The organism is Bradyrhizobium manausense, from assembly GCF_018130615.1.
In the GTDB taxonomy this organism is placed as follows: domain Bacteria; phylum Pseudomonadota; class Alphaproteobacteria; order Rhizobiales; family Xanthobacteraceae; genus Bradyrhizobium; species Bradyrhizobium manausense_A.
On the sequence record NZ_JAFCKB010000006.1, the window covers coordinates 57,672 to 113,317 of the forward strand.

The 55,646-nt window shown below is 62.3% G+C and carries 57 protein-coding genes and 1 pseudogene (2 of these 58 cut by a window edge); 39 read left to right on the forward strand and 19 right to left on the reverse strand.

All coding sequences use genetic code 11. The annotated features are described in order from the left end of the window. A protein-coding gene (locus JQ587_RS13500) for an aspartate:alanine exchanger family transporter (protein WP_212425600.1) crosses the window boundary here: on the forward strand, positions 1-590 show its 3' portion. It extends 1,111 nt beyond the left edge of the window; the window shows 590 of its 1,701 coding nt (coding positions 1,112-1,701); the start codon falls outside the window, past its left edge; it ends in the stop codon at positions 588-590. 17 nt (positions 591-607) lie between these two features. Then, entirely contained in the window at positions 608-1,042 is a 435-nt protein-coding gene (locus JQ587_RS13505) for a hypothetical protein (protein ID WP_212425601.1), read from the forward strand. Positions 1,043-1,113: 71 nt separating this feature from the next. On the opposite strand, the gene ppk2 is transcribed toward JQ587_RS13505, so the two are convergent. Together ppk2 and JQ587_RS13515 are read right to left on the reverse strand one after the other, a co-directional pair. Then, positions 1,114-1,914, reverse strand: coding sequence for a polyphosphate kinase 2 (gene ppk2, locus JQ587_RS13510; RefSeq protein WP_212302405.1), 801 nt, complete (start codon positions 1,912-1,914; stop codon positions 1,114-1,116). A gap of 25 nt (positions 1,915-1,939) precedes the next feature. After that, positions 1,940-2,392 carry a hypothetical protein gene (locus JQ587_RS13515; protein ID WP_212302406.1) on the reverse strand — a complete coding sequence of 151 codons (453 nt, stop codon included), beginning with the start codon at positions 2,390-2,392 and terminating at the stop codon, positions 1,940-1,942. 162 nt (positions 2,393-2,554) lie between these two features. On the opposite strand from JQ587_RS13515, the gene JQ587_RS13520 reads away from it, so the two are divergent. From JQ587_RS13520 to JQ587_RS13545, 6 genes are all read left to right on the forward strand, one after another. Continuing rightward, a complete protein-coding gene (locus JQ587_RS13520) occupies positions 2,555-2,980 on the forward strand; it encodes a hypothetical protein (protein WP_212425797.1) in 426 nt (141 codons plus the stop codon). Continuing rightward, positions 2,973-4,205, forward strand: a complete 1,233-nt coding sequence (locus JQ587_RS13525; protein ID WP_212425602.1) for an HlyD family secretion protein — start codon at positions 2,973-2,975, stop codon at positions 4,203-4,205. Before JQ587_RS13520 ends, JQ587_RS13525 begins: the two co-directional genes overlap by 8 nt. A 102-nt stretch (positions 4,206-4,307) precedes the next feature. Beyond that, positions 4,308-6,191: a sensor histidine kinase gene (locus tag JQ587_RS13530; protein ID WP_249154310.1), complete on the forward strand. Its 1,884-nt coding sequence runs from the start codon at positions 4,308-4,310 to the stop codon at positions 6,189-6,191. 235 nt (positions 6,192-6,426) lie between these two features. Beyond that, positions 6,427-8,130: a DUF3300 domain-containing protein gene (locus JQ587_RS13535; RefSeq protein WP_212425604.1), complete on the forward strand. Its 1,704-nt coding sequence runs from the start codon at positions 6,427-6,429 to the stop codon at positions 8,128-8,130. Then, positions 8,127-9,044 carry a DUF2950 domain-containing protein gene (locus JQ587_RS13540; protein ID WP_212425605.1) on the forward strand — a complete coding sequence of 306 codons (918 nt, stop codon included), beginning with the start codon at positions 8,127-8,129 and terminating at the stop codon, positions 9,042-9,044. The genes JQ587_RS13535 and JQ587_RS13540 overlap by 4 nt, the downstream gene beginning before the upstream one ends. Further along, positions 9,028-9,483, forward strand: a complete 456-nt coding sequence (locus JQ587_RS13545; RefSeq protein ID WP_212302411.1) for a hypothetical protein — start codon at positions 9,028-9,030, stop codon at positions 9,481-9,483. The genes JQ587_RS13540 and JQ587_RS13545 overlap by 17 nt, the downstream gene beginning before the upstream one ends. A 3-nt stretch (positions 9,484-9,486) precedes the next feature. Here JQ587_RS13545 and JQ587_RS13550 read toward each other — a convergent pair whose 3' ends face one another. Beyond that, on the reverse strand, positions 9,487-10,023 hold the full coding sequence (locus tag JQ587_RS13550; protein ID WP_212425606.1) for a GNAT family N-acetyltransferase: 537 nt from the start codon (positions 10,021-10,023) through the stop codon (positions 9,487-9,489). Between the two features lie 163 nt (positions 10,024-10,186). Between JQ587_RS13550 and JQ587_RS13555 the strand changes: the two genes are divergently transcribed. From JQ587_RS13555 to fabI, 4 genes are read left to right on the forward strand one after another with little or no spacing between them, the layout of a single operon-like run. After that, positions 10,187-12,415 carry a DUF3141 domain-containing protein gene (locus JQ587_RS13555; RefSeq protein WP_212425607.1) on the forward strand — a complete coding sequence of 743 codons (2,229 nt, stop codon included), beginning with the start codon at positions 10,187-10,189 and terminating at the stop codon, positions 12,413-12,415. 29 nt (positions 12,416-12,444) lie between these two features. After that, positions 12,445-13,407 carry a phosphate acetyltransferase gene (locus JQ587_RS13560; protein WP_249154324.1) on the forward strand — a complete coding sequence of 321 codons (963 nt, stop codon included), beginning with the start codon at positions 12,445-12,447 and terminating at the stop codon, positions 13,405-13,407. A 5-nt stretch (positions 13,408-13,412) separates the two neighbouring features. After that, entirely contained in the window at positions 13,413-14,627 is a 1,215-nt protein-coding gene (locus tag JQ587_RS13565) for an acetate/propionate family kinase (RefSeq protein WP_212425609.1), read from the forward strand. Then, positions 14,624-15,412 (forward strand): enoyl-ACP reductase FabI, encoded by a 789-nt coding sequence (fabI, locus tag JQ587_RS13570; RefSeq protein ID WP_212425610.1) that lies wholly within the window; start codon positions 14,624-14,626, stop codon positions 15,410-15,412. Before JQ587_RS13565 ends, fabI begins: the two co-directional genes overlap by 4 nt. Before the next feature lie 171 nt (positions 15,413-15,583). Here the strand turns inward: fabI and JQ587_RS13575 are convergent, their stop codons facing one another. The 5 genes from JQ587_RS13575 to JQ587_RS13595 all read right to left on the reverse strand — a co-directional run bounded on the left by JQ587_RS13575 (position 15,584) and on the right by JQ587_RS13595 (position 18,964). Continuing rightward, positions 15,584-16,042, reverse strand: coding sequence for a MaoC family dehydratase (locus JQ587_RS13575; protein WP_212302417.1), 459 nt, complete (start codon positions 16,040-16,042; stop codon positions 15,584-15,586). An 11-nt stretch (positions 16,043-16,053) separates the two neighbouring features. After that, entirely contained in the window at positions 16,054-16,704 is a 651-nt protein-coding gene (locus tag JQ587_RS13580; RefSeq protein WP_212302418.1) for a 3-oxoacid CoA-transferase subunit B, read from the reverse strand. Between the two features lie 4 nt (positions 16,705-16,708). Continuing rightward, positions 16,709-17,356, reverse strand: a complete 648-nt coding sequence (locus JQ587_RS13585) for a CoA transferase subunit A (RefSeq protein WP_212302419.1) — start codon at positions 17,354-17,356, stop codon at positions 16,709-16,711. An 82-nt stretch (positions 17,357-17,438) separates the two neighbouring features. Next, on the reverse strand, positions 17,439-18,041 hold the full coding sequence (locus JQ587_RS13590; protein ID WP_212425611.1) for a hypothetical protein: 603 nt from the start codon (positions 18,039-18,041) through the stop codon (positions 17,439-17,441). Then, positions 18,038-18,964 (reverse strand): alpha/beta fold hydrolase, encoded by a 927-nt coding sequence (locus tag JQ587_RS13595; RefSeq protein WP_212425612.1) that lies wholly within the window; start codon positions 18,962-18,964, stop codon positions 18,038-18,040. Before JQ587_RS13595 ends, JQ587_RS13590 begins: the two co-directional genes overlap by 4 nt. Positions 18,965-19,093: 129 nt before the next feature. Between JQ587_RS13595 and JQ587_RS13600 the strand changes: the two genes are divergently transcribed. Both JQ587_RS13600 and JQ587_RS13605 read left to right on the forward strand, forming a co-directional pair. Next, complete coding sequence (locus JQ587_RS13600) at positions 19,094-21,601, forward strand: alpha/beta hydrolase (protein WP_212425613.1); 2,508 nt, start codon at positions 19,094-19,096, stop codon at positions 21,599-21,601. A 9-nt stretch (positions 21,602-21,610) separates the two neighbouring features. Next, a complete protein-coding gene (locus JQ587_RS13605; protein WP_212425614.1) occupies positions 21,611-22,474 on the forward strand; it encodes an alpha/beta fold hydrolase in 864 nt (287 codons plus the stop codon). A 26-nt stretch (positions 22,475-22,500) separates the two neighbouring features. Here the strand turns inward: JQ587_RS13605 and JQ587_RS13610 are convergent, their stop codons facing one another. After that, complete coding sequence (locus tag JQ587_RS13610; RefSeq protein ID WP_212425615.1) at positions 22,501-23,448, reverse strand: 2-hydroxyacid dehydrogenase; 948 nt, start codon at positions 23,446-23,448, stop codon at positions 22,501-22,503. Between the two features lie 100 nt (positions 23,449-23,548). On the opposite strand from JQ587_RS13610, the gene JQ587_RS13615 reads away from it, so the two are divergent. Further along, a complete protein-coding gene (locus JQ587_RS13615) occupies positions 23,549-24,304 on the forward strand; it encodes an SDR family oxidoreductase (RefSeq protein WP_212302425.1) in 756 nt (251 codons plus the stop codon). A 44-nt stretch (positions 24,305-24,348) separates the two neighbouring features. Next, entirely contained in the window at positions 24,349-25,230 is an 882-nt protein-coding gene (locus JQ587_RS13620; RefSeq protein WP_212425616.1) for an NAD(P)-dependent oxidoreductase, read from the forward strand. Positions 25,231-25,247: 17 nt separating this feature from the next. On the opposite strand, the gene JQ587_RS13625 is transcribed toward JQ587_RS13620, so the two are convergent. The 6 genes from JQ587_RS13625 to JQ587_RS13650 form a co-directional block, all read right to left on the reverse strand. Next, on the reverse strand, positions 25,248-26,153 hold the full coding sequence (locus JQ587_RS13625; RefSeq protein WP_212425617.1) for an SMP-30/gluconolactonase/LRE family protein: 906 nt from the start codon (positions 26,151-26,153) through the stop codon (positions 25,248-25,250). Positions 26,154-26,171: 18 nt separating this feature from the next. Beyond that, positions 26,172-26,510: a putative antibiotic biosynthesis monooxygenase gene (locus tag JQ587_RS13630; RefSeq protein ID WP_212302428.1), complete on the reverse strand. Its 339-nt coding sequence runs from the start codon at positions 26,508-26,510 to the stop codon at positions 26,172-26,174. 107 nt (positions 26,511-26,617) lie between these two features. Next, on the reverse strand, positions 26,618-27,706 hold the full coding sequence (locus JQ587_RS13635; protein ID WP_433995274.1) for an ABC transporter substrate-binding protein: 1,089 nt from the start codon (positions 27,704-27,706) through the stop codon (positions 26,618-26,620). A gap of 120 nt (positions 27,707-27,826) precedes the next feature. Next, entirely contained in the window at positions 27,827-28,879 is a 1,053-nt protein-coding gene (locus JQ587_RS13640) for an ABC transporter permease (protein ID WP_212425618.1), read from the reverse strand. 54 nt (positions 28,880-28,933) lie between these two features. Beyond that, positions 28,934-30,433, reverse strand: a complete 1,500-nt coding sequence (locus JQ587_RS13645) for a sugar ABC transporter ATP-binding protein (protein WP_212425619.1) — start codon at positions 30,431-30,433, stop codon at positions 28,934-28,936. Positions 30,434-30,584: 151 nt separating this feature from the next. After that, positions 30,585-31,583 (reverse strand): LacI family DNA-binding transcriptional regulator, encoded by a 999-nt coding sequence (locus JQ587_RS13650; RefSeq protein WP_249148842.1) that lies wholly within the window; start codon positions 31,581-31,583, stop codon positions 30,585-30,587. A gap of 374 nt (positions 31,584-31,957) precedes the next feature. Between JQ587_RS13650 and JQ587_RS13655 the strand changes: the two genes are divergently transcribed. After that, entirely contained in the window at positions 31,958-32,443 is a 486-nt protein-coding gene (locus tag JQ587_RS13655) for a pilus assembly protein N-terminal domain-containing protein (protein WP_212302432.1), read from the forward strand. A 17-nt stretch (positions 32,444-32,460) separates the two neighbouring features. Here the strand turns inward: JQ587_RS13655 and JQ587_RS13660 are convergent, their stop codons facing one another. Continuing rightward, positions 32,461-33,285, reverse strand: a complete 825-nt coding sequence (locus JQ587_RS13660; protein WP_212425620.1) for a sterol desaturase family protein — start codon at positions 33,283-33,285, stop codon at positions 32,461-32,463. Positions 33,286-33,789: 504 nt separating this feature from the next. On the opposite strand from JQ587_RS13660, the gene JQ587_RS13665 reads away from it, so the two are divergent. The 15 genes from JQ587_RS13665 to JQ587_RS13735 all read left to right on the forward strand — a co-directional run bounded on the left by JQ587_RS13665 (position 33,790) and on the right by JQ587_RS13735 (position 46,443). After that, on the forward strand, positions 33,790-34,005 hold the full coding sequence (locus tag JQ587_RS13665) for a hypothetical protein (RefSeq protein ID WP_212425621.1): 216 nt from the start codon (positions 33,790-33,792) through the stop codon (positions 34,003-34,005). 49 nt (positions 34,006-34,054) lie between these two features. Next, entirely contained in the window at positions 34,055-34,333 is a 279-nt protein-coding gene (locus tag JQ587_RS13670; RefSeq protein ID WP_349629502.1) for a hypothetical protein, read from the forward strand. A 63-nt stretch (positions 34,334-34,396) separates the two neighbouring features. Continuing rightward, positions 34,397-34,903, forward strand: coding sequence for an A24 family peptidase (locus tag JQ587_RS13675; RefSeq protein ID WP_212425622.1), 507 nt, complete (start codon positions 34,397-34,399; stop codon positions 34,901-34,903). Position 34,904: 1 nt separating this feature from the next. Then, complete coding sequence (gene cpaB, locus JQ587_RS13680; protein ID WP_212425623.1) at positions 34,905-35,864, forward strand: Flp pilus assembly protein CpaB; 960 nt, start codon at positions 34,905-34,907, stop codon at positions 35,862-35,864. Further along, positions 35,864-37,060: a CpaE/TadZ family protein gene (locus tag JQ587_RS13685; protein ID WP_212425624.1), complete on the forward strand. Its 1,197-nt coding sequence runs from the start codon at positions 35,864-35,866 to the stop codon at positions 37,058-37,060. The genes cpaB and JQ587_RS13685 overlap by 1 nt, the downstream gene beginning before the upstream one ends. Continuing rightward, positions 37,057-38,493, forward strand: a complete 1,437-nt coding sequence (locus tag JQ587_RS13690; protein WP_212425625.1) for a TadA family conjugal transfer-associated ATPase — start codon at positions 37,057-37,059, stop codon at positions 38,491-38,493. Before JQ587_RS13685 ends, JQ587_RS13690 begins: the two co-directional genes overlap by 4 nt. Next, entirely contained in the window at positions 38,490-39,422 is a 933-nt protein-coding gene (locus tag JQ587_RS13695) for a type II secretion system F family protein (protein WP_212425626.1), read from the forward strand. The genes JQ587_RS13690 and JQ587_RS13695 overlap by 4 nt, the downstream gene beginning before the upstream one ends. After that, positions 39,419-40,315 (forward strand): type II secretion system F family protein, encoded by an 897-nt coding sequence (locus tag JQ587_RS13700; protein WP_212425627.1) that lies wholly within the window; start codon positions 39,419-39,421, stop codon positions 40,313-40,315. Before JQ587_RS13695 ends, JQ587_RS13700 begins: the two co-directional genes overlap by 4 nt. Positions 40,316-40,322: 7 nt before the next feature. After that, positions 40,323-40,970, forward strand: a complete 648-nt coding sequence (locus JQ587_RS13705; RefSeq protein WP_212425628.1) for a methyltransferase family protein — start codon at positions 40,323-40,325, stop codon at positions 40,968-40,970. 27 nt (positions 40,971-40,997) lie between these two features. Continuing rightward, positions 40,998-41,435: a hypothetical protein gene (locus tag JQ587_RS13710; RefSeq protein WP_212425629.1), complete on the forward strand. Its 438-nt coding sequence runs from the start codon at positions 40,998-41,000 to the stop codon at positions 41,433-41,435. A gap of 9 nt (positions 41,436-41,444) precedes the next feature. Beyond that, a complete protein-coding gene (locus tag JQ587_RS13715; RefSeq protein ID WP_212425630.1) occupies positions 41,445-42,773 on the forward strand; it encodes a pilus assembly protein TadG-related protein in 1,329 nt (442 codons plus the stop codon). Positions 42,774-42,796: 23 nt separating this feature from the next. Beyond that, positions 42,797-43,189 (forward strand): TadE/TadG family type IV pilus assembly protein, encoded by a 393-nt coding sequence (locus JQ587_RS13720; protein WP_349629503.1) that lies wholly within the window; start codon positions 42,797-42,799, stop codon positions 43,187-43,189. Between the two features lie 459 nt (positions 43,190-43,648). Further along, a complete protein-coding gene (locus JQ587_RS13725) occupies positions 43,649-45,277 on the forward strand; it encodes a type II and III secretion system protein family protein (RefSeq protein ID WP_212425799.1) in 1,629 nt (542 codons plus the stop codon). A gap of 12 nt (positions 45,278-45,289) precedes the next feature. Then, positions 45,290-45,691, forward strand: coding sequence for a hypothetical protein (locus JQ587_RS13730; protein ID WP_212302445.1), 402 nt, complete (start codon positions 45,290-45,292; stop codon positions 45,689-45,691). A gap of 215 nt (positions 45,692-45,906) precedes the next feature. Further along, a complete protein-coding gene (locus JQ587_RS13735) occupies positions 45,907-46,443 on the forward strand; it encodes a tetratricopeptide repeat protein (RefSeq protein WP_212302627.1) in 537 nt (178 codons plus the stop codon). Between the two features lie 107 nt (positions 46,444-46,550). Here the strand turns inward: JQ587_RS13735 and JQ587_RS13740 are convergent, their stop codons facing one another. The 3 genes and pseudogenes from JQ587_RS13740 to JQ587_RS36680 all read right to left on the reverse strand — a co-directional run. Next, a complete protein-coding gene (locus JQ587_RS13740; RefSeq protein ID WP_249154313.1) occupies positions 46,551-46,883 on the reverse strand; it encodes a DUF5658 family protein in 333 nt (110 codons plus the stop codon). A 253-nt stretch (positions 46,884-47,136) separates the two neighbouring features. Further along, positions 47,137-48,297, reverse strand: coding sequence for a hypothetical protein (locus tag JQ587_RS13745; RefSeq protein WP_212425632.1), 1,161 nt, complete (start codon positions 48,295-48,297; stop codon positions 47,137-47,139). Positions 48,298-48,470: 173 nt separating this feature from the next. Next, positions 48,471-48,621: pseudogene (locus JQ587_RS36680) on the reverse strand (NAD-dependent epimerase/dehydratase family protein); the annotation flags it as partial. A 226-nt stretch (positions 48,622-48,847) separates the two neighbouring features. On the opposite strand from JQ587_RS36680, the gene dctP reads away from it, so the two are divergent. From dctP to JQ587_RS13780, 7 genes are all read left to right on the forward strand, one after another. Further along, entirely contained in the window at positions 48,848-49,846 is a 999-nt protein-coding gene (dctP, locus tag JQ587_RS13750) for a TRAP transporter substrate-binding protein DctP (RefSeq protein WP_249154314.1), read from the forward strand. 5 nt (positions 49,847-49,851) lie between these two features. Next, complete coding sequence (locus tag JQ587_RS13755; protein WP_249154327.1) at positions 49,852-50,418, forward strand: TRAP transporter small permease; 567 nt, start codon at positions 49,852-49,854, stop codon at positions 50,416-50,418. Then, complete coding sequence (locus JQ587_RS13760; protein ID WP_212425634.1) at positions 50,415-51,713, forward strand: TRAP transporter large permease; 1,299 nt, start codon at positions 50,415-50,417, stop codon at positions 51,711-51,713. The genes JQ587_RS13755 and JQ587_RS13760 overlap by 4 nt, the downstream gene beginning before the upstream one ends. A 212-nt stretch (positions 51,714-51,925) precedes the next feature. Continuing rightward, the gene (locus tag JQ587_RS13765) at positions 51,926-53,101 is read left to right on the forward strand and encodes an alpha-hydroxy acid oxidase (RefSeq protein ID WP_212425635.1); all 1,176 of its coding nucleotides are present in this window, start codon (positions 51,926-51,928) and stop codon (positions 53,099-53,101) included. A 51-nt stretch (positions 53,102-53,152) separates the two neighbouring features. Further along, positions 53,153-54,460, forward strand: coding sequence for an NtaA/DmoA family FMN-dependent monooxygenase (locus tag JQ587_RS13770; protein WP_212425636.1), 1,308 nt, complete (start codon positions 53,153-53,155; stop codon positions 54,458-54,460). A gap of 103 nt (positions 54,461-54,563) precedes the next feature. Next, positions 54,564-55,349: an amidohydrolase family protein gene (locus JQ587_RS13775; protein ID WP_212425637.1), complete on the forward strand. Its 786-nt coding sequence runs from the start codon at positions 54,564-54,566 to the stop codon at positions 55,347-55,349. A gap of 108 nt (positions 55,350-55,457) precedes the next feature. Further along, a protein-coding gene (locus tag JQ587_RS13780) for a LysR family transcriptional regulator (protein ID WP_249154329.1) crosses the window boundary here: on the forward strand, positions 55,458-55,646 show its 5' portion. 849 nt of this gene lie beyond the right edge of the window; 189 of the gene's 1,038 nt are visible here — the first part of the coding sequence; its start codon is at positions 55,458-55,460; its stop codon lies off the right edge, out of view.

Below are 55,646 nucleotides of genomic sequence, written 5' to 3' on the forward strand. Positions count from 1 at the left end.
TCAACGAGCTCGGCGAGATGTGGGGCCGTATTGCGCGCGCGAACACGTCGACCGACCTCCTGACCCTTTCCGTCGGCATGATCATCGGCTTCCTGATCGGTATGGTCGAATTCCCGGCCTTCGGTGCCAAGGTCGGCCTCGGCAACGCCGGCGGCCTGCTGCTCTCGGGCGTGATCGTGTCTTCGGTCGTCTCCCGGCTGCGCTTCTTCGGCAACACGCCGAATGCGGCGCGAAACGTGCTCGAGGATCTCGGCCTCGTCGTCTTCGTCGCCATCGTCGGCGTCAATGCCGGCGCGGGCCTGCTGGCGCAGCTCACCGGCGCGGTCGCGCTGAAGATCTTCATCGTGGGCTTCATCGCCTGCACGATCCCGCCGTTCATCGTGTGGGCCATCGGCTTCCACGTCTTCAAGATCAATCCGGCGGTGCTGATGGGCGGCGTGGCCGGCGCGCGATCGCATTCCGGCCCGTGCCGCGAGGCCGCGGTCGAGATCCAGAGCTCCGTGCCCTGGATCGGATTCCCGGTCGGATATGCCGTCTCGGGCATCCTGCTCACCATCTTCGGCTACTTCGCGATGTTGCTGGCGCAGTAAAAAAGGGGAAGAAAGTTATGAGAAAAGTGACTGTCGGAGCTGTCCTGGTCGCCTCGCTTGCGATCGTCACCGGTTTCAGCACGCCCTCGCGTGCCGACACGGGCCAGGTCGCCGTCGTCTTCACCAAGGGCGGCTTCATCGTCGGCATCGGTGGCGGCGAGGGCGTGCTGCTCTACCGGGGCCACAAATATCCCTTCACCGTTTCCGGCATGAGCGTCGGCTTCACGGTCGGGGCTTCGACCACGAAGCTTGTCGGCCGCGCGCTCAATCTGAAGGGTCCGCAGTCGATCGAGGGCTCTTACGCGGCGGGCGGAGCGGGTGGCGCGGTCGCCGCAGGTGCCGGCGCCGTACAGTTGCAGAACGGCAACGGCGTGATCCTTCAGCTCAGTGGGCCCAAGGTCGGCGCGGAAGTGTCGGCCGCGGTCGGCGGCGTCACGATCCGCCTGAAATAGGCCGGGCAACAACTCCAAAAGAAGAACGGGCTGCGTCACCGCAGCCCGCTCGCATGTCAGGATGGCGCGATTCAATACCGCTCTTCGACGAACTTCAGTCTGCGCAAGCTCGCCTGGTCGTTGTAGCGTCCCTTGTGCGATCGCGGCGGCAGCTTGACCTTGTCCCGCTTGACCTTCTTGTAGGGGATCGTGCTCAGGATGTGCGAGATGACGTTGAGCCGCGCGCGCCGTTTGTCGTCGGAGCGGATCAGCCGCCACGGGGCATGCTTGGTGTCGGTCGCCTCGAGCATCATGTCGCGCGCGCGCGAGTAATCGTACCAGCGCCCGAACGACTCGGTGTCCATCGGGCTCAGCTTCCACTGCCGCAGGGGATCTTCGATGCGGGCCTTGAAGCGCAGCTCCTGCTCCTCCATCCCGACCTCGAGCCACAGCTTGATCAGGATGATGCCGGCGTCCACCGCGAACTTCTCGACCAGCGGACACAATTCCAGGAAGCGCTTGTGCTCGGCCGGCGAGCAGAAGCCCATGACGTATTCGACGCCGGCGCGGTTGTACCAGCTGCGGTCGAAGATCACGATTTCGCCGCCGGCCGGGTATTGCTCGATATAACGCTGCAGGAACAGCTGCGATTTTTGCCGGTCGGAGGGCGCGGGCAGGGCGCAGACGCGGAACACGCGCGGGCTGACCTTCTCGGTCAATGCCTTGATGGTGCCCCCCTTGCCGGCGGCGTCACGGCCCTCGAAGATGATGATCACTTTCAGTTTCTGGGTTTTGACCCATTCCTGGAGATGACACAGCTCGACCTGGAGCTTCCTGAGCTCCTTCTCATACTCCTTCCGCTTCATCCGCTCTGCGGGCGCGTCCTTGGCCATGCCTGTCCTTTCGCTGCCGTGCTCGTCAATCATCCCACGCAATGGTCACGCCGATATCGCCGGGCATGCCGCCCGGAAAGTCGATGATCTGATAGGCGATGCGATAGCCGCGCGGCTTCAGATAGTCGGTCCAGAGCTGGAAGATCTCCTTGGGAATGCCGGTCAGGGTGTTCTCCCAGCCCTTTTCCATCTGGTTGATGGCCCGGCCCTTGTCGGTGCAAAGCGAGTTCGGGAAGCGATAGACCATCACCTCGGTCAGGCCGTTGCGCACGGCGCGCTGGATGACGCTCGCGGCAAGCTTGATCTTCTCTTCCTCGGTCTTGCCGGAGGGCTTGCTCAGGCGTTCGATCAGCGCGCGCTTCTCGGCCTCGGCGGCGGCGGCGAGCCGGACATACTCTTCCGCCTTCTCGGCCTCCTTGAGTGCTGCCTCTTTGCGGATCTGCGTGGCACTGGGAATGAGTTCGTCAAGCCCGGACATGGCTGCGGCTCCCTGTGAATATGCAAACGGCGTCATAAAACGCTATGCCCGGATGGGGGCATTCCCTTGATTCAAGTCAAGCAAATTGGGAAGCTGGCCGAACACAGTGCCGCAAGTGCACGCTTGACCGGGGAGAGACAATTGGGCGACCAGCTTCATCCGATGGCCCCGCACCATCTGCCGTTCTATCTCGCGCCGGGAAGCGGCACCGATCCGCTGATGGTGGTCATGGGCGTATTCCTGATCGGCACCGTGCTCTGGGTCGGCACGCTCTATTGGAAGCTGCATAGCCTCCCCGAGCGGATGGCGCACAAGTCGCAAAAATTGCAGTTCGAGTTCGTCGCGGTGCTCGGCCTGATCTCGCTTTTCACGCACATGCACATCTTCTGGATTGCCGGCCTGCTCCTCGCGATGATCGACCTGCCGGATTTCGGCACGCCGCTGCGCAGCATCGCCGGCTCGGTCGAGAAGATTGCAGAGGCGACGCCGGTCGCCGATGGCGAGGAAATCCCTGCAGACTCTGCGGCCGAGCCGCCTCCGGCAGACAAGCCGGGGCTCCTGAAGGAAAAGGAGCACAGCCATGTTTGAGCTGATGTTCTGCTCACTGCTGACGATCCTGCCGGACTACCTCTATCGTCGCTACGCCCAGGGCAAACGCTTCGGCAAGGAGATCACCTTCTTCTCGATCTGGTACGAGCTGCGCTGGGGCATCACCGGCTGCCTGATGCTGACGGTGTCGCTGATCACCATGATCTTCTACTTCCACCCCGCGACGTCATCGGCGACGCTCTATTTCCGCACGGTGCCGATCCTGCCCGAAGGCTCGGGCCGCGTCGCCGAGGTCAAGGTCGGCTTCAGCGCGCCGGTGAAGAAGGGCGACGTGCTGTTCACGCTCGACAGCTCGAAGCAGGAGGCCGCCGTCGAAACCGGCAGGCGCAAGGTGGCCGAGGTCGATGCCGCCATGCAGACGGCGCAGGCCGATGTGGTCAGGGCCGAGGCGCAGATCGGGGAGGCGAAGGCCAACTATCAGCAGGCCAAGGACGAGCTCGAGGTCAAGAGCGAGCTCCAGCGCCGAAATCCCGGGATCGTTCCGCAGCGCGACATCGACAAGCTCCAGGTCCTGGTCGATCAGCGTCAGTCCGGCGTCGATGCGGCGACGGCCGCGAAGCAATCGGCGTCGCTGCAGGTCTCGACTTTGCTGCCGGCGCAGAAGGCCAGCGCGGAAGCGGCGCTCGCTCAGGCTCAGGTCGATCTCGACAAGACGCTCGTACGCGCCGGCGTCGACGGCCGTGTCGAGCAGTTCCTGGTGCGCCCGGGCGACGTCGTCAATCAGCTGATGCGCCCGGCAGGCGTTCTCGTCCCGGAAGGTGCGGGCCGCAAGGCCCTGCAGGCTGGTTTCGGCCAGATCGAGGCGCAGGTGATGAAGGAAGGCATGGTTGCGGAAGCGACCTGCATCTCGAAGCCATGGGTGATCATCCCGATGGTGATCACGACGGTGCAGGACTACATCGCTGCCGGACAATTCCGATCCGGCGAGCAGCTCGTCGATCCCCAGAACGCGGCCCGGCCGGGCACCATCCTGGTCTATTTGGAGCCACTCTACCAAGGCGGCCTCGACGGTGTCACGCCCGGCAGCAGCTGCATCGTCAACGCCTATACCAGCAACCATGAGGAAATCTCCGCCAAGGACACGCCGACCAGCCGGAAGATCGCGCTGCATGTCGTCGATGGCGTCGGCCTCGTCCACGCGCTGCTGCTGCGGATTCAAGCGCTGCTGCTGCCGATCCAGACGCTGGTGCTGAGCGGACATTGAGCGGGTGCCGGAGGAATCGGCCCTGTCCGCGCAGCGCATTTCCCGCTAGAATTGACCGCAAAGCGGCCGTTGGAAGCTGCGGGAATGGAGCTGAGCGGGCACATGTCCAGTGTTTCGGTCAGGCCGTGGCCAGCCGCGGCCGCGCTGTTGTGCCTGAGCCTGTTCGTCGCGCTGTGCCTCTCGCCCGAGCGGGCCGGGGCCGTCGAGCGAAGCCGGCGCGGCGAGCTCAAGCGCGTGTTGGTGCTGCATTCCTTCGGCCGCGAGTTTCGGCCCTGGAGCGAATATGCACGCGACATCAAGGCCGGGCTCGAGGCGCAATCGCCCTGGCCGCTCGATATCCAGGAGCACGCGCTGCTCACGGCGCGCTTCAACAATCCCGGTCCCGAGGCGCCGTTCGTCGAGTATCTGCACTCGCTCTACCAGGGCGCAATGCCCGACATCGTGTTGAGCATCGGCGCGCCTGCCGCACGGTTTGCGCAGAAATACCGCGCGCGACTATTCCCCAATACGCCGCTGATTCTTTCCGCGGTCGAGTATCGGCTGATCGATCGCGCCGATCTCCGCGACAACGACGTGGTCGTGGCGATCCGCAACGATTTCGTGGCCGCATTCGACAACATCCTTCGGCTTCTGCCGGACACCAAGTCGGTTGCGATCGTGATCGGAGCCTCGCCGCTCGAGAAGTTCTGGATCGAGGAGGTGAAGCGGGAGCTGAAATCGTTCGACGAGCGGTTGGAGCTCGTCTGGTACTCGGACTTGTCATTCGAGGAGATACTGAAGCGCGCATCGGCCCTGCCGCCGCATACGGCGTTGTTTTGGGGGCTGATGTCGGTCGATGCGGCCGGGGTCGCCCACGAGAGCGACATTGCGCTGCGCAGCCTGCACGCGGTCGCGAACGCCCCGATCTTTTCCTACCAGGAGCCCTTCTTTGGCGACAGCACCGTCGGGGGACCGATGCATCTGGTGGGGGAAACGACTTCGAGGACCGTCAGCGCAGCGATCGGCATTCTCGGCGGAGCGGATCCGGCCAGCATCAAATACGAGCCGATCGGCTTCGGTGTGCCGAAATATGATTGGCGGGAACTGAGGCGCTGGGGCATCAGCGAAAGTCGCCTGCCTCCAGATAGCGAGGTTCTGTTTCGGGAGCCGAATATCTGGCAACGCTATCGCTGGCAGATGTTGTTGATCACGGCCGTGTTCCTGGTGCAGGCGGGCCTCATCAGCGGCTTGCTGCACGAGCGTCGCCGTCGCAGGTTCGCCGAAGTGGAATCCCGCGAGCGGCTGACAGAGCTTGCTCACGTCAATCGCTATTCCACCGTCGGCGAGCTCACGACGTCGATCGCCCACGAATTGAACCAGCCGCTTGGATCCATCCTGACCAATGCCGAGACGGCGGAGCTGTTGCTCAAGGCCAACTCGCCCGATCTCGACGAGATCAGGCAGATTCTTGCCGATATCAGGCGCGACGACCAGCGGGCGAGCGAGGTGATCCGCAGGCTGCGCGCCGTTCTGAAAAAGACGCCGTTCGAGGTCAAGAACATCGAGCTCAACGATACTGTCCGCGAGGCGATCGGCCTTGCGAAGACCGTGGCCGACGGACGTCGCATCACGTTGACCTATATGCCTTTCCAGACCGAGCTGCACGTCAAGGGCGATCCGGTCCAGCTTCAGCAGGTCATTCTCAACCTGATCATCAACGCGATGGATGCGGTCTCCGATGCGGACACCGGAAAACGCGAGGTCAGCGTCTCGACCCTGCGGACCGGCCATCAGGCTGAGATCAGGATCACCGATACCGGCCCCGGAATAGCAGCGCCCGATCTTGAAAACGTCTTCGATCCGTTCTTCACGACCAAGCCGCAAGGCATGGGCATGGGCCTTGCGATCGCCAAGACCATCGTCGAGGCTCATCACGGCGTGATCGCCGCGTCGAACCAATTGGCGGGTGGCGCGCTGTTCACGATCCGGCTTCCGATGGCGCGCTGACGGGGCGGTATCTTGATCTTGATCGGCGCCGGCGTTCGCAGCGACGCCGACATTGCTGAGGTGATCGAGACTGCTGCGCGCGCCGGTGGCGGTCTGGTCGTGCCGCCGGATGGCGGCTTCTTCGGAACACTCTCGCGCCGCAGCAGCCTCGACGACCTGGTTTCGTTGATCTCGATCAACAAACGTCGGCGGGCCGGCTCGATCTTCCGACACGGAAAGGGTGAAGGAGGATGTCATGTTCCGCTGCGGCAAGATCCTGATGGCGCTTGCGTTCACAATGGCGACGTCGCCCGCTGCAATGGCGCAGACACAAACGGTACCTGCGACGCCGGCTGCGCAGGCGCAGCCGGCAAGCCCGTCTGCACCGTCAGCCGAGTTGCTGAAGCCCGCAGAGCTCGAAGCTCTGGTCGCGCCGATCGCACTTTATCCCGACGAATTGCTGGCCAACGTGCTGGCCGCCTCGACCTATCCGCTGGAAGTGGTGCAGGCCGACCGCTGGCTGAAGGAGCGCAAGACCCTCAAGGGTGAGGCACTGAAGACCGAGGTGGACAAGCAGGCCTGGGACGACAGCGTCAAGGCGCTCGCCAGCACCGCCGATGTCCTGACCATGATGAGCGACCAGCTCGACTGGACCAAGAAGCTCGGTGACGCCTTCCTCGCGCAGCAGCCCGATGTGATGGACGCAATCCAGCGCCTGCGCAACAAGGCCTATGACAACAAGAAGCTTGTCACCACCAAGCAGCAGAAGGTCAGCGTGCAGTCGCAGGAAGGCAAGCAGGTCGTCGTGATCCAGCAGGCCGATCCCGCGGAGATGTACGTGCCTTACTATGATCCGGCGACCGTCTACGGCAGCTGGCCCTATGCGGAGTATCCGCCGTATTATTGGGGCTATCCGTCCTATATCGGCGCCGGCATGGTTGCGGCCGGCATCGCGTTCGGCACGGCCTGGGCGATCGGTCGCTGGGGCAATTACTGGGGCGGCGGCTGCAACTGGGGCAATCGCAACGTCTACGTCAATCATCGCACCACCAACATCGGCAACGGCTGGCAGCACAATCCGGCCCATCGCGGCGGGGTGCGCTACAACAACAGCAATGTCCAGCAGCGCTTCGGCAACAACAACGTGCGGGCCGGCGCGTCGGACCGGATGGATTTCCGCGGCCGTGACGGCAACCAGGTGTTGCGGCCCAATCAAGGGGCCGGAGATCGCGCGGGCGATCGTGCAGGAGATCGAGCAGGAGATCGCGCCGGTGATCGCGGCGGGGCCGGGGATCGCGCCGGCAATCGCGGCGATCGTGCGGGCGGAGATCGCGCAAGTGCTGGAACTCGCGATCGGCCGGGCGGCGGCGATCGGGCCGGTGCCGGCGATCGCGCCAAGGGAGGCGCCAAGGGAGGCGCCAAGAGCAGCAATAAGAGCGGCAACAAGGGTGGCGGCGCAAAGGCTGCGAACCGCGCCGGTGGCGGTGCGGCCAATCGTGGCGGTGCCATGAACGTGTCCTCCGGCCGCTCGGCGGCCGCGGCATCCGCGCGCGGCCGCGCCAGCATGGCGAGCATGCCGCGCGGTGGCGGCGGTCCGAGCATGGCCGGCCGCGGCGGCGGGGGCGGAATGGCGATGCGTGGCGGCGGCGGAGGCGGTTTCGGAGGAGGCGGTCGCGGCGGCGGTGGAGGCCGGCGCTCCGACATCGCGTTGAAGCACGACATCGTTCTGCTCGGTCATCTCTCCAACGGTCTCGGCTACTACCGCTTCAGCTACATCGGCAGCGACAAGGCCTATGTCGGCGTGATGGCGCAGGAGGTCGAGCGGGTGATGCCTGATGCCGTGACTCGCGGCGGCGACGGCTATCTGCGCGTCCAGTATGAAAAGCTCGGCCTGACATTCCGCAGCTACCGCGACTGGCTCGCCGGCGGCGCGAAGATCCCCGCGGAGGTGACGCCATGACCGGGTTGAAAGCTTTCCGCCGCGCCGTATTGCCGGGCCTCACGGCGCTGGCGCTGCTTGGCTCTGCAACTCAGGCACAGCAATCCTACAAGACGCCCGAGGACGCCGCGGCTGCGCTCGCCGCCGCGATCAAGAGCGGACCAAGCGACATCCTCAAAGTGCTTGGCAGGAACGCGGAGGACATCGTCTCATCCGGCGACGAGATCGCCGACAAGGACATCCAGGCGCGTTTCTCGTCGTTGTACGACGCCAAGCATGGCATCAAGGCGGAAGGCAACAAGACCGCGACCCTTATGCTCGGGCCGGACGACTTCCCGTTCCCGATTCCGCTGGTCAACACCAGGACCGGCTGGGCGTTCGACACCGACCAGGGACGCATCGAGGTGCTGCGCCGGCGCATCGGCCGCAACGAGCTCGATGCGATCCAGACCGCGCTCGCCTTCGTCGACGCGCAGAATGAATACGCCGACAAGGATCGCGGCGAGGGCGCCGGTGTCTATGCCCAGCGCATCGTCTCCTCGCCAGGCAAGAAGGATGGTCTGTTCTGGCGCGACGATAGCGATCCGAGCCCGCTCGGCGCGCTGGCAGCCGAGGCTTCGAAGGAGGGCTATCGCGCGGGCGATGTCGGACCTGTGCCCTATCACGGTTACTACTTCCACATCCTCACAGGGCAGGGCCGGGATGCGCCCGGCGGCGCGCTCAATTACGTCGTCAAGGGCAAGATGATCGGCGGATTCGGCCTGATCGCCTGGCCTGCGGAATACGGCAACTCCGGCATCATGACCTTCCTCGTCAACCATGCCGGCACCGTCTACCAGAAGGATCTCGGCAAGCGCACGGCCTTCACTGCAGAGCGTACGACGCTGTTCGATCCCGACGAGACCTGGAAGAAGGTCGATGCCACAAAGCCCTGAAGGGCGGACGCGCCAGTTCCGCTTGATCGCGCTCACGCTGCTCGCGCTCGGTCTCGCAGCGCCGACGCCGTCTTTTGCGCAGGCGGCTGCGCAAGTTCGTGCCAAAATCGTCAAGGCCGGCCTCCTGATCGGAGGCGGCGCGGGCAGCGGTGTGCTGACCTACCGCGGCAAGACCTATCCGTTTAGGATCAGCGGCCTGAGTTTCGGTATCACGGTCGGTGCTACCGTCGGCCGGTTCGATGGCTGGGCCTCAGGGATTCGCGAGGTCGGCGATTTCGCCGGCACCTATAGCTCGGTCGGCGGCGGCTTTGCGCTGGTGGGCGGCGTCAATGGTGTTCACCTCCGCAACGAGAAGGGTGTGACCATCGTGCTGCAAGGCCCAAAGGCGGGCCTCGAGCTCGCCGCCAATATCAGTCAGATCACGATCGCCTTGAGATGAGGCTCACGCGGGCCGCGCAGCGGCAAGATCGAGAACCAGGCACACGGTTCTCGGCTCTTCACTCCGCGCAGGTCCGAAACCGTACTTCGCGAACACCTTGCGCATCGATGCGTTGTCGGACAGAACCTCGGCCGTGAGTTCACGCAACCCATGCACCCGCGCAATGTCGATGAGATGCCTCAGCAGCAGGGTGCCGATCCCGCGCCCTTGCCAGGCATCCACCACGACGAAGGCCATCTCGGCCCGGCCGCGATCTGTGACCACATATCGGCCACCGCCGACGATGGCGGGACGCCCCTGTTCCTCGACCCAGGCGGCCAGCGCGACGTGGTTGTTGAAATCGACGTCCATGAAGAAGGCGCGCTCCTTCTCCGAGAAGTGTCGCTTCATCACGAAGAATCGACTCTGTAGGGAACTCGGGCCGGTGCGATCGATCGCCGCGAGCATGTCTGCTTCGTCGCCCGGCCGAAGTGCGCGGATCTCGATCGGAGTACCGTCCTTCAATACCGCCGGTGTGCGGTAGGTTGCGATTTGTGACATGCCGATGTCGCTCCGGCAGCAATTGGCTCGTCAAGCAAGTCGCGCGCCGCATGACGCCTGCGCAGGATGAGAGCCTTTCGAGCGGGCAGAGCATCTTGACCTAGATCAACGTTCGCTCCTGCACGGCGCCGTCAATTGTCGAGCGCGGCGGAGAGGTCGAAACATGTCTATGGACAAGGCGCAAATTCCCGGTGGTCCAATGTCGGGGCTCGTCGCTTCGGCGGTCGAATACATGATCGATGCGGGGCAGCGCAGTGTCCTGTTCCTCGACATCATGCGCCGCCGCGGCGATCAGTACAGGGAACACGTCGCGCAGACCGCGCCGCACGTTCTGCAATATACTGCCGAGCTGATCATGGACGGTCGCAAGCTCGACGATCCCGTCAACTACGCGCTCGTGCGCATCGTTCCGCCTGATGGTGTCGAGATCGACCTGGACCGGCGGCCGTTCGTCGTGGTCGATCCGCGCGCGGGCCATGGTCCCGGCATCGGCGGCTTCAAGGCCGATAGCGAGATCGGGGTGGCGATGAAGGCGGGCCATCCCTGCTATTTCATCGGCTTCTTGCCGGATCCGATGCCCGGTCAGACCATCGAGCGCATCGCGCGTGCCGAAGCCATCTTCATCGAGAAGGTCATCAGCCTTCATCCGGATGCAGACGGCAAGCCCTGCGTGATCGGCAATTGCCAGGCTGGATGGGCCGTCATGATCCTGGCCTCGCTACGCCCTGAGCTGTTCGGACCGCTGATCATAGCCGGCGCGCCGCTCGCCTATTGGGCCGGCGTGCACGGAAAATATCCGATGCGGTACTCGGGCGGGCTGCTCGGCGGAAGCTGGCTGACGGCCCTGACGTCCGATCTCGGCGCCGGCAAGTTCGACGGTGCGTGGCTGGTGCAGAATTTCGAGAACCAGAACCCGTCGAACACATTGTGGACCAAGCAATACAACGTCTATTCCAACGTCGATACCGAAGCGGACCGCTATCTCGACTTCGAGCGCTGGTGGGGCGGTCATGTCAACCTCAATGCCGAGGAGATCCAGTTCATCGTCGATGAGCTGTTCGTCGGCAACAATCTTGCCGCGGGCAACATCGAGATGTCCGACGGCCGCAAGGTCGATCTCCGCAACATCAGGTCGCCGATCGTGGTGTTCTGCTCCGAGGGCGACAACATCACGCCGCCGCAGCAGGCGCTGCACTGGATTCTGGATTGCTATGCCGACGTCGACGAGATCAGGGCCTACGGCCAGACCATCGTCTACACCGTGCACAAGAGCATCGGCCATCTCGGTATCTTCGTGTCCGGTGGTGTTGCGAAGAAGGAGCATGCGGAATTTTCGGGCAACATCGACCTCATCGACGTTCTGCCGCCCGGGCTTTACGAGGCCACGTTCGAGGCGAAGGGCGAAGAGACCGCAAGTTCGGATCTGGTGGTGGGGCAGTGGGTGATGCGCTGCGAGGCGCGGACGCTCGACGATATCCGCGCCATGGGCGGCAATTCGCCCGAAGACGAGCGGCGCTTTGCGACCGCCAAGCGCGTCTCGGAGATCAATCTCAAGGCCTATCAGAAATTCGTCCGGCCCTGGATCAGGGGCATGGTGACGCCGCAGATGGCGGAATTGGCTCACAACATGCATCCGTTGCGGCTGCAATACGAGCTCTTCAGCAGCAAGAACCCGTATATGGCCACGGTGAAATCGTTGGCCGAGAAGGCCGAGGAGGAGCGCAAGCCGGTCGCGGCGGACAATCCGTTCCTGGCGTTCCAGGAGCAGATGTCGAAGCAGATCGTTCACGCGCTGGACAGCTGGCGCGATTCGCAGGAGGCGCTCAGTGAAGCGATCTTCCTCAGCGTCTATGGATCGCCGGCGCTCCAGGCGGCCGTCGGGATCGATCCCACTTCCGCACCATCCCGGCAGCGTGAGATGTCCACCGAGCATCGTGCCATGCTCGGGAAGCGGGTCACCGAACTGAAGTCGCGGATCGGCGAGGGCGGTCTTCGCGAAGCTGCACTGCGCGCCTTGCTCTATGTCGGGTCCGCGCGCGGGATGGTCGACGAACGCAGCATCGAGGCCCTGCGCCAGATCCGCCGGGACCACGGTGGCCCGCGCATGACCCTGCCCGAGTTCAAGATGCTGGTGCGGGAGCAGTTCTTCATGCTGTTGCTCGACCGTGACGGGGCGCTTGCCGCCATTCCGAAGATGCTGCCTGACGACGTCAATTCTCGCCACGGCGCGTTCGAGGCGATCGAACGGGTGCTGTCGGCCAGCGAGGACGTCACCGGTGAGCGCGCGAGGCGGCTGGCGCAGATCGCCAGCCTGTTCGGCATCGACGCGACAGGGGGGACTGAAAAGGCGTCGAATGTTGCCCCTTTCGATCCGAAGGCGAAGGCGTCGTAGCGCGGGTTGCAAGGATCGGGAGCGAAATGATGTCAGCAGATGCGACGAATACGCACTCTCCCAGCAAGTACGATCGCCTGATCGCCGCAGCGAAGGCGATCCCACCGGCGCCAACCGTCGTCGTGCATCCCTGCGACGAGACGTCGTTGCGGGGCGCCGTCGACAGCACCGCCGCCGGCATCATCCGGCCGCTGCTGGTCGGGCCGGAACGGAAGATCAGGGATACGGCCGCCAGGTTCGCGTTGGACATTTCCGGCTACGAGATCGTCGACGCCGCGCACAGTGACGAAGCCGCCGCGAAGGGCGTGGAATTGATTCATGCCGCCCGCGGTGAGTTGCTCATGAAAGGCAGCTTGCACACCGACGAGCTGATGCGCGCCGTCACCGCGAAGGTTGGGGGGCTGCGGACCGACCGGCGCATCAGCCATGTCTTCGTCATGGACGTACCGGCCTATGCCGAGACCATCTTCGTCACCGACGCCGCAATCAACATCTTCCCTAATCTCGATGCCAAGCGCGACATCATCCAGAACGCGATCGACCTCTACAACCAGGCCGGCTTCGGTAAGTCGCCGCGCGTCGCCATCCTGTCGGCGGTCGAAACGGTCACGTCGAAAATTCCATCCACGATCGAGGCGGCGGCACTCTGCAAGATGGCGGATCGCGGGCAGATCACCGGCGGCGTGCTCGACGGACCGCTCGCGTTCGACAATGCGATCGATGTCGAGTCCGCGCGCATCAAAGGCATCAAGTCCGAGGTCGCCGGCCGTGCGCAGATCCTGGTCGTACCTGATCTCGAATCCGGCAACATGCTGGCCAAGAATCTCGCTTATTTCGCCAAGGCCGACGGCGCCGGCATCGTGCTCGGCGCGCGCGTGCCGGTCGTCCTGACCTCGCGCGCCGATACCCCACGGGCGCGGATGGCGTCCTGCGCCGTCGCCGCCCTTTATGCCCACGCCCGGCGCCAGAAGGCGCCGGCTGTTGCGGTGTGAGCGCCATGGACAGCATCCTTGTCGTCAATGCCGGCTCGTCGAGCGTCAAGTTCCAGGTCTTTGCGGTCGAGTGCGAAGGCAGGCTTCGCCGCACGATCAAGGGGCAGATAGACGGCATTGGCAGTCGTCCACGCCTGCGGGCGAACGGGGCGGGCGGCGATCCCATGGCCGACCGCGCCTATCCGATCGAAGCGGTCGGGGACGTTCCCGCGGCAATGGAGATCGCCGGCGCGTGGCTGCGGAATGAAGTTCGCATTCAACCGCTGGCGGTAGGGCACCGCGTCGTCCATGGCGGGCCGGACTTCGAGCGGCCGGTGCTGGTCGACCATGGCGTGGTGGCGCGGTTGGAGCGCTTCGTGGCTCTGGCACCGTTGCATCAACCGCACAATCTGGCGCCGATCCGCTCGATTCTCGCCGGCTTCCCGGCGGTGCCGCAGGTCGCCTGCTTCGACACCGCATTTCACCGCACGCATGGTCCGCTGGCCGATCACTACGCCATCCCGCACCAGCTCCATGCCGAAGGTGTGCGACGCTACGGCTTTCATGGGCTTTCCTATGAGTACATCTCCAGGAGCCTGCCGCAGATCGCGCCCGCGATCGCAAAACGCCGGGTGATCGTCGCCCATCTCGGCAGCGGCGCCTCGATGTGCGCCATGAAGGAGGGGCTGAGCGTCGAGAGCACCATGGGGTTCACCGCGCTCGACGGGTTGCCGATGGGCACGCGTCCGGGCCAGCTCGATCCAGGCGTTGTGCTGTACCTGATTTCGGAGAAGGGAATGACGGCCGCGAAGGTGCAGGATTTCCTCTATCGCGACTGCGGCTTGAAAGGCCTCTCCGGTGTCAGCAACGACATGCGCGAGCTCGAGGCAAGCACCGATCCGCAGGCGAAACTGGCAGTCGATTACTTCACCTATCGCATCGGTCTCAATGCCGGCATGCTTGCCGCCGCGCTTCAGGGCCTCGATGCCTTCGTCTTCACCGCCGGCATCGGCGAGAATTCGAGCGGCATCCGCGTGCGCGTGGCGGAGCGGCTCGGCTGGCTTGGCGTGGCCCTCGATGCCGCCGCGAACGACCGCCATTCGCGCCTGATATCGGCGAAGTCCAGTCTCGTCCCGGTCTATGTCATACCGACGGACGAGGAGTTGATGATCGCGCAGCATACGCTGTCGCTGCTGATGGGCGGCCAGTCGCCTAACCCCAGAAATGAGAGGGTGTCATGATCCCAGTATTTCCGGACAGCAAAGTTGCTTTGAAGGGGAAGAAGGGCCTCGTCGTCGGCATCGCCAACGACCAGTCGATCGCCTGGGGCTGTGCCAGGGCGTTCCGCGCGCTCGGTGCCGATCTCGCCGTCACCTATCTCAACGATCGCGCCAAGAAGCACGTCGAGCCGCTCGCGCAGGCCCTGGAAGCGCCGATTTTCATGCCGCTGGATGTCATGGTCGAAGGCCAGACCGAAGCGGTGTTCGAGCGCATCAGGTCGGAGTGGGGTCAGCTCGATTTCCTGCTTCATTCCATCGCCTTCTCGCCCAAGGATGCACTGCATGGCCGCGTCGTCGATGTCGGTCGCGACGGCTTCCTGAAAACCATGGACGTCTCGTGCTGGTCGTTCCTGCGGATGGCGCATCTGGCCGAGCCGCTGATGAAGAACGGCGGCACGATGTTCACCATGACCTATTACGGCAGCCAGATGGTGGTGGAGAACTACAACATCATGGGCGTGGCGAAGGCGGCGCTCGAGGCCTCCGTCCGCTACGTCGCCGCGGAGCTGGGCCCGAAAGGCATCCGCGTGCACGCGATCTCGCCGGGACCGCTTGCGACCCGCGCGGCCTCAGGCATTCCGGAGTTCGACGAGCTGATGGACAAGGCGCAATCCAAGGCGCCGTCGCGCAGCCTCGTCAGCATCGACGATGTCGGCAATGCCACCGCGTTCCTCGCGCTCGATGGCGCCAAGCTGATCACCGGCAGCGTGCTCTATATCGACGGCGGCTATCACATCATCGATTGATCGCGCATCCGCGTGTTGTCGCGCCGGGTTGGAGCGTCCGGGCACATGAGCCGATGGTGGCATCTTGCCCCTGTTTTGCCCGACGGGTCAAGAAATTTTCGCTAAATCGGAAAATGATCGTGTCGTCGGCCCCATGGCTACGGTGCATGGGGTTGTTTTCCGATTTTTGTTTCAGCGGTAGTGCAAGGCGATCAGCTCGGCGATGCAGGCCGGTTTCTTGCCGCCCTCGATCTCGATCACGAGATGATAGTTGACGCGCAGTCCGTCCGGCGGCACGTCCTCGGCTTCGGCGACCGTGACGCGGCCGCGCAGCCGTGAGCCCGCCGGCACCGGGGCGAGGTACCTGATCCGGTCCGCGCCGTAGTTGAGCGTATTGCGCAGGCCCTTCAGGCCGATCACCGAGCGGATGAACAGCGGCGCGAGGGCGAGTGAGAGCAGGCCATGAGCGATGGTCTTGCCACCGGGCATCTCCTTGCTCGCGCGCTCCTGGTCGACATGGATCCATTGCTCGTCGCAGGTCGCCTCGGCGAACTGGTTGATGCGCTCCTGTGTGATCTCGATCCAATCGCTGGCGCCGATCTCGGTGCCTACAGCCGACTTGATCTCGGCGAAGTCGCTGAATATCCGCATGGTCGTCCTGCTCAGAGTCTCATGTCCGGAACATGATCGGGAATGGCCAGTTCCGCCTCCGTCAGCGCCAGGACCTCGCCGACGCTGATGCCGGGCGCGGTTTCCAGCAGCGTCGCCTTGCCCTCAGGGAAGCCGATCACGGCCAGGTCGGTGACGACCAGATGGACCGGGCGCGCCGAGGTCAGCGGTAGCGAGCATTTCGCCACGATCTTCGACTTGCCCTTGGCCGCGTGCTGCATGGCGATGATGACGCGCTTGGCGCCGCTGACGAGATCCATCGCGCCGCCCATGCCCGGTACCATCTTGCCTGGGATCATCCAGTTGGCCAGATGGCCCTGCGCGTCGACCTGAAGGCCGCCGAGCACGGTGACGTCGACATGGCCGCCGCGGATCAGCCCGAACGACATGGCGCTGTCGAAGACGCAAGCGCCCGGCAGCGCGCTGATCGGGCGGCCGCCGGCGTCGGTGAGCGTCGGATGGGCCATGCCCTGCTCGGGAATCGGCCCCGTGCCGATCAGCCCATTCTCCGATTGGAAGAAGACCTTCAGATCGGATGGGACATAGTTCGCGACCAGGGTCGGAATGCCGATGCCGAGGTTGACGAGATTGCCGCTCTTCAGCTCCTTGGCGACGCGCCGGGCGATGACGATCTGCGGATCCATGATGTCACCCGTTGGTGATGAGATAGTCGACAAGAGGTGCGGGGGTGACGACGTGATCGGGTGCAATCACGCCAACGGGCACGATATGCTCGGCCGTCACGATCACGGTGTCGGCCGCCATGGCCATGACCGGATTGAAATTGCGGGAGGTCAGCGCATAGGCGAGGTTGCCGAGATAATCGGCGAGGAAGGCGTGCACCAGCGCGAATTGCGCGCGCAGTGCGGTCTCCAGCAGGAACGGCTTGCCGTCGACCTCGATCTGGCGCTTGCCTTCGGCGACGAGCGTTCCGACGCCCGTCGGCGTCAGCACGCCGCCGAGGCCGCATCCGCCGGCGCGGATGCGCTCGACGAAGGTGCCTTGCGGAACGAGGTCGACGGCGATCTGGTTCGCCAGCATCTGCTGCTGCGCCTTCGGATTGAGACCGATATGCGTTGCGGTCAGCCTCGACACCAGCGCCTGATCGAACAGCTTGCCGACGCCCTTGCCGGGCGTCGCCGCGTCGTTCGAGATCAGGGTCAGGCCCGTCTTGTTCTGGCGCACCACTTCGTCGAGCAGGCGCTCCGGCGTCCCGACGCCCATGAATCCGCCAACCATGACGCTGGCGCCCGCCGGAATCATCGCAACGGCTTCTTCGACGGAAACGGCCTTCATGATCGAACTCCCGGTCGGGCGGCAGCGTCCGGATGTTGGTGCCCGGCGACGATCCTCCCTTGATCTGCATCAAGGCTTCCAATCATTCCATTCCGGGCGCGTCGATGCCGATGCTGCCGAGCAATTCGCGCCAGAGCTTGCGGACGCCGGCGTGACGTTGCGCGAGCGCCGCACTCACGACGTCCCGATGCGGCGCAAGATCCGCGCTCTTGAGAAACAGGATCTGGGCCTGCAGCAGCCGGCCGCTCTCGAACTCGATGCGGCGCAGCGCCATGACGAAAGGATCCTGCGTATTGGCCTCGACCGGAAGCAACGCGGCCGGCCGGATGCCGGCATGCACGGCATGGGCGAGCGTTGCAAGGTGCACCGCCTTGGCAAGGCGAGGGTCTGCGATCCCTTCGACCGGCGCAGGCAACCATGCGGCCTCCCAGGACGCGACCATGTATCCCAGCGATAGATCCGGCACCCAGGAGGTGGCGCGCAGCAGCAGCGAGACGATCTCGCTCTCGCGATAAAACTGCGCGTTCAATTCGCTTTGCCATGCCGCGTCGAGCCTCGCGGGCAGCGTGAAGGCGAATTGCCGCGCGAGCGCACCATGCGCCGAGATCAGGAATGCGGCGATCCGCGTCTGTTGGCGCGGCGGAATGCGGCCGTCCGAATCGAGAGGACCGAGGAAGCCGCTCATGGCCGTGCTCGCCTGACAGGGATGGCGCGCAGATGATCGTAGCCGGCGGGAAACGGCGTAAGCTCGCCGCCGGGCTCGTCCGGCGCCACCCAGACGGCTTGATTGCCCTGCCAGCGCCCGGCCAGCACGTCCTCGGCAAAGCGCGCAAGCAGATCGGCCGTCAGTGCGCCTTTCTCCAGCGTGAAGGCGTGATAGGCCTTCGGAATGATCACCAACGAGCTGTTGGGAATCTCGACGCGCAATGTTTCGTGAAGAGCGCGCGGCGTGAGGAAATCGAACTCGCCGTTGAGGATCATTGTCGGAACAGAGATCGCGGACAGGCGCGGCGTGAGCGGCCGGAAGTCGAGGAAGGATTCCATCAGGTTCTGGAGCGCGTAGACGTCGTTCACCAGCCAGCCCTGCCGCTTGACGCTGTCGAGCTTGTCCAGCAGCGGCTTCAGCCATTGGTCCGACAGGTTCATCGGCAGCAGGAGGTCCTGGAGATAACCAGTGCCGCCGAGGATCAGTCCGGTCCGCAGGGCGTTGCCCAGCAGAGAAAGCTGGGGCGACAGCTCTGCAAAGCAACTCATCGGTACGAGCCCGGATAGCCGCTTCCCATGCTCGATTGCATAACGCAGCGCGATCAGGCCGCCAAAGCTGATGCCGCTCAGGAAAATCGGACCGTCCCCAAGCTCGTCGATCAGCAGGCGCAACGCGGCGACCTGGTCGTCCTGGCTAATGTAGAGCGTCGGCTTGTCCGAAGCGCCCTGGCCGAGCAGATCGAACGTCGCAACGCGAAAGCGTCGCGCCAGCAGGGCCTCGCGATAGGCGCTCCACAACTCGGAATATTGCGTAAGCCCGTTCACGAGCACATAGGCAGGCGCCCCCGTCGGCCCGTCGAGCTCATAGCGTATCCGATACGAGCCGTGGCTGAGGAAAGGCATCACAAAAGGCCACCAACATTTTGATGCCTTCGATCCTCAACCTCCACGACGGGATTCCGTTGAGTTAGATCAAAGCTCTCCGTGCCGGGCTTCCTAGCGTTCGAAAAACTGTCCAGGGAGGAAGCCGTCATGACCGGGACCGATATTGCGAAGCGTTGCTTCGTTAGCTTGATCGTATTGCTGGTCGGCACCGCACTTGCAGTCGCACAACCCTTCAGCCGCCGCTCGTCGCAGGTGCAGCATGACGGGCTGAAGAAGACCTACGAAATCGCCAACTTCCGCCTTGGCGGCAAGTACGACCTGACTGATCCTTCGAAGTGGGAGAATGGCGGCGAGGGGGGCGTCACGCTGGAGTCACTCGGTGCCGGAAAGCTGCACACCGCCTACATTGCTATCGGCAACGCGCGTCGCAACGCCGCCGGCGAGATCACCAATGCCGTCGTGATCAACTCCTACTATTCCGGCGATTCCACCGACATGTACGAACAGTGGGTCAAAGGTGCTGCACTGTCTGGCGGCGTGCCGATCATCGGTCCGGGCCGCCCGATCGATACCGATCGCTACTATGTCATCATGGTCGATCCGCTCGGCACGTGGGGTGCGAGCAAACCGTCCGACGGCCTCGGCATCAAGTTTCCGCAGTACAGCTACTACGACATGGTGCAGGCCAATTACCGCCTGCTCCGCGACGAGCTGAAGGTCGCGCGCGTCGCACTCGTGACCGGCGTGTCCATGGGCGGCACCCAGACTTACGTTTGGGGCGTGATGCATCCGGAATATATCAACGCCCTGATGCCAATCGGCGGCACCACGCAGTCGGATGGCGACGATCCCGTCGGCAACTGGACGTTCCAGATGATGACGGCGGCGATTCAGTCCGATCCCGTCTGGCAGTCCACCAATGGCGATTACTACAAGCTACCAAAGGAGAAGCATCCGGTCCCGGGCGTTGCGTTCGGCTGGTCGATTCTCGGAATGACCGGTTACGACTTTGCCTTCCGCACGACCCAGAACTGGCCAGCCGTGCAGCCGGAGATCTTCTACTGGGATCCACCGAACGAGAAGGCGGGATTGAACGTCACGAACCGCGCCAAGCTCTATGACGCTGTTGACCTCGTCTGGCGCAACCGGGTCGGCGAAACCCACAACATCAACCCGTATCTCGGCCGCATCCAGGCGCGCACCTTGGTGATGCATATCACCAACGATCTCTGGCTTAACTTCAAGCTGGCGCAGAAGGCCGTCGATCGTGTGCCGGGCGCGGACCTGATCGCGCAGGAGAGCCCGGTCGCCCATTACGGCGTGTTCCCTATCATCAATCAACGCAAGAACGATCCGAAGTTCGTCGCCTTCATGGACGACGTAGCGGCGCTCGATCGCGCCCAGAAATTCGTCGACAAAAATTATCGCGTGCCCGACGTCGCCCAGAACATCGATCCCAAGAAGTCGTTCTGGAAGGCCTATGTGACCTATCCTTATCCGGTCAAATTCGCGGACGCCAAGGACAAGAGCGGCAACTCCTGGGAAATCGGCTACATGGATGAGTATGCCGGCACCGACAAGGACCCGAAGGTGCTCGTCATCATTCACGGCAAGGGCGCATTTGGTGGGCACTACGGCAACATCATGCAGTACGCGCTGCGCAGCGGCCTGCGCGTGATCGTGCCTGACCTGCCGCATTACGGCATGTCGGGGCCCGGCAATCTTGACAAGAGCCCGGCGCGCACGATGCAGGACATGCGCGAGGTGATCTACGACCTCCTCGTCAACCAGCTCGGCGTCAAGAAGGCGTATTATCTCGGCCACTCGCTCGGCGGCCAGTTCGTCGTTGGCTATGCCTTGACCTGGCCGGATGCGGTACAGGGCCTCGCTTTAGAGGCGCCGTCGGGCCTCGAGGAGTATCCGCGCGAGATCACGATCGCGAAAGACAAGAAGGCGCTGCTGTTCGCCGACGGCCTCGGCCGCGACTTCGACAAGTGGAAGCAGGTCTGGGACCAGACCGGCATTCTTGCCGCGGAAAAGGCACGCGACGAGCAGAACATCCGCGACTTCTTCTATTTCAAGAAGCGTGATCCGGACACCGGCGCGGTGTCGGCCGCAAAGAGCGGCTATTTCTTCAGTGACAGCGAATATGCCCGCTTCCACACCGAGCAGCGCGTTGGGCTCACCAAGGGCAACCCCAAGGAGCTCGAGCAGTGGTGCAACGTTTTCATCTTTGACATCTACACCATCGGTGCCGAACTCCAGCAGGATGATCCGAAGAACCTCTATGAGAGGGTCACCCAGATCAAGGCGCCGATCTTTCTCGCATTCGGCGACAAGGAGCCGTTCATTCCGACGCCCGCCTTCAATGGACTGACGGACCTCGGGCGCGACGTCATCACGCCCTTCATGACGCGGATGACGGCTGTCGGCAATCGGCCTATGCTCAAGATCTATCCGGAGACCGGACACTTCATCCACACCGACAACCCCGTGGAATTTTCCGTCGATGTCGTGGACTTCGTGACCAAGGGAACGGTCGATACGTCGTCACCGCTCGGCACCGACCGCATGATTAAGGGCGCGGTCGTGTCGGCCCTGCCGGTGGCGCCGACGCCGCCCGGTGCGGCGCCGACGGCGGGCTTGAATAAATAGGGCCTGTCCATGCCGAGAGTTCAGGCGGGTGAAGTCCAGCTTGGCTGGCGGGAATGGGGACGAGGCGACGTCACCGTCGTCTTCATTCACGGCAATCTCGCCAGCAAGGACTGGATCGAGCTCGCCGCGCCGATGTTTCCGACCGGGCTGCGCGTCATCGCCATTGATTGGCGCGGCTGCGGTGACAGCGACCGGCCGAAGCCCACGGCGGACTATTCCAACTATTCGATGCAGCAGCACGCCGAGGACATGCTGGCAGCGCTCGATGCGCTCGGCATCAAATACTGCCACCTTGCGACCCATTCCACCGGCGGCATCATCGCCGCGCGTATGCTGCTCAATCAGCCGCAGCGTTTTGGCCGTGTCTTCGCGCTCGATCCGGTGACGCCGCTCGGAATGGCCTTCAACGCCGACCAGATCGGGTTATTCAAGGCAATGATGGCGAGCAAGGAGCTGACGCGCAGCGTGATGGCCACCGCCGCCTCATCACTGTTTGTCCCGGAGACCATGGCGCCAAACATGATCCCGCGCTTTCGCGACGGCGTCGGAGAGATTCAGGTGCTATTCGATCGCATCATCGAGCAGACCTTTGCCGTGTCGGCGGGGATCTGGATCGGAACGCCGGTCAACCTGACGCGCGAGAGGGAGAGCCGCGAACTGGAGCGGCGCATGCCGGAGATCCGGCATCCGCACCTTGTATTGTGGGGCGAGTGTGACGGCTGGATTCCACCGGCAGACCTCCGCGCCATGGCCGAAGCCATGCCGGATTGCCGTCTGGTGATCGTCCCCGGCATAGGTCATTCAATGAATCTCGAACGGCCGGCACTCTATGCCGGCTATTTCGGGGCCTGGTTCGGAGGACTTGCCGCGTGACGGTCGGCCACCTGGAATGGAAGACGTCAGGGGACCGGTGTCGGCGGCGGCAGGCCGGCGAAATGCGCGGCGAGATTGTCTCGCATCAACTGACCCATGGCCTTGCGAGTCTCGGTCGTGCCGGAGGCGTGGTGAGGCTGTAGCAGCACATTGGGGAGGTCGAGAAATCGCGGATCCAGCTTCGGCTCACCCTCGAAGACGTCGAGCGCCGCCGCGCCGAGCTTGCCGCCCGTCAGCGCCGCGATCAGCGCCTCTTCGTCGATGTTGGAGGCCCGTGAGACGTTGACGAGGAGTCCGTCGGGACCGAGTGCTTCGAGAACATCACGCCCCACGATGTGCCGTGTCGCTGCCGAGGCCGCGAGCGTGACGAACAGAACATCCGATCGCGCAGCGAGCGCGATGGGATCGGCGATGAAGGTCCAGTCCTTGCCGTGTGGCTTGGCCTCGACATCGGAATAAGCGATGTCCATGTCGAAGCCGGCCAACCGGCGTGCCACTTCAAACCCGATCCGGCCGAGGCCGAGCACGCCGGCGCGCTTGCCCCAGGCTCGAGTCCTCAGCGGATAGAGCCCCTTGGCGGCCCATGAGCCGTCGCGCACCCAGCGCTCTGCGCCATTCACGCCGCGCCATTGCGCAAGCATCATCGCAATAGCAAGATCAGCCACGTCCTTCGTCAGCACGTCGGGCGTGTTGGTCACGACGATGCCGCGCTTCCGGCAGCTGTCCAGGTGTACCGCATCGAAGCCGACGCCGTAGACCGAGATGATCTCCAGCTTCGAACAGGCCGCGATGAGCTCGGCATTCGCACCGAGCTCGCCGCGCGTGGCGATGGCGCGGACACGTGGACCGACCTCGGCGAGGAGGGCCGGCCGGTCGCTTGCCTCGAAATAGCGGTGCATGGAGTAAGCTGCATCGAGCGGGACCTGATCCCACTCCGGATAGGGGCCCATTTGAAGGACTTCAGGCTTCGACATGTGGGTGAGCGCTCCTCTTGGCCACGATCTTGACATTGCATGTTATCGATAACATAGTGTGATGGAGAATGAATGTCGAGATGCAAGAAGAGGAGGCAGGGTGACGATCAACTTGTTCGATCTGACAGGGCGCCGCGCCCTCGTCACGGGATCTTCTCAAGGCATTGGCTTTGCGTTGGCGCGCGGCCTGTCTGAAGCGGGTGCGGAGGTCGTGCTTAACGGCCGCGACGAAACCAAGCTCGGTGCTGCCGCCAGCTCCATTGCGGGCGCACGAACGCTGGCCTTCGACGCCGCCGACCACGCCGCAGCGCGCGCGGCCGTCGATCGCTTCGAGGCCGACGTCGGGCCGATCGACATTCTCGTCAACAATGCGGGCATGCAGCACCGAGCGCCGCTCGAGGAGTTCCCGGCGGACGCATTTCAACGCCTATTGCAAACCAACATCGCCTCGGTCTTCAACGTCGGCCAGGCTTGCGCGCGCCACATGATCGGACGGCGCGCCGGCAAGATCATCAACATCGCTTCAGTGCAAACCGCGCTCGCGCGCCCGTCGATCGCGCCCTATACGGCGACGAAGGGAGCAGTTGGAAACCTGACCAAGGGCATGGCGACGGACTGGGCGAAACACGGCCTTCAAGTCAACGCCATCGCGCCGGGCTATTTCGATACGCCGCTCAATGCTGCACTGGTCGCAGATTCCGCTTTCTCGGCCTGGCTCGAAAAGCGCACGCCGGCGGGCCGCTGGGGCAAGGTCGAGGAACTCGTCGGGGCCTGCGTCTTCCTTGCCTCGCCTGCGTCCTCCTTCGTCAACGGACACGTGCTCTATGTCGATGGCGGCATCACGGCTTCGCTCTGAGGCTCGTCGTCGAAGCATTCCCTTGGGTTATCGCGGAGGGTCAAATGTCCCGTTCAGTCGCATTGATCGGCGCCGGCGCTATGGGCGGCGCGATTGGAACTCGACTCGCCGAGACCAGGACCCGTCTGCTGGTGTTCGATCTCGATCCTGCAAAGGTCGCTAGTCTTGTCGAAAAAGGCGCGACCGCAGCCATCACTGCCGCGCGTGCTGCGGTTGAAGCCGACGCAGTGATCCTCAGCCTCAACTCGCCGAAGATCGTGCGCGCCGCCGTGTTCGGGCCAGCGGGCGTTGCCGAGGGCGCGCGCAAAGGCACGCTCATCATCGATATGTCTTCGATCGATCCGCAATCAACGCGCGAGCTTGCGAAAGACGCGACCGCAGCCGGTCTGCGCTGGGTCGACAGCCCGCTGTCAGGCGGCGCACCAAAGGCCTTGATCGGCCAGCTGACCTGCATGGCCGGCGGAGACGCTGCCGATGTCGCCGAAGCGCGGACGGTCCTCGCCGAAGTCGCCTCGAACTTCACGCATATGGGCCCGAGTGGCGCGGGGCAAACCACGAAGCTGATCAACCAGGTCCTGTGCGCCCTGAACTTCGTCGCCGTCGCCGAAGCGACCGCGCTGGCCGAAGCTTCCGGCGTCGATGCCGCGAAGATCCCCGAAGCGTTGCGCGGCGGCCGCGCCGACAGCGCCATCCTCCAGGAATACATGCCGCGCTTCGCCGCACGCGATTATCGTCCGACGGGCCGCATCGACAACATGGTCAAGGACCTGAACGGCGCGCAGGATCTGGCACGGCAGACGGGCATCGCAATGCCGATGACCGTCGTCTGCGCCGAGATCCATCGCCTTTTGACCGCGATCGGGTGTGGCGCGATGGACCAGGCCGCGCTGATGGAATTCTGGGCGGCGCGCACGCCGCCGGCGTGAACGCGCGGTGTTCCGCCTCAGAAAAGCCCGTGCGCGTTGACGAAGATCGCGTAGAGCGATGTCTGCGCCGTGACGTAGAGCCTGTTCCGCTTCGGCCCGCCGAAGGTCAGGTTGGAAACAATTTCAGGGACCGGAATGCGTCCGATCAGCGCGCCGTCCGGCGCGTAGACGGCGACTGCGTCCGCTGTTGACGTCCAGATGTTGCCGTTCCGGTCGACGCGGAATCCATCGTAGAACCCGGCTGGCGAGGTCGCGAACACTCGGCCTTCGCCGACTCCAAGCCCGCTTGATGCAACATCGTAGGCGCGAATGACCGCTGGTAAGCCAGGCACATGCGTCGCGCCGGTTTCGGCCACATAGAGCAATCGCTCGTCTGGCGAGAAGGCGAGACCGTTCGGCTTGACCATGTCGGTCACGATAGCCACGAGTGCGCCGCTCGCCGGATCGAAACGATAGACGTTGCTGGCGCCGATCTCGCTCGGTCCCGCGTGTCCCTCATACTCGCTGTCGATGCCGTAGGTGGGATCGGAGAACCAGATTGTTCCGTCCGACTTGATCACGACATCGTTCGGGGAATTGAAGCGCTTGCCTTCGAAGCGCTCGACAAGTCCCATCCATTTTCCATCGGGTTCGAGCCGCGAGATGCGACGCCCGCCGTGCTCGCATGCGACCACGCGACCGAGCGCATCGAGCGTATGGCCGTTGTGGTAGCCGCAGGGGCTCTCGAACACCGAGACCGAACCGTCGGTCTCGTCGAAGCGCAACACGCGGTCATTTGGAATATCGGACCACAGCAGCGACTTGGCGGCCGGCACATAGACCGGACCTTCGGCCCAGCGGCTGCCGGTCCAGAGCCTCTCGAGCTTGGCGTGTCCGATGATCAACGCCTGGAAGCGCGGGTCGAGAATGTCGTAGGTGCTCACCGGGTCAGATCTCCGCGATCAGTCAGTCGGCAGGGCAAAGTCATCGGCCTTGAAGACCGTGTGGAAGATGGAGCCGTCGAACATCTCGGTGAGCCCCTTGGTCACCTCGCGGCTTTCGAAGCGGACCGGTGAAGCCAACGCTTCCTCGATGGCCTCGCGCGAGGGATAGCGGATCGCGAGCACCATCTCGTAACGCTGAGCGTCGCTGTCGCTCTCCTCTTGCCGCAGCACGCGAACCTCTTCCGCGCCGGGAAAGCGCGTCCACAGCGGCACGAGTTTCTCGCGCACATAGGCGGTGAATTCGGCTTCGCGTCCTGGCTTGATGCGGCCACTGAAGAAAGCACAACGGATATACATCGGCATTCGCTCGTCTGTCTGATGAAGGGGAAGAAAAATCGGCGGTCAGCTTGCGACCGACCGCCGAGGGAGCACGGTCATCGTGCTCGGGGAGCAGAGGGAAGGGTTTACTGGAGACCCCAGGCTTTCTTGTAGGCATCGCGGTAGCCGTTGCCCGGATCGAATGTGTTGGTCGGCCCGCCGTCGAATTCGACATTGGCCTTGGTCACCACATGCAGCGGCGAGACGTAACCCGACCACTTCTCTCCGGCGATGGCGCGGTTCAACTCGTCGACGAGCTGCCAGCCCTGAAGGTTCAGAGGCTCGGCGACGGTGACGGCCTGGTAGGCGCCGGAGCGGATGCGCTGGTAGGCGCTTTCGGAGCCGTCGCCCGCCGCGACGTTCACGGGCGCGCCGGTGCCCTTGATGCCGGCCGCAGAGAGCGAGGGCGCCATGAAGTCATAGTAGAGATCGTTGATGGCCAGCGAATGCGTCCAGGCCGCACCATGCTTTTGCAGCAACGAGGTGGTGAGCTGCGGCATACGCGTCGAGGTCTCCGCGATCGGCGTATCGACCCATTCAAGAACCTTGCCGCCGAGCGCTTCGATGACCTCTTTCATCTTCTTGGCCTTGGCGATCGCGATCTCGTAGGTCGAGTCGGTGAAGATAATCACGCCCGGTTTGCCGCCCGCGTCGACGAAGGCCCAGTTCGCCGCGGCCGTGGAGACCGCCATCGGATCGGTCGTCACGTTGGCGAAGACGCCGGCTTCGGGAACGGGGCCGATGACAGGAGCGGCGTGCCAGGACACCATCGGGATCTTGGCGGCCTTGGCCGCTTCCATGCCCGGCTTCTGTTCGACCGCGTCGAAGCCGCAGATGACGAGGCCATCGGGCTTGAGCGTCATGGCTTGGCCGAACGCGGCGGTGCGGCCGGAGACCGAGCCGGCGCCGTCAAGTGTGCGCACGGTCCAGCCGGCGGCCTTGGCGGCTTCCTCAATTCCCTTGGTGACGCCGAGCACGCCGCCGTTCTTCATGTCGGAAGCGAGCACGACGATCGTCTTGCCCTTGGCGATCTTCGGAGCTGCGGTCGGGCCATCCCACTTGTCGACCTTGGAAGCATATTTGTCGACGAAGGTCTTGGCGTCCGCGAGCGAGTCGGCATGGGCGGACGCGAGACCGAATGCGAGCCCGGCGACGACGGCGCCGGTTCGTATCATCGAATGCAACATAGAGCGTTCTCCTTGGTGTGATTGCCGTTTCGTGTTTCACCGGCCCTCCGCCGGACTTTCGGTTATGACCGGCTTGCCGTCGGCCACGAACTCCATCGATGGTGTGTTTCAGGCCTTGCGATCGGGCGCGCCGGCCGGGACCTTCGCAGCGGCGCCGCGCTTTCTCTGCGCGTAGCCGGCCATGCCGATCGCGGCGAGCAGCGTCAGGCCATTGAAGAGCGGCTCGACCCAGAAGGAGCCGCCGAACTGCTGGATGCCGGCGATGCCGACCGCGAGCACGGCGACACCGATGATGGTGCCCCAGACATTGACGCGGCCGGGCTTGATGGTGGTCGAACCGAGGAATGCGCCGACGAGGGCCGGCAGGAGATATTCGAGGCCAACGCTCGCCTGGCCGATGCGCAGCTTCGAGGCGAGCAGAACGCCGGTGACCGCGGTGAGGATGCCGGAGGCCATGAAGGCGCCGACCGTGAAGCGCTGCACTGGAATGCCGTTAAGTGCGGCCGTCTTGGGATTGGCGCCGATGGCGTAGATGTAGCGGCCGATCGGCAGATATTCGAGCATCAGCCACATCGCCACTGCGAGAAGCAGCACGTAGAAGCCGGTGATCGGCAGACCGAAGATCATCGTGCCATTGAGGGCGAGGAAGCCGTCCGGCAGCATCGCGACGACCTGCCGGCCGCCGGTGTGCCAGAGCGCGAGCGCGTAGAGCACCGTGCCCGTGCCGAGCGTGGCGATGAAGCTGTCAATGCGTGCGACCTCGACCAGCAGGCCGTTGAGAAGGCCGGTGAAGGCGCCGAGGCAGATCACGACGAGGACTGCGATCGGCCAGGGCAAGCCGAAGGCGGTTTGCAGGCTGATCACCAGGATGTGCCAGAGCACGATGCCATAGCCGACCGTGAGATCGATCTTGCCGGCGGCCATCGGGATCATCGCGGCGAGCGAAAGCATGGCGATGATCGACTTGTCGGAGACGATCGAACGCAGATTGAGAAGCGTCGGAAAGGTATTCGGCAACAGGATCGAGAACAGCGCGATCAGCGCGACCGTGATGATCGGCAGGCCATAAACCGGCAGGAGGCGCGTGATCTTCTGCGAAGGCGAGGCGCCCGCAAGATCGGCGCGCGTCGGCTCCAGTGCATTCGACTCGATCGAGTTCATTCCCATGCGTTCCTCCCGGCGGGCGCCTTGCGTCGGCCCCGTGCGAATTGTCCGTTACGCGGCTTCCGAGGCTGAAGCCGCGGTGATCAGGGCTTCCGTCGTCAAAGCATCTCCGGCGATCTCGGTGATGATCCGGCCGCGGTTGAAGACGAGCGCGCGATGGCAAATATGCGCAACTTCCTCGAAATCGGTGGAGACGACGACGACCGCGAGCCCCTCAGCGATGGCACGGGCGATGAGCCGATAGATCTCCGCCTTGGCGCCGACGTCGACGCCGGCGGTCGGATCTTCGGCCACCAGCAGCTTGCGTCCCGTCGCAAGCCAGCGGCCGACGACAACCTTCTGCTGGTTGCCGCCCGAGAGTCCTTCGATGGCAAGATGTGGATCATTGGGCCGCAAGCCCACCAAGGCGCCGAGCTTCACGGCCTCTTCGGCTTCGCGCCGCGGTGCGAGTACGTCGAACAGGCCGCGTCCGGAGGCGCCGGGATTGAGGAAGACATTTTCGCGGATCGACAAGGATGCTGCGATCGACTCTTCCGTTCGGTCGCGGGCAACGAGACCAATGCCGCCCGCCATGGCGGTCACGGGGCTCGACAGGTCCGGCGCCGTGCCGTCGATCCTTATATCGCCGCGATGCGCCACCGCGCCGAAGAGGGCGCGGCCGATCTCCTCCTGACCGGCGCCGCGCAAGCCCACGAGGCCCAGCAGTTCGCCCTCGCGCACGTCGAAATCGACCGGTCCGGCCTTCGGCGTGATCAATCCCCGCACCGTGACGCGGGTCTTGCCGGAATGCGAGGTGGCTTTCTCGAACATGTCGAGCAGGGGCCTGCCGACGATCAATCGCACAAGATCCTCGGGCGAAGTCTCGCTGATTGCCTTCTCGCCGACGAGTTGGCCATCGCGCAGCACGACGACGCGGTCGGCGATGCGGAAGATTTCGTCGAGCCGGTGCGACACATAGATCATTCCAACGCCCTGTTCGCGCAGACGCCGCAGCGCTGCAAACAGCCGCTCTACCTCATCGGCCGGCAAGCTCGCCGTCGGCTCGTCGAGCACGAGGAAATCACAATTGACGACGAGCGCACGGGCGATGGCGACGAGCGATTTCTCGGTGCGCGACAGGCTCGACACCCGCGTGGTCGGATCGATGTCGCAGCCCACCAGTGCGAGCGCCTTGGTCGCGCGCGCCTCGGCGGCGCGCCAGTCGATCAGGCCGAACGGCCGGGTCCGCGGAAAGCCCTGGGCGAGGCCGACATTTTCGGCGATCGTCATCCATTCGACGAGGCCGAGATCCTGATGGATGAAGGCGACCGGCTGGTGCTCGGCACGGCCTCCCGGTGCATGGTGATAGGGCTCGCCTGCGATCGTTACGGCACCGGCATCGGGACGATGGATACCGCCGAGCACCTTGATGAGGGTCGATTTGCCAGCCCCATTTTCGCCAAGCAGGGCGACGATTTCGCCGCGCTCGACGCCGAAGCTGACGCCTTTGAGCGCGCGAGTGCCGCCGAACGACTTGACGACTCCATCGAAGCGCAGCGCACCCGATGCCATCCCCGGTTCTCCTCCCGAAATCGCCAGCCGATCACGATCGGTTGGGAGGCTCTCCCAACCGATGACCAGGCGCTCGGCCATCGTGATCCATTATGGCGTCATATTTGTTATCGATAACACTACCCGGTCGAGCGCCGCTGTCAAGCCGAACTCAGGTGCTTTCGCGCTCGATGACCTCAAATGGGACGATCAACGTTTCGGGTCCTGGTCTCCGGCCGTCTCTAACGTCGGCGATGGCGCGAAGCATAACGCGGCCGGCCTCCAAGCCGATGTTGCGGCAGTCGACAGCGACGGTCGTGATCCTCGGCCAGGAGCAGCGCGAAACCTCGAAGTCGCCGAAGCCGGCCACCGCGATCCGGCCGGGGACCGCCCAACCGCGGCGGTGGCATTCCATGATCGCGCCAAAGGCAGAGAGGTCGGAGACGCAAACGGCAGCGTCCACGTCCGGCCATTGCTCGATGAGCTGGACGATAGCCTCGCCGCCCTGTTGCATGGAGATGGGCGGATTGCCGAACGAGATCGTGCGTCCGACCGGCAGGCCGAGCTCCTCGACGGCGCGCTTGTAGCCCAGACGGCGGTCGGCGCCGCGCGTGTCGCGCCGGCTTGCGCCGCCAATGAAGGCGATGTTGCGATAGCCCTTCTGGTAAAGCCGATGCACGAGCGCGCGCGAAGCCTCGGCGTTGGAGAAGCCGACGACGTGGTCGATCGGATCGGCGGGCATGTCCCAGGTCTCGACCACCGGAATGCCAGCGGATTGCAGCATGCGGCGTGCCTTCGGTGTGTGCCTTCCGTCGGTGACGATGATGCCGTCGGGCCGGCGCGTCAGCATTGCTCGCACGAGCTGTTCTTCCTTCTCCATGTCGTAGTCGGTGTAGCCGAGGAGCATCTGGAGCCCCTGGCCTTCGATCGCCTCGGTGATGCCGCGCGCGGTATCGGAGAAGTTGGAGTTGTTGATGGAAGGGATTACCGCCGCCACGAATCCCGTCCGCTTTGAGGACAATGCGCCTGCGGACAGGTCGAGCACATAGCCGAGCTCCTCGACGGTCGCGAGAATCCGGCCTCGCGTCTCCTCAGAGACGGCGCCATCGCTCTTCAACGCGCGCGAGACGGTCATTGCGGAAACACCGGCCCGCGCCGCCACCTCAGCCATGGTCGCTGGCCGCTTGGGCGCCTTTTTGCTCGTCGTCCGGGTTCGCTTCATTTCAACGCGATGTTTGCTTGGTATGCGGAGCCAGCCTCGGCGGGAGCTTGGGCAGCCCAGACTCCCGACCGTGAGGGACCTGACGATGGTATCGATAACAATTTGTTGAGGCAATTGTTTTTGACGAAGCTTGCCGACCTCAGTTCCGCCTTGCTGCATCTTTGCGCGAATCCGGCCATGCGCTTCAACCAGCTCCGCCGAGGTGGCGACCTCTTCATCGGGTTACAATTTGCCGGTGCGCTGCGAAGCCCGCGCTTGGCAATTGAAACGGAACGGAGGTGCGAGTAACATCGCGAAGCTGCGATCGCAATATAGGATCGAACATGCGTTATTTATTGGTCTGCTGCGCAGTCAGCGCTGCAATTGTCGCAGGCTTTGCAAATGCTCAGGCGCCACGGGAGCTCGTCGCAGCCGATACGATCGAGCTGCGGGCCGAACAGACGCGCACGTTTGCATTTGATGAACCGGTGACAAAGTTTACTCTGTCCTCCGAAGGCGTTGCCCAAGTCATTCCTGAGACGGATCGAACGTTCACGGTGCGGGCTCTCACGCCGGGCCGGGTGTTGATGACCGCCTATGCGCCGGATGGCCACGTCGTCCATCGCTCCAACATCGTGGTTGGGCAAACGGAAGGCTTGGTCAAGATATACGGGCTAAAGGACGCCAAGGATAGCGAGGCCAAGGATTTCCTCGGATTTTACTGCTCAAATACCGGCTGCGGTCGCGCTGATCCGGACAAGATACCCGTGTCACAGACGCGGCAACGGAGCGGAGGAAACAGCGAGGCGACAAAAGACGAGCAGCGCTGAAGTTGCTTGCCGCGCGCTTATGTTCGGCTGGCATGATCCGCGTGCCGCTCTTTCGTGCTGTCTCCTGATCTCTGGCGCCATGCGACGAAGGGATAAGCGAGCAAACGGAGATAGCCGCGAGGCATCGGGTGATCGACCCCGAAGGCTTGCGCTCTCTTGCCGATAGGCAGGTACTGACTTCCGAACAGAACATCGATGAAGGCAAAGTGCGCGGCGTAATTTCTGTCGCGCGCTTCGCGTTCGCTGCTGTGATGCCAATGATGAAACTCGGGCGATACGAACAAGTAGCGAAGCGGGCCAAAGTTGATCCGCACATTGGCATGCACCAGGAACGCCTGCCAATAGGCTATCAATAGATACGTGCCGATCGCCTCCTCCGAGAAGCCGAACGAAAGCGCAGGAAGCAGCGAGCATCCCTTCATGAAGATGAGGTCGAGCGGATGCTGATGCACGGCTGCGAGCCAGTCCAGGTCTTCGACGCTGTGGTGCACCGCATGGATCTGCCATAGCGTCGGGTATGTATGCAGCATGCGATGAGACCAGTAGATTCCAAGATCAGCTAGAAACATGACCAGCAGCACCTGCGCCCAGAGGGGAAGATCTCCGACGGCATGCTGAATGGATGTCGGCACGATCCAGACGGAGGCGAGGGCGCCCAGGACCCAGAAGAAGAGCAAGCCGAGCGATACCGGCCACATATTGAAAAATAGAAACGCGATGTCCGTCAGAATGCCGCGGCGAAAGAGTTTCCGAGGGCGCAAGGCAAGTACGTATTCGACGGGAATAAATATCAAGAACGCGAGCAAGCTGAGCTTGAGTGCCGATAATAGATTTTCCAGCATTCGAAATCTCGCTGAGCAAACGGCAGCACCGGCATCATCTGGATCATGCGCGACGGACGGAAAGCTTCTGATAGATCGTCGGCAGATGCGGTCTCTATGCATCGCAATGAATATATCCTACCTGCATGAAGGTGTTTCCTTCAATCAAGATCGATGCACGAGAGATCGCACTATCTTCCGTTGAAATTTTCGGGGTGAACGGCCAAGCGGAATGTGTTGCGCAGTGCATGTCGAGCCGCGAACGGGTCGCGCCTTCGCTGCGAATTGCTCATCTGGCAGACTGAGCTTTTGCCGAATTCCGATATTTGCCCCCGGAATTTTACGGAGCGAAAGCTGTCCATATATCCGAAGATATACGGCTCTAATTCCAATTAGTAAGCTTAAAGAACGGTTATCAGTCGACAATTTAAATTCAATCATTGTAGAATTTTTTTCAGTTGGCAGAGCCATTGCCTGCTGCTGACCGCACTGCGTGTTCATGTTTTACAGAAGGAATATTCACTCATGCTGAAGCTTTATGTTCAGACCACCGAAGCCCTCAAAGCTTTCCGCGCAAATGAGAACGGCGTTGTGTCGTTCGAGTACGTGATCGTTGCCGCCTGCATCGTCGGCGCAGTCGCCGCTGCATTCGGTACAGGTGCTGGCGGTGGCATCGCGACTGCGCTCGGAACCGCGATCGGCAAGATTACCACCGCAGTGACCAACGCTGTCGGAGCCTGATACGCGGAGCGGGCTCTGAACGTACTCCCGCTTTTCATCGAGCAGGCCGTTGGCAGCTAAGCTGCCGACGGTGGAGTTAGTTGTTTCAATTGTCTCGATAAGGATTTCACCCATGCTTGATCTCTGTCTTCATGCGATTGAAGCCTTCAGGCGCCTGAGATCGGATAACGGCGGCGTCGTGTCCTTCGAATATGTGATCGTTGCCGCTTGCATCGTTGGCGCTGTGGCTGCTGCTTTCGGCACAGGTGCGGGCGGCGGTATTGCGACTGCACTCGGAACCGCGATCAACTCGATCACGACTGCGATAACGACGGCTGTTGGAGCCTGATGTGTCCGTCTGACTGCGGGGGGCACTTGAGAGTGTCCCCGCGCTTTCCGGGGCGTGCATTTTATGAATTGGATTGTTTCCATAGTCTCGTTTCTGGAAGTCTTATTGCTGCTGTATGTCGCAACCTCTGATATTGCGACACGGTTGATCAGGAATGAGGTCTGCATAGCGCTGGCGCTGCTCGGAATCGCTGCTCAGTTGTCCAATCCGACGCAAGTTGCGGAATCCGTAGTTGCCGCTGTTATCTTGTTTCTGCTGCTATTTGCCTTCTATCTGCGAGGAATGATGGGCGGCGGCGATGTTAAATTGCTGGTTGCGTTGGCCGTGGGCTTACCACTTGCCGCTTTGATGCAATTGCTGACCATAACTGCACTCGCAGGTGGGGTTCTGGCGTTGCTGCACATTATGATGCGCAACTTGCCTTACCCGAAGCTAGCGCCCGCCGGGTCGTCGCTGGTGCGCCGCGTCTATGCTGTTGAGCGGTGGCGTCACTTGCGCCACGCGCCGCTACCTTACGGCGTCGCCATCGCGTGCGGTGGTATTTGGACTGTTTTGAGCAAAGGATATTAATATGTCATCCGCTTTGCGCCTATCGATCATTATGGTGCTGGTGCTCGCAGCCACAGCGCTGGGTCTCATTGCCTATAATATGAACCTGCAGAAAGAGCTCCCTGTTGAAGTGGCGGAGAAGGCGCCCGCATTGCCTCCGACAGTGGGCTATTTCGTTGCAGCGCGCGCACTTCCGAGAGGCACGTTGGCTCGCGAAGAGGATTTCACCGTGCGCTCGGTGCCGCGAGAGCGGGTTCCGGCAGGGGCCATCCTGGAGTCTCCCGACTCCAAGGTCGGACTGCCCGGCTCGCTCGTGCGCAAGTTTGTCGAAGCCGGCAGTCCCGTCACCCTCGATGATATATTGCGGCCGCGGGATCGCGGCTTCCTCGCCAGCGTTCTGGCGCCGGATAGCCGCGCGATCACGATCAAGGTTGACGAAGAGACCGGCGTGGCGGGCCTGATCAGGCCGGGCGACCATGTGGATGTCGTTTTGACCCAGGTATTCGAGAAGGCAGATCCCGCCCGTCGTGCCCTGAGCGAGACTGTTCTCCGTAACATCCGGATTATCGCGATCGACCAGGAGATCGTGCAAGGCGGGCGACCGGCCACCGCGGCGCTGGGTAAGGTCGCGCAAACGGTATCGTTGGAACTTTCGGCCGAGCAGGTCAAGAAAATCACGGTCGCAAAGCAGCTCGGTACGCTTTCTTTAGCGGTGCGGGCGGCAGTCGATCAGTGGGAAAAGGCAGACGTTGGCGTCGTGTCCAGCTGCGATGTGTCGCCGGAGCTCGCCAGGCAGAATGCACTCGCGGGGCAGAGCACGGCGGTGATGGTTCACTCCGGCGGCGAGGTCAAGCAATACTCGGTCAGGAAGCAGGATGCCGACGACAGCGACCGGGCCGTGAGCTGCGACGGGACACCGGATGGTGCTCGCCGCACGACGACGGCAATGGGATATGCCGGCAAACAGTCGGAGAAGCGCTGATGAACATCGCCTTGCTCAATCCGCCCGAAGACATGACACCTGCGGTGTCCCGTGACCGGATCGTCTGCTTCGTCGACGACGAAGAGAGTGCCGCCGCACTCCGCAAGGGCCTCGACGGCAGTAACCTGTCGATCAAGAGAGGTACGATCCGCAACGCCATCAAGATGCTCGAGACCGACACAGAGCTTTTTGCGCTGGTCACCGACATCAGTGGCATCGACGATCCATTCGCCGAGCTGGAGCGGCTGGCGAGCGTCTGTCCGCCCAGCGTACGGGTGGCTCTGATCGGTGAGAGCAGGGAAATCACGTTCTATCGCGAGCTCATGGAGCTCGGCTTGACCGAATATCTGCCGCGGCCGCTGACGCGTGACATGGTGCTCGATCAGTTGCGTCCGAAGCTGCTTGGCGATGTCTCGTCCGTTCACTCCGATCGTGGTGGGCATGTGGTTTCGATCTGCGGAGCGCAGGGAGGGGCCGGCGCAACCAGCATCGCAATCAATCTCGCGCTGCAACTGGCCGAGACGACCAAGGCCAAAGTCGCCTTGCTCGATCTCCATCTGCAGGGCGGTGAGACCGCGGTGATGCTCGGCGTTCAGCCAGGAGCGGGCTTGCGCATCGCTCTCGAGAACCCGATGCGGGCCGACACGTTGTTCATCGAGCGCGCGGCCATTGAGGTGAACGAGCGTGTTTCCCTCATTTCGGCCGACGAGGAGCTCGATGCCCAACTCAATATCACCGAGGCGGGCGTGCGGCACGTGCTGGGTCTGCTTCGCCAGCGGTTCAACTACATCGTCGTTGATATGCCGGTCCCGTTCCCGCCGTCCATGCATCCGGTGCTGACGCTCTCGCGTCATGTGCTCGTGCTGCTCGAGGCCGAGGTCACGGGCCTTCGTAATGCGCATGCACTCCGCGCGGCCGTCACCAACATTGCGGGCAAGGATCGCGTTTTCACCCTGCTCAATCGTGCCAATCGTGCGGGAGGACTGCCCAGGGCAACTATGGTGAAGGCTCTGGGCGCGGAGCCTGACATGGTCATTCCCGATCTTGGCAAGGGGATGACACAAGCGGTCAATCTCGGAATTCCTGCGCTCAAGCATGTCAGGGGATTGCGACGTCACCTCGCTCCGATCGTCCGGGAGATCACCGGCGTCGGCGGTGAGGGGAAGGGACGCCTGAGAAGGTTGCTTGGGCTATGAAGAAGTTTGGCAAACGGCCCGAAGACGAACTGCCCGCGTTAAGGGTGCGCTTGGCGGCGTCGCCGTCGATCGCGGCTGCGCAACCGCTCGATCTGCCCGCGTCGGCGGCGAGCCCGGCCGCGTCACCAGCAGTCTCGCCTGAGCCGCCGCCCAAGTGCGACGAACCTGTGGTTCATCATCCCGTCATGCCGACTTCGTTGCGGGAGCGGGTGATGGAGCAGATCGACCCATCGGCAGCCGCGGCCGTCCCGCGCGAGGTTCTTCGGCGCCAGATCGAGGAAATCATCCACGGGATCGCGAACCAGGAACGGCTCGAACTGTCGGGTCGCGAACAGTTGCAGCTTGCGGATGAGATTGCCGACGACATGACGGGCTACGGCCCTCTGCGCGCGCTGCTACTGGACGAAACAATCAGCGACATCATGATCAACGGGCCGAGTAGCGTTTACGTCGAGCGGAAAGGCAAGCTGGAGCGGATCGCGGTGCGATTCCGCGACAACGATCATATCGCGTCGGTCGCGCAGAAGATTGCCTCGCAGGTCGGGCGGCGCGTCGATGAATCCAGTCCGATGGTGGACTGCCGTTTGCCGGACGGTAGCCGCGTCAACATCATCCTTCCGCCGCTCGCAATCCATAGCCCCTGCATATCCATCCGCAAGTTTCCAAGCCGCCGGCTGAGCATGGCCGGTCTTATCGACAACGGCTCGATGACTGCGGCGATCGGGCAACTGCTGGAGATCGCTTCCCGCTCGCGGCTCAATGTTCTCGTTTCCGGCGGAACGGGCTCCGGCAAAACGACGCTCTTGAATGCGATGAGTCAGTTCATCGATCACAGCGAGCGCGTCGTCACCATCGAGGATGCGGCCGAGCTGCAGCTTCAACAGCCCCACGTCATCAGTCTCGAGACCCGGCCTCCCAGCCTCGAGGGTACCGGCCAGGTCACCCAGCGCGATCTGCTGTGGAATGCTCTGCGCATGCGTCCTGATCGTATCGTCGTCGGTGAGGTGCGCGGTGCCGAAGCATTCGACATGCTGCAGGCGATGAACACCGGCCACGACGGCTCGATCTCCACAGTTCATGCCAACAGCGCGCGCGATGCCCTGACCCGCGTGGAAAACATGGTGCAGATGGGACAGGTCAACCTGCCGTCGCGGACCATTCGCGCGCAGATCGTCGCTGCATTGGACATCATCGTCCAGGTCGAGCGCATGAGGGACGGGCAGCGCCGTATTGTCCAAATTAGCGAGGTGATCGGCCTGGAAGGCGACGTGATCACCACCAACGACATCGCGGCCTTCGAGTACCAGGAGGAGGACGCCCACGGGCGGATATCGGGAATCTACAAATCCACGAACGCAGTCCCGAAGTTCAAGAGCCGGCTTGTCTACTACGGTGTCGATCGAGCCTGGGCCGAGGCCATGAGGCAAATATGACGCTCGAATCGCTGATCGCTGTCGTTCTGGTGCTGCTGTTGTGCGCGACGATCACGTCGTTATGGCTCGATGCGCGACAAAGGCGCATCAATCGTCAGGTCGCGGTCGCACTGCCGGCCTCGCATCCCGACAGCCTGCCCTCCATTCGTCGCTTGGAAGCGAGGTCTCGCTGGGTGACCCTGCAGCGCCTCGCCAATTTCAATCCCGAGATCACTTACGCCTGGCATCCGGCCTACGTCCTGCTGGCTGGAACCGTCGGCGCAGCGGCGGTCTTCTATGCCAATCAGTTGCTGGGATTTGCGATCGGCGAGGTAGCTCTCGCGGCCGCGCTCGTGGCCTTGTTGGTCGTGCGGGGCCTGTTCGGATGGCAACAGCGCCGCTTCGCCAATGAGCTCTTCCGCCAGCTCCCCGATGCGATCCAGTTGGTAACAAGTACCGTTCGATCCGGGCTGCCCGTCAACGAAGCCTTTCGCACGATTGCCCGGGAGATGCCGGAGCCGACAGCCGGGCAGTTTGCGATCGTGTGCAGCGAATTGAACCTGGGACGATCTCCTGAAGAAGCTGTGGAGGCCATATATCGGCGAACGCTCGTGCCGGAGTACGCGATGTTTGCGGTGACATTGGCGGTTCAGTTGAAGTCGGGCGGGAGCTTGGCCGAAACCTTGAGCACTTTGGGAGAGACCGTGAGCCAGCGGGTCGCGCTCGCGGCGCGTGCGAAAGCTCTCGCGGGCGAAGTGATCTTTTCCTCGCGCGCGCTTTCATGCGCTCCCGTCATCGTCGGCGGGCTGCTCTACATGGCTAATCCGCAGTCGATCGATCTGCTATTCAGTGATCCGACGGGAAACAAGTTGTTGGCGTACGCCATCGGCTCCGTCATTGTCGGGCATTTTGTCATACAGTGGATGATCAAGAGGGAGACGGCACTATGAGTGCGAGTCTCGGTTTGGTAGTCCTCGCGACGGCAGCGGCGGCTGCGACGTTTGTGCTGCTCATCCGCGAAATACATTTCCGTACGCTGGACGCTCGGGTGTCCAAAGCGGTACTTGGAGCCCCCGGTAGGGCAGTGCCCTCCGAGGACATGATCGACTGGCTCTCGTCGGTCGGCCGGCGCTTTCGACGCTTCTATGCAGAGGAAAATCTGGAGCAGCTACGAACGATCCTCCAGTCGTCAGGTCTCAATCATCACCGGACCTTGCCGATCTGGATCGGAGTCAAATCCGTCAGCACCACTTTCTTTCCGATGGCCGCCTTCTTGGCTGCGCAGCTTTCGGGCAGGCCGCTTACCGATGTGCTGATCTTGACGCTCGTCGGCGTCGTGATCGGGATCATGGGGCCGCGGCTGCTTCTTTACGCACTGAAGCGGCGCTTCGATGCGGCCATCCGGCTGGGCACACCGGACATGATTGATTTGCTGGTCGTGTGCAGCGAAGCGGGAATGGGCCTCGAGAGCAGCGTGCAACGTATCGCGGACGAAATGAAAGAGACCAGTCCCGCCATGGCGCGGGTGCTGAACGGTCTGCTCGATGATCTCCGCATCTTGCCGAATCGCTCCGATGCGTTCGAGAGATTGGGAGCGACGTCGGAAGGCCTTCGTCGCTTCGGCACGGTGGTCAGCCAGAGCCTGCAATACGGAACGCCGTTGAGCCAAGCGCTCCGTAGCATCGCCGTCGATCTTCGCAGGGAGCGCATCACCAAGCTGGAGGAGAAGGCGCACAAGCTCGGCGCGAAGCTGACCATCCCGATGGTGCTGTTCCTGCTTCCGGCTATGTTCGTCATTTTGGGCGGAAGCCCGTTTTTGCATCTCATTCGTACCTTCAAGTAAGAACGCCATGAGCACGATTACCCTTTCGAGAAACGGGTCTTACGATCGGACGATGCGAATCCTCGGCGGCATGTGGTTCATGCTGCTGGCGTTCGTCGTTGCAATGAAGCTTGGGACGTCGCTTGCGGATCCCTGGCCGTCGCTGCTGTCGAGCCTTTGCCTTGCGATCTTCTACACGCTGCTGGGGCTGCTGGTCATGGTACGGGCGCCGGCCAAAGCGCAGGCGGATGGCATGTGGCCTCGCATCGCTGCATTCGTTGGCACCTATCTGCCGTGGACGATCAGTTTCTTCGGCAAGACCGATGCGGCGCTGCCAAACCTGGTGTCCACCGTTTTCGTGCTGGCCGGCATGGTCATGATGCTCGTGACCATCCGGCATCTCGGCAGGTCGTTCAGCCTGGTACCGCAGGCGCGTTCGGTGGTGCAGACTGGGCCTTACCGCTGGATCAAGCACCCGCTCTATTTTGCGGAAGAAATCGCGATCATCGGCGTCGTCTTGCAAAATCTGAGCGCGGCGGCGGTCGTCATTTTGGTCCTGCATATCGGCGTTCAGGTGTGCCGGATTCTCTACGAGGAGGATCTGCTTCGGCGAACCTGCCCTGAATATGCGGGCTATGAAGCATCACGATGGAGATTGATTCCGTTCGTTTGGTGAATTCCGATGGCCGGCTGGATTGGGCCCATGAGGCGTAAACGTTCATTCATTGCAGATCAGCGCGGCACGGTCGCGTTTGAGATGCCAATTGTCTATTTGTTCATAATCATTAGCCTGCTCTTGCCTCTTGCCGACGTTGCTGTTGCGGGCTTTCGTTACATATCGGCGTGGCAAGCATTGCGTGCCTTCGGGCAATCCATCCTGTACTCGCCTCCACCGGATGTCACCAATCCGTCGAGTTGGGTATCGGCTGCGACAGCCAAAGCCGATTCAAATTATCCCATTTCCAATTTTCAGCTCAAATGCGGCAACGGCAATGCCACTTGTTCCGCGGGCAACAACGTTCCTCCCATGTACTACTCCTATTCAACCAGCATTACGTTGGCGCCAATCGTGCTGAGTTCGGTATTGTGCGCCAGCGGCAATTGCACTTTCACGCTGACATATACCGAGCAATTTCAATGAAGGTGTCCCATGCGTGACTTGCTTCGTTCCCGCCGAGGTTCGGTCGCATTCGCCACCGTCGTCGCGTTGGTGCCGCTCATCGGTGCGGTCGCGCTGGGGGCTGAAGCAGGGTCTTGGTACGTCATCAGACAACATGCACAGAATGCCGCCGATGCCGCGGCCTATTCGGGCGGCTTGACGGTGGCTTGCACGTTGTCTGCGAGCGCCAGTTGTGACTCATCTCAGAGCTACATTTATCGCGGCAAGCAGGCGGCCTCGCAGAACTCGTTCTGTAACGCGGGCGACAACGCCTATTCCGGATCGACGTGTGGTGGGAGCCTTCCGGCCGGCACATCTCAAAATGTCACGATCGCTTCGCTAACGTCGTGGAATGGTGTCAGCGGAAATTACGTCCAGGCCACCGTCACCCAGCAGCAGAACACGTCTCTCGCGGTACTGCTCGGCTTGTCCACTGTCACCGTTGGGGCAACCGCCGTGGCACGAGTGTCTGCGTTGGCAAAGCCTCCGTGCGTTCTGGCATTGAAGGACCCCATCACCTTCCAGGGCAGCCCGACGCTGAGTTCTCCGGATTGCGGCATCTCATCGAATAGCACCGCGGCAAATTCGATTGGATTTGTGGGCAATAATGGTCTCAACATCAATGCGCCAAGCTACACAGTGGGAGGCTGTTCTCAAACTGGGGGTAGTCAATGCACCAATGTGCAAACGTACCAGCAGCCGATTCCCGATCCGCTCAGTTCGGTGAATACAGCGATCACGGCGCTGAAGACATCGGATTTCCCCAACAAGTCGTGTGGTGGATCAGGTCTGAAATCGTATGAGGCAGGCGCTTGTTATAATGGGGGTAGTCAGACCTTAAACAGCACGACATTAAGCGGCACCTATTATTTCAATGGAAATGTCACGATAAGTGGTGCGTCGACGACGATCACTGGAACGGCGACCCTGATATTGTTCGGAAGCGCGACGCTGACGATTAATGGAGGGCCGACGATCCAACTCAAGGCAATGTCGTCTCCTGCCGGGCCCTTTTCGTCGTCCGTTTTAAGTTTGATGGCTGGTCTGCTTCTCTATGATGGCGAAGCAACTACGAAGAACAAGAGCGTCACTCTCAGTGGCAGCACGGCCAGCTATTTCGACGGTACGGTCTATGTGCCAAATTCGCCTTTGAACTATGGAGGGAATAGCAGCTCATCTGCGCCCAACCCTGGTTGCTATCAAGTCATCGCTTACTCAGTGAATTTTTCGGGTAACACGTCGCTGGACAATTCGGGGTGCAAATCATTCGGAGGGGGGGCTCCTGGGCCTAACGTACAGACCGTGCGGTTGGTGCAGTGATGAGAAGGCTGGATAACAGAGGCGTGGCGGCGTTCGAGTTCTGTATCATTGCCGCTGCATTCTTCACCCTGGTGTTTTCTGTCTTTGATCTCGCCCGCTATGCCATCACCATGCAATCGCTGCGGGCCCTTGCGAATGCCGGCGCGCGGTCGATCATGATCGATGATTGCTACGTCAACGCCGCGGTCAACAAGACAACTCCCACCTGTAGCGGAGACCCTCTTCCGACGGCGTCAGCTAAACAGGCCGTCGCACCGTTCCTGTACAACGGCGGTCTCACGCCCACCCTGAACGTGCCGGCGGCAGCAACGTCTCCGTTGATTGTTACGGCGTCGCAGCCGAATTTCACCATGTTGAACCCGATCTGGGGCTCATCATTCAACGCGCCCAGCGCAAGCACGCAGGTGCCGTTCTAGAAATGGGAGGACAATGCGCCCAGCGCAGCGACCAAGATACCATCGCCCGTCTGACGCGATTTAATTTAAATAGTATTTAATAGACAATGCTATTGGAGGTTATCGAAATATGTTGCGGGCAAGCTGCGGATTTTGGTGCGCAGGCGGGGCGGGTGATGCTCCTGGGCAACATCGAGCAACTTTCCTCCGAATGCGACGCGTGTGGCAGGGTCTTTCCTTGCAACCCCGACGTTTGAGGGGTCATGCTCGGCAACAAGGACGCCTGGTGCGGGTGACTCCAGCCCCCCTCGGGGCAGCCGATTTGGATTTGCGCGTTGGGGTGTTGCTAAGGAAAATGCGAAGTAACGATTTATAGTGGACCGAGTAGTAAGATCCGTTGGCGTGCTGCGGGGGATAGTCGTTAGCACGCCGAGGGTGCATTTCGCGGGTTGGCCGTAGAGCGCGGCAATGGGGAATCCGATGGGTGGCGGTCGCCTTTTGAACAAGGCCGGAGGGGGAGGTATCCCTTGGGGAACGGTGCGTCTGGGGGCCGCGCTGATTCTGTTTGGTTTCTCCTCTCTTGCGGACGCGGCTGATCGTCGGAGCCCTCCCGGCGGCGTCTTCGTCAGTGAGATGAACGATGTCCAGCGCGTCAAGGTGACGGTCAATAAGTCGCGCACCTTCCGTGTCGATACGGCGTTTTCGACGATTGTCGCGGGTTCCCCCGATATCATCGACGTGAAGTCGCTGAGCGATCACCTGATCTATGTCCAGGGCAAGAAGACCGGCACGACCAACGTCGTCCTGTTCGACAGCTCGATGACGCAGATCGGCATTCTCGACGTCGAGGTGAACGTCGACATCGGCAATCTGCAGCAGAACATCCAATCCAGCACCGGCGCGCGCGGTATTCGCGTGGCGGCATCCCAAGGTCAGGTGGTGCTGAGCGGAGTGGCGGCAGATGCAGTCGTCGCGGAGCGGGCCCTCACGATTGCAAAAGGCAGCATTCCCGAGGGGGGAATCGTCGTCAATGCCATGAGTGTTGCTGCGCCGCAGCAGGTGATGCTCGAGGTTCGCTTTCTCGAGGTCAACCGGGACGCCGGGCGCGAACTGGGCGTGAATCTTTATGCGGCGAACGCCAACGGGACCAATGTCGGAAATACGGGACTTGGCGCGGCGACGGCCAGTCGACAGCCTATCGGTGGCGTCAACGGTGCCGTCGGGGCTCCCCCGACGGGCAGCCTGCCAGTACTCGGCACGGTAGGTACGCTTCTTGGTACTGCTGCGGGCGGTGTAGCCCCGGCCCCGTTTGGAAGCCTGTTGACCAGCATCATCCGAACCAGCAGCGGCGGCTCGGTCGACTTGTTGATCTCGGCGCTCGAAACCAAGGGATTGGCTCGCCGCTTAGCGGAGCCGAACCTGACCACGCTGTCAGGGGATGCCGCCCGCTTCCTGGCCGGCGGTGAGTTTCCGGTGCCGATAGCTTCTACGGCGGTAGCCGGCGCATTGCCGACCGTTACGATCGACTACAAGAAATTCGGTGTTGAGCTGGCTTTCGTTCCTACCGTGCTGTCGCGTGGCGTGATCAACCTTCGCGTCGAGCCGTCGGTCAGCGAACTCGATTTCTCCAATGCGGTGACCATTGCCGGCACGACCATTCCGGCGCTGACCCGCCGCGACGCGCGAACGACGGTTGAGCTGCGCGACGGCCAGAGCTTTGCGATTGCCGGACTGCTCCAGACGCGGAACCGGCAGGACGTTTCGCAATTGCCGTGGATCGGTTCGGTGCCCGTGATCGGAACCTTGTTCAGCAGCAAGTCGTACCAGCAGCAAGAAACGGATCTGGTCATCATCGTGACGCCGCGCCTGGTCGCGCCGGCGGCCCCCGGGCAGCAACTGGCCTCGCCGCTCGACTCGCGCCTGCCGGCGAACGATGTCGATTTCTTCCTCAATGGCCAGATGGAAGTCCGTAAGCGTTACGACGACTATGTCAATTCGGGTGGCGAGGTGAAGGGGCCCTATGGCCACATCATCGCTCCTGAAGCCCGAGCGCCTGTTGTGCCGCCGGCCGTTGCTGTCGATCAGCCGGTCGTCAAAACCCTCAACTAGAGGAGGCGAGAGATGACCATCAGATATCTCGCTCTGATCGCGCCCCTTCTGCTTGGGGGCTGCTACGGCCTTGCCGGTCATGACGAGTTGGACCGCTACGTCCAGCGTTCCGACACGATCACGATGAGCGCCGGCAATGCCAAAGAGGTCAACGCGGTCACCCACACCATTCATCCATGGCCCGCCTACGTCGGCGATCGCAGGATCGCCTACGACGCGCGGCGTACGGGCGAGGCTGTGAAGCGCTACGGCACCACGACGCGGCCGGTCGATCAGCTTCCCGATATGGGCGATCCGACGAAGGCCATGGGCCAGCCGCCGCCCGTCACCACGATTCAGAACGTCAATACAACCGGGCTGGGTGCGGGGACCGGAGGATCGGTGGCTGTCGGAGTAGGGGCGCCTAGTCGTTAGATGAGCCTCGGCATCCTGAGTATTCGCCTGGGGTTCGGTTCTTTCGGCGTTGCTGTGATGCCGAGGGAGAAGGGGGAAGGGACTGGAATGGAAGATGCGCCGTTGTTCTGGCGCTCACCGCAGTTTTGGTCCTGGCGTGTGTTCTCGTAGGTAGTTTTGCGATGATATTTCGATGGGTGCAAGAGATGCGCTGGAGTCGGGGAATGGGGCGAGGAATGCACCGTCTCGCGCCAGCGTTGATCTGTTGCGGTTTGGCGACCGGCCTTGGGGCTTGCGACTACACGACCCGGGAAGCGGCGATCGTCGCTCCCGTGGATCCACCGGGCGCGGACCCTGTGCAGGAGCCGACGGATGTCAAATATTATCCCTCCGACGAGCCGGTGCGCATGGGCTTGGAGCAATACAACCGCGGCAATTACGGAATCTCTCAACGCTATTTCAAGGATGCGGTCGAGAAGGCGCCGAAGGACGTGACAGCCTGGATCGGGCTTGCGGCGAGCTATGACAAGCTGCGCCGCTTCGATCTCGCCGATCAGGCCTACACGCAGGCGATCCGGCTGGGTGGCGAGACTGTTCAGATTCTCAACGATCAGGGATATTCCTACATGCTGCGCGGAAACCTGAGCGCGGCGCGGCGGAAGTTCGAGAAGGCCTATTCGCTCGATCCGGGTAACCCGGTTATTGCCAACAATCTCGAGCTCCTCAACGGTAGCCGGCGATTTATCGAAAGACCGCCGAACAATCAGCCCTGAGCAGAATAATCCGCGCTGATTCTGAGGTGCCGCGTGCAACGCAGCGTTGCGCGGCCGACGTCAGGCTTGATGAGAACGTGCTTGCGGGCAGATGGCCAGCAATTGGCTCAGTTCGTGCCCGCGATAATGATGAGATTGTTCAGTACGGGCGTCGAGAGGAAGGCCACGACAAGCGCGATATTGTGCACATTCTTGCTATGCCAAAGCAACCAGACGACCATGCCGGTCAAACCGAGCTTGGGAATGAGCCACCAAGCGCCGAACGTTTCCTGGGCCAGGCGCATGAACGGGTTCAACTCGCCCAATCCCAGATGAAGAATCTCGTTTGTGGTCGCGAGATCTGCGACTCCCAGCAAGAAGCCGCAGAACAACAGGAGTGACTTAATCAGGGATGTCCTCTTGTGCAGTTGCTCTGCGCTCACCGTGTGGGCCCCATTCATTTCACGCTCCCGGTGCCGAAGATTGTCGGACCGTAGCTCCTTAGCTGAAACGTCTTAATTTTCCTTAACACTGACGCGAAGGCAATGGTTCCTTCGCCGCCAAGGCGGGATATAGCTCCCGAACGCTGCTCAGAATTCTATCAATCCTAGATTGTGACTGGGGGGCAAGACAATGCGCCTGAACAATCAGGCCAATCATGACATGAACCCAGGTTAAAAGCTTGTCTCGAGACCGAGAGATGAGCCAAGCGGTTCAATTCGATTGCAGCACCGCATCTGCCTGACGGCTGTCGCGCTTAAGGATGATGATCGCACCGTTCTGGATCGTGAAGCGCGCACCCAGCAACTTCGGCACTTTGTCGGTTACCGGGGAAGGCAGAGGGATGGTCCCAACGACGACAGGATCGCCCACGCTGATTGGTTTTGCCGCGGGGCCTTTGACGGGAGACGGTTTGATGTATTCGCGGATGAGCCGGATCTCGTCCGGCGAAAGAGTGAGGCTCGGCGCAGTGGGACGGCGCTCCGCAGGGAGTTTGTCGTTGTCTGCCGCTACGACCGGCGGCGGGATCTTCTGATCCGCGCTGGCTTTCTGCCGCGGCTCGGAGTTGGCCGCCTGCTTCTTGAGTGACTCGAGTTGCCGCTCAAGGGTCGAGATCTCCGACTTTAGCGATTTGATCTGTGTGACGGCGATGTACGCTCCGGCGCAGAGGATTATCCCGAGCAGCGCGAGTATCGAAAGGACGAGACCGCTTGTTCCGCCACCGGAGACGTTGCCGACATGGGGGGGCTCTTGCTCGATGTGACCTCTCAGAATGCTGCCAAAACGCTTCATGCTGGACGCCAGCGGGATATATCTGGCGGAAGGCGCCGTGTCGGAGGTCGCTTTGAGCTTGCCAAAATCTACCGTCGAGACCGGCGGTGCATGAGTCCAGGCCGGCGGCGTATGTGTTGCGGGGAAAGTTTCGAGCGCGTCTGAATTCGTCGGCTCATCGGCAGGTTGCTCAACAATCCGATCAGGTTGCCCGGCGTCGTCTAGATCAATGGTTGCCTGATCGTCCGCCGGCTCGAAATCTGCGCCGCCGCTGCGAGGTTGCAGATCCAGGTTGAATATCTTCTGGCGCATCTCCGTGCCGATCAGATCGTCGATCTTCTTGAGCGAAGGCAAGCGTGCAAGGGAATTTTTTCCGGAGGAGGATTCTCCGAGGTCTTCGATAGCTCGCAAGACGGCACGGCCGGTCTCGGTGATTCTAAGGCCATCATTCTCCTCGATGACGAGGCCGGCCGGAAGCGCATCGATGTTGTCGAATTCCAGAAATCGCCTTGCCCTCACTTGCCCCTCGGCGGAAGTCACCTCCCGGACAAGCACCTCAAGAGTGGCGCGCCCGTCGCGACACTTGGCCAGAACGTCCAGCATAGCTAACGTAACTTGCACGCTCTATCCTTGATTCGAGGACACTCGGATTACCAGATCGAATGGGATTGATCCGCCGTCGACGAAGCCTGGACTATAGCACGCCCCAGGCTCAGAGGGCCTAACGGGGCGGGATGGGGCGCAGCCGGCTGCGCGCGGCGGGGCGGGCCTGCGGTGCCGCGCACGAGATCGTCGACGAAGCCAGAAACTCCGTATCTGCGTGCCGCCGCCATAAATCGTGATCGGCTCGCCGCGCAGCGCCTTCACCATGAAATTGGAGACGACACGACCATCGTTCCCGGGCATGCGCGGGCCGCAAGATACGAATCGGGCTAGTCCTCTGGTCATCGAACTGGATGGCATTTCGCTAGGGCGATCCATCATTCGTGCCGATGGATCTCATCAGGAAAATGCCCAATCGAGCTGGATGGCCATGTGCTAACAAAACTCAGTAGCGCTTTGGCCGGGCGACCGCCTTTGTCGCAACGCAACACCAGGGGCGAACACGTCCCGGCAATACAAGAAACATGGACCGTTGGGGGAGGAAGTCCGAATGCTGAGACGACGTCATGCGGCCTTTGCCGCAGCCGGCCTGCTGGGGATGTGTGGCCTGGGGACGCAGGCGTCGCCGAGTTCGGCGGGCCAGACGTGGAACGCCTACACCTACAACTCAGTCGCCACCGTGACTGCAGCCAAGGGCCTGGCGGAACTGTTCGACGAGATCGGCAAGCGGACGAATGGCGAACTGACGGTCAAGCTGCATCTGGGCGGCACACTGCAAATCAAAGCGACCGACATCACCCAGGCTGTCGCTGACAACATCGTTCAATTGGGCGACGATGCCTTCTTTCTCGGTAGCGTGCCGGTCGGCGCCGTCGTCCGCCTGCCCATGCTCGTTCACAATCCGGCGGAATACGAGAAGGTGTCGGCCATCCTCGCGCCCGCGCTGAGTGAGGCCTATGCCAAGCGCGGCATCGTCGTGGTCGGCGAATACGTATTTCCGGAGCAGGTGATCTGGTCGCGCAAGGAGCTCAGGTCACTGAAGGACATCCAGGGTCAAAAGATCCGAGTGATCTCGCCCGATCAGGGAGAGTTCATCAAGCGATTGGGCGGATCTCCGGTGACACTGGGGACTGCGGAAGTGCCCGCTGCGCTCGATCGTGGCGTCGTCGACGGCGCGATTACGGCAAGCTCGGGCTATGGCTATGTCTGGCGTGATCTCTTCAAATACAACTACCGGCTCAATCTCGGCTATGTCAGCTCGCTTCTCCTGGTGAACAAGCGCGCATGGGACAAATTGTCTCCGTCCGTGCAGGCGACGGTAAAGGACACGATCCGCGAGATCACGGACAAGACGACGAAGGCAATGGCTGCCGAGGATCACGAACTTACGCAGAAATTGGCTTCGCAAATGACGGAAACTATGCCGTCTGCGGCTGATGTCGAGGACGCCGAACAGCGGATCAAGCCCTACTACGACGACTGGGCGAAGGGCCAGGGAGCTGAAGCGATCGAACTCTTGAGCAGGGTCCGCAAGGCTCTGGGGCGTTGAAGGACATGGCGTCGTCTTCCAAAACCCCGCCGCTCGACGATGCCGGAGGCGTCGCCGCTCCCGGTCGTTCGCAGCCTCCGGAAGGCTGGGTCGAACGGCTTTGTCGCTGGCTTTGCGAGTTCGCCATCGTCTCCATGATCCTCATGGTCGCAAGCGAGGTCTTTCTGAGGAACGTGCTCGGCCTCTCGCTACAATCGGCGGACGAACTCGGCGGATATCTTCTCGTCGGCGTCTCGTTCCTGAGCCTGTCGACATGCTTCGTGAGCGGCGCCTTTCATAAGGTCGAATTCATTGACGGTCGGCTCGGTGAGCGCGGCCATGCGCTACGCAAGCTGATCTTTGACGCGATTTCGCTGGCCTTCTGCCTGCTTCTGCTCTGGCAGCTCACGCGCCTCGTGCTGCGGAGCTGGGAGGGGGGCGATTTCGCCGCAACCCTTCTCGGGACCCCGCTATGGATTCCGCAACTGAGCATGCCGCTTGGAATCGCGGCCCTCTGCTACTCCTTGGTGAAATCGCTTTGGGCGGACGTTCGTTGGCTCAGTGCCGTTGGATGGCGGAGCCGTAGCCAATGAGTCCGGGTCTTCAACTTATCGTCGCCTTTACGGTGTTCCTGTCGCTCCTTGGTTTGGGCATGCAGGTGCCTTTCGCCATTGCCATTCCCGCAGCCGTCTACCTCTTCATGCAGAACGGCTTCGATGCGTTCAACGGCCTGGGTCTGGTCAGCTGGGGCAGCATGGACAGCTTCACGTTGACCGCAATTCCACTGTTCATCCTGCTCGCGGAAATCCTGCAGAAGAGCGGATTGAGCTTCAGGATCTATCGCGGTCTGTCGGTGCTGGTCGCCCGCATTCCCGGCGGCCTCCTGCAAACCAACATTGCGGGATGCGCGGTGTTTGCCGCCATCAGCGGATCGAGCATCGCGACCGCCGCCTCAATCGGCAGCGTCGCGCTGCCTCAGCTCGGTCAGCGGAAGTACGATCGTAGGCTCTCCGCGGGTTCGCTGGCGGCCGGAGGCACGCTCGGCATCCTGTTTCCACCGAGCATCGCGATGATCGTCTACGGGACCTTCAGCGAGACATCGGTCGCCAAGCTGTTCATGGCGGGGGTGATCCCGGGCCTGATCCTGACCGCCATGTTCATGATCTACATTGCTGTCTACACGACCATCAAGCCGAGTGCAGCGCCGGTCGAGGTGCTGACAAGGAGCGTCGCGGGAGTCCTCGGCGCTCTCACCGACGTTCTGCCATTTGCGGTCCTCATCGGAGTCATCCTCGGCAGCATCTATTCAGGACTCGCCACGCCGACCGAGGCGGCAGCCATCGGGTGCCTGTTCGGAATCGCGATCTCAGCAATCTGGGGCGAGCTGACATGGCCGAAATTCGTCGCCGCCATGCATCGGACGGTCGAGGTCGTCGGAAACATCCTGTTCATCGTCTACGCGGCCTTCCTGTTCTCCTATGCGATCAGCTATGCAGGCGTCGGCGATGACGTCACTGCCTTCGTGGTCGGGCTGCATCTGAGCAAGGTCGAATTCTTCCTGGCGATCTTCGTGCTCTACACCGTCCTCGGCTGTCTCGTTGAGAGCCTGGGCATGATCGTGATCACGGTGCCGTTGCTCTATCCTATTCTCGCCCAGTACGGCGTCGATCCGATATGGTTCGGTGTGATGCTCGTGATGTTCATCGAGCTCGGCCAGATATCTCCGCCGATCGGGATCAATCTCTTCGTCATTCAGAGCATCTGGGACGGCAAGCTCAGCGAGGTCGTGATGGGAACGGTCCCGTTCCATCTGATCATGTTGATTCTTCTTTTCATGCTCGCGATCTGGCCGGAGCTCGCGTTGTTTCTGCCGACCCGCATGGGGTGACGGGCCAGGGCGCTACTGAATGACTGCGCGGCCTCGCATGGCGCGTACGAACGCGCGCGCCTTCACTGCCGTGCCGCTTCGCTTTGCTCAACGTGAGATCGCGCGACGGATCATCACGTCGACTGATAGTCAGTATCAAAATTTGGCCAATTCTCTCCTGCGATCCGATCGTCGAATAATGACGACACGGATCGCTCAACCAGCAAGTCATCATGCGGCTCGATCAAGCAATCAATTTCGACGATATCAGAATTCTGGCGCGCAAGAGTCTACCACGCATTGCGTTCGACTTCATTGATGGCGGTGTGGATAGTGAGGTGGCGCTCGAGCGAAATCGTGCCGCGTTCGATCGCTACAAGCTGCTGCCGCGCTATCTCGTCGACATCGAGAAGCGCCGTCAGACGGTCAAGCTGTTCGGGTACGACTATGCGAGCCCGTTCGGCGTCTCGCCGATGGGCATCGCGGGCTTCTTTCGCCCCGGCGCAGATCTCATGATCGCACGCGCCGCCGCGCGTTTTGACATCCCCTACATCATGTCGAGCGCGAGTTGCGATTCCATCGAGGCGGCAATGGCGCACGCGCCCAAGACGACGTGGTTCCAGATCTATGGCACGCGCGACCCGCGCATAACGCTCGATCTTGTCCGGCGCGCCAAGTCGCTCGGCGTGCGCGTGTTGCTGATGACCATCGACACACCGGTGATGGGCAAGCGCGAGCGCAACGTGCGCAACGGATTCCGTCGGCCTATGAAGATGACACCGTCGGTGATCGCGCAGGGATTGAGCCGGCCGGGCTGGACTTATCGGTATCTCACCAAGGGCGGCATTCCCATGATGGAGAACTGGCGGCCCTATGCTGCCGAAGGCGCCAACGCCAACTCGGTTGCCGATCTCTATGGCGAGCAGACGCCCGCGCCCGCGCAAACCTGGTCGATTTTGGAGCAGGTTCGCAAGGCCTGGGACGGCCCGCTCGTCGTGAAGGGCGTGATGCATCCGGCCGACGCGCTGAAATGTCTCGAGCTCGGCGCCGACGGTGTGATGGTGTCCAACCATGGCGGGCGACAGCTCGACAGCGCGCCCGGATCGATCGACGTGCTGCCAGCAATTGCCGATGTGGTCGGCGGCCGCATGGAGCTGTTGATCGACAGCGGCTTTCGCCGCGGCAGCGACGTTGCGAAAGCGCTGTGCCTTGGTGCCAAGGCCGCTTTCCTCGGCAGGCCAGCGATGTTCGGTGTTGCGGCGGCGGGCGAGGCGGGGGCCTGCAAGGTGTTCGACATCATGCGCCAGGAGGTCAGTCTTCTGATGGGACAGCTCGGCTGGATCGACGTCGACAAGGCCGGACCTGATAGCCTCGTCGACCTCCTCGATCGACGCATGGGACGAAACTAGCAGGGGTTGCGAGCCACCGGATCAATTCAGAAAACTCCAGCGAGGAACGACGTGACCAAACGCATGCATCTGATCGGTTTCTACATGCATAGCCCGATCAACCATACGGCGCTGAGCTGGGCCGACCCCGAGGACGATCGTGTCGAAGGCTTGCGTTTGTTCGAGCACTGGAAGCGTCTTGCGCGCACGCTCGAGCGAGGGCGGTTCGACGCAGCCTTCTTCGCCGATACGCCGGGGGGAATGGAGCGTTACAAGGACAGTTTCGAGGACTATGTCCGCTACGGCGTCACATGGCCCTGTCACGATCCGATGGCGTTACTCGGCGTGATGCTGGCCGAGACGAAGCATCTCGGGCTCGCCGTCACGCTGTCGACGGCGGGAACGCATCCCTACCACACCGTGCGCCGTCTCTCGACGTTGGATTATCTGAGCGGCGGGCGCGTCGGCTGGAATATCGTTTCGGGCCATTTACGCGGAGAGCATCGTGCCCTTGGCCTCGATCAGATCGAGCACGACCGTCGCTACGATCAGGCCGATGAATACATGGAGATCTGCCACGCATTGTGGAATGGGGTCCAGCCCGGCGCGATCCTGGCAAACCGGCAGACGGGTGAATTCGCTGATCCCACGAAAATCTCCGTCGTCGATTTCGCGGGGGCTCACTACCGCTGCCACACCGTTCCGCCGACCCTGCCATCGGCGCAGGGACGTCCGGTGCTGTTCCAGGCCGGATCGTCCGGACGCGGTCAGGAATTCGCGCTCAAGCACAGCGACGTGGTCTTTTCGATCCAGGCGAGAGAAGAGGCGATGAAGGCCTTCGTCGACAAGCTGAATGACTCGTCGATCTCCCAAGGCCGCACAGAGCCGCCGAAGGTGATCTTCGGCATTCAATGCCTGCTCGGCGGGACCGAGGCCGAGGCGAAGCGTCGCCAGGCCGAGATCTTCGAGCGCATTCCGCTCGATGCCGCACTCAGCAGGATGTCCGGTACGCTCGGCATCGATTTCAGCAAGATCGACCTCGATCGCCCGTTGGCCTCCAACACGACGGACGCCTCGCGCGGCATGCTGATGGCGCTGGCCAACATGACCGGCGATGGCAATGCGACGGCGCGCGACGCCGCACGCGTCTTCGGCGCGACGGCGGGCATGCCGCAGCTTGTCGGTACCCCCAAGCAGGTGGCGGACCAACTCGAGCATCTCTGGCGCACGAGCGGCTGTCACGGCTTCAATGTGACGCCGACGACCAACATTCGGAGCATCGAGAATTTCGTAGACGAGGTCGTGCCACTGCTGCAGGCCAGGGGCATCTTCCGCACCGACTACGAGAGCGAAACCCTGCGCGACAACTTCATGAACTGAGCCGCGTATTCCGCGCCGATCGATGGGTCCTTTCAAGATGTCGAACGATTTGCCAGGACAAAATCCAGATCTAAAGACGCCGGCCGGCGCCTGCGACACGCATATGCACATCTATAATAGGGCGTATCCGGCATCCTCGAAGGCCTGGCTCTTCCCGTCCGATTCTAGCGTTGACGACTATCGCAAGGTGCAGGCGCGTCTCGGCCTGCAACGAACGGTCATCGTGCAGCCGGTCACCTACGGCTTCGATAATCGTTGCACGCTCGATTCGGTGGCCGCAATCGGCGGCAACGCGCGGGCGGTCGTGACGGTGCCGCCCGCCGTGACCGACAGCGAGCTGGAGCAGTTCTGGCAGAGCGGCGCGCGCGGGCTGCGCTATCACCAGATGCGGGGCAGCGTCACCGAATGGTTGGACGTGCCGTTCATGGCCGAGCGCATCCGCGGCACCGGCTGGCATCTCCAGATTCAGTTCGACGGACTGGAGTTTCCCGATCATGAGGATCTGATCGCACGGTTGCCTTGCACAGTGGTGATCGACCATATGGGTCGATACGCCCGGCCGCTGCCGATCGAGCACCCGGCCGTCAGGTCGCTGCTACGTACCGCGGCGCGCGACAACGTTTATGTGAAGCTCTCCGGCGCCTACCACATCGCCCACGGCAGCGGACCTGACTACAAGGATGTTGCGCCGATCGCCCAAGCGCTGGTTGCGCAAGGAACCGAGCGTCTGCTGTGGGGATCAGATTGGCCGCATCCGACCGAGGCGGCCGAGGCCATGCCCGACGACGCCGACCTCCTTGATCTTCTCTTGGGCTGGGCCCCTGATCCCGGTGCCCGCCAGGCGATCCTCTCGGACAATCCGGCCCGCCTCTACCGGTTCGAAACTTAGTCGGGGAGCTCGGGGCGACATGTCACCAGCCGCCAAGCAACCCACCGCAAGCTCGGTACGCGGACATTCCGGGAGGGTGGATATATTCTTCCACTATCAGATATATTGATGGAAATCCGCGCAGATCGTTTCATTAACCTGATGAAAGGGCCTGCGGGGCCCACAGAAAATCATTGGGCTAGGTGGAACATGCTCTCCAGGGTGACATTCGACCAACTCCAGATGCTGATCGCCGTCGCGGACACCGGCAACTTCTCCGCGGCGGCCCGAAAGGTCAATCGCGTTCAGTCTGCCGTC

Excerpts from the sequence above, each read along its gene's own strand:
- JQ587_RS13505 (WP_212425601.1), top strand. The coding sequence starts at position 608 with ATGAGAAAAGTGACTGTCGGAGCTGTCCTGGTCGCCTCGCTTGCGATC.
- ppk2 (WP_212302405.1), bottom strand. The coding sequence starts at position 1,914 with ATGGCCAAGGACGCGCCCGCAGAGCGGATGAAGCGGAAGGAGTATGAG.
- JQ587_RS13515 (WP_212302406.1), bottom strand. The coding sequence starts at position 2,392 with ATGTCCGGGCTTGACGAACTCATTCCCAGTGCCACGCAGATCCGCAAA.
- JQ587_RS13520 (WP_212425797.1), top strand. The coding sequence starts at position 2,555 with ATGGCCCCGCACCATCTGCCGTTCTATCTCGCGCCGGGAAGCGGCACC.
- JQ587_RS13525 (WP_212425602.1), top strand. The coding sequence starts at position 2,973 with ATGTTTGAGCTGATGTTCTGCTCACTGCTGACGATCCTGCCGGACTAC.
- JQ587_RS13530 (WP_249154310.1), top strand. The coding sequence starts at position 4,308 with ATGTCCAGTGTTTCGGTCAGGCCGTGGCCAGCCGCGGCCGCGCTGTTG.
- JQ587_RS13535 (WP_212425604.1), top strand. The coding sequence starts at position 6,427 with ATGTTCCGCTGCGGCAAGATCCTGATGGCGCTTGCGTTCACAATGGCG.
- JQ587_RS13540 (WP_212425605.1), top strand. The coding sequence starts at position 8,127 with ATGACCGGGTTGAAAGCTTTCCGCCGCGCCGTATTGCCGGGCCTCACG.
- JQ587_RS13545 (WP_212302411.1), top strand. The coding sequence starts at position 9,028 with ATGCCACAAAGCCCTGAAGGGCGGACGCGCCAGTTCCGCTTGATCGCG.
- JQ587_RS13550 (WP_212425606.1), bottom strand. The coding sequence starts at position 10,023 with ATGTCACAAATCGCAACCTACCGCACACCGGCGGTATTGAAGGACGGT.
- JQ587_RS13555 (WP_212425607.1), top strand. The coding sequence starts at position 10,187 with ATGTCTATGGACAAGGCGCAAATTCCCGGTGGTCCAATGTCGGGGCTC.
- JQ587_RS13560 (WP_249154324.1), top strand. The coding sequence starts at position 12,445 with ATGTCAGCAGATGCGACGAATACGCACTCTCCCAGCAAGTACGATCGC.
- JQ587_RS13565 (WP_212425609.1), top strand. The coding sequence starts at position 13,413 with ATGGACAGCATCCTTGTCGTCAATGCCGGCTCGTCGAGCGTCAAGTTC.
- fabI (WP_212425610.1), top strand. The coding sequence starts at position 14,624 with ATGATCCCAGTATTTCCGGACAGCAAAGTTGCTTTGAAGGGGAAGAAG.
- JQ587_RS13575 (WP_212302417.1), bottom strand. The coding sequence starts at position 16,042 with ATGCGGATATTCAGCGACTTCGCCGAGATCAAGTCGGCTGTAGGCACC.
- JQ587_RS13580 (WP_212302418.1), bottom strand. The coding sequence starts at position 16,704 with ATGGATCCGCAGATCGTCATCGCCCGGCGCGTCGCCAAGGAGCTGAAG.
- JQ587_RS13585 (WP_212302419.1), bottom strand. The coding sequence starts at position 17,356 with ATGAAGGCCGTTTCCGTCGAAGAAGCCGTTGCGATGATTCCGGCGGGC.
- JQ587_RS13590 (WP_212425611.1), bottom strand. The coding sequence starts at position 18,041 with ATGAGCGGCTTCCTCGGTCCTCTCGATTCGGACGGCCGCATTCCGCCG.
- JQ587_RS13595 (WP_212425612.1), bottom strand. The coding sequence starts at position 18,964 with ATGCCTTTCCTCAGCCACGGCTCGTATCGGATACGCTATGAGCTCGAC.
- JQ587_RS13600 (WP_212425613.1), top strand. The coding sequence starts at position 19,094 with ATGACCGGGACCGATATTGCGAAGCGTTGCTTCGTTAGCTTGATCGTA.
- JQ587_RS13605 (WP_212425614.1), top strand. The coding sequence starts at position 21,611 with ATGCCGAGAGTTCAGGCGGGTGAAGTCCAGCTTGGCTGGCGGGAATGG.
- JQ587_RS13610 (WP_212425615.1), bottom strand. The coding sequence starts at position 23,448 with ATGTCGAAGCCTGAAGTCCTTCAAATGGGCCCCTATCCGGAGTGGGAT.
- JQ587_RS13620 (WP_212425616.1), top strand. The coding sequence starts at position 24,349 with ATGTCCCGTTCAGTCGCATTGATCGGCGCCGGCGCTATGGGCGGCGCG.
- JQ587_RS13630 (WP_212302428.1), bottom strand. The coding sequence starts at position 26,510 with ATGTATATCCGTTGTGCTTTCTTCAGTGGCCGCATCAAGCCAGGACGC.
- JQ587_RS13635 (WP_433995274.1), bottom strand. The coding sequence starts at position 27,706 with ATGATACGAACCGGCGCCGTCGTCGCCGGGCTCGCATTCGGTCTCGCG.
- JQ587_RS13640 (WP_212425618.1), bottom strand. The coding sequence starts at position 28,879 with ATGAACTCGATCGAGTCGAATGCACTGGAGCCGACGCGCGCCGATCTT.
- JQ587_RS13645 (WP_212425619.1), bottom strand. The coding sequence starts at position 30,433 with ATGGCATCGGGTGCGCTGCGCTTCGATGGAGTCGTCAAGTCGTTCGGC.
- JQ587_RS13650 (WP_249148842.1), bottom strand. The coding sequence starts at position 31,583 with ATGGCTGAGGTGGCGGCGCGGGCCGGTGTTTCCGCAATGACCGTCTCG.
- JQ587_RS13655 (WP_212302432.1), top strand. The coding sequence starts at position 31,958 with ATGCGTTATTTATTGGTCTGCTGCGCAGTCAGCGCTGCAATTGTCGCA.
- JQ587_RS13660 (WP_212425620.1), bottom strand. The coding sequence starts at position 33,285 with ATGCTGGAAAATCTATTATCGGCACTCAAGCTCAGCTTGCTCGCGTTC.
- JQ587_RS13665 (WP_212425621.1), top strand. The coding sequence starts at position 33,790 with ATGCTGAAGCTTTATGTTCAGACCACCGAAGCCCTCAAAGCTTTCCGC.
- JQ587_RS13675 (WP_212425622.1), top strand. The coding sequence starts at position 34,397 with ATGAATTGGATTGTTTCCATAGTCTCGTTTCTGGAAGTCTTATTGCTG.
- cpaB (WP_212425623.1), top strand. The coding sequence starts at position 34,905 with ATGTCATCCGCTTTGCGCCTATCGATCATTATGGTGCTGGTGCTCGCA.
- JQ587_RS13685 (WP_212425624.1), top strand. The coding sequence starts at position 35,864 with ATGAACATCGCCTTGCTCAATCCGCCCGAAGACATGACACCTGCGGTG.
- JQ587_RS13690 (WP_212425625.1), top strand. The coding sequence starts at position 37,057 with ATGAAGAAGTTTGGCAAACGGCCCGAAGACGAACTGCCCGCGTTAAGG.
- JQ587_RS13695 (WP_212425626.1), top strand. The coding sequence starts at position 38,490 with ATGACGCTCGAATCGCTGATCGCTGTCGTTCTGGTGCTGCTGTTGTGC.
- JQ587_RS13700 (WP_212425627.1), top strand. The coding sequence starts at position 39,419 with ATGAGTGCGAGTCTCGGTTTGGTAGTCCTCGCGACGGCAGCGGCGGCT.
- JQ587_RS13705 (WP_212425628.1), top strand. The coding sequence starts at position 40,323 with ATGAGCACGATTACCCTTTCGAGAAACGGGTCTTACGATCGGACGATG.
- JQ587_RS13710 (WP_212425629.1), top strand. The coding sequence starts at position 40,998 with ATGAGGCGTAAACGTTCATTCATTGCAGATCAGCGCGGCACGGTCGCG.
- JQ587_RS13715 (WP_212425630.1), top strand. The coding sequence starts at position 41,445 with ATGCGTGACTTGCTTCGTTCCCGCCGAGGTTCGGTCGCATTCGCCACC.
- JQ587_RS13725 (WP_212425799.1), top strand. The coding sequence starts at position 43,649 with ATGGGTGGCGGTCGCCTTTTGAACAAGGCCGGAGGGGGAGGTATCCCT.
- JQ587_RS13730 (WP_212302445.1), top strand. The coding sequence starts at position 45,290 with ATGACCATCAGATATCTCGCTCTGATCGCGCCCCTTCTGCTTGGGGGC.
- JQ587_RS13735 (WP_212302627.1), top strand. The coding sequence starts at position 45,907 with ATGCACCGTCTCGCGCCAGCGTTGATCTGTTGCGGTTTGGCGACCGGC.
- JQ587_RS13740 (WP_249154313.1), bottom strand. The coding sequence starts at position 46,883 with ATGAATGGGGCCCACACGGTGAGCGCAGAGCAACTGCACAAGAGGACA.
- JQ587_RS13745 (WP_212425632.1), bottom strand. The coding sequence starts at position 48,297 with ATGCTGGACGTTCTGGCCAAGTGTCGCGACGGGCGCGCCACTCTTGAG.
- dctP (WP_249154314.1), top strand. The coding sequence starts at position 48,848 with ATGCTGAGACGACGTCATGCGGCCTTTGCCGCAGCCGGCCTGCTGGGG.
- JQ587_RS13755 (WP_249154327.1), top strand. The coding sequence starts at position 49,852 with ATGGCGTCGTCTTCCAAAACCCCGCCGCTCGACGATGCCGGAGGCGTC.
- JQ587_RS13760 (WP_212425634.1), top strand. The coding sequence starts at position 50,415 with ATGAGTCCGGGTCTTCAACTTATCGTCGCCTTTACGGTGTTCCTGTCG.
- JQ587_RS13765 (WP_212425635.1), top strand. The coding sequence starts at position 51,926 with ATGCGGCTCGATCAAGCAATCAATTTCGACGATATCAGAATTCTGGCG.
- JQ587_RS13775 (WP_212425637.1), top strand. The coding sequence starts at position 54,564 with ATGCACATCTATAATAGGGCGTATCCGGCATCCTCGAAGGCCTGGCTC.